This window comes from Pseudomonas sp. LAMO17WK12:I1 (assembly GCF_900177315.1).
GTDB lineage: Bacteria > Pseudomonadota > Gammaproteobacteria > Pseudomonadales > Pseudomonadaceae > Aquipseudomonas > Aquipseudomonas marginalis.
On record NZ_FWZV01000002.1, the window covers coordinates 227,658 to 284,733 of the forward strand.

General features: G+C 58.6%; 51 protein-coding genes and 2 pseudogenes (2 of these 53 only partly in view). 22 read left to right on the forward strand and 31 right to left on the reverse strand.

The genetic code is table 11. The features are described 5' to 3' along the window. From B9N88_RS03675 to B9N88_RS03715, 10 genes and pseudogenes are all read left to right on the forward strand, one after another. Window positions 1-1,541 carry the 3' portion of an electron transfer flavoprotein-ubiquinone oxidoreductase gene (locus tag B9N88_RS03675; RefSeq protein ID WP_027603356.1) on the forward strand. The gene continues 112 nt to the left of window position 1, outside the view, so 1,541 of the gene's 1,653 nt are visible here — the last part of the coding sequence; its start codon lies beyond the left edge, outside the window; its stop codon occupies window positions 1,539-1,541. A 216-nt stretch (window positions 1,542-1,757) separates the two neighbouring features. Further along, a complete protein-coding gene (locus B9N88_RS03680) occupies window positions 1,758-2,507 on the forward strand; it encodes an electron transfer flavoprotein subunit beta/FixA family protein (RefSeq protein ID WP_027603357.1) in 750 nt (249 codons plus the stop codon). Beyond that, entirely contained in the window at window positions 2,507-3,445 is a 939-nt protein-coding gene (locus tag B9N88_RS03685; protein WP_027603358.1) for an electron transfer flavoprotein subunit alpha/FixB family protein, read from the forward strand. The genes B9N88_RS03680 and B9N88_RS03685 overlap by 1 nt, the downstream gene beginning before the upstream one ends. Window positions 3,446-3,455: 10 nt before the next feature. Continuing rightward, window positions 3,456-4,313: a formyltetrahydrofolate deformylase gene (gene purU, locus B9N88_RS03690; protein ID WP_027603359.1), complete on the forward strand. Its 858-nt coding sequence runs from the start codon at window positions 3,456-3,458 to the stop codon at window positions 4,311-4,313. A gap of 50 nt (window positions 4,314-4,363) precedes the next feature. After that, window positions 4,364-6,814, forward strand: a complete 2,451-nt coding sequence (locus tag B9N88_RS03695) for a GcvT family protein (protein WP_027603360.1) — start codon at window positions 4,364-4,366, stop codon at window positions 6,812-6,814. Window positions 6,815-7,822: 1,008 nt separating this feature from the next. Further along, a pseudogene (locus tag B9N88_RS33165) lies at window positions 7,823-8,749 on the forward strand (cache domain-containing protein); the annotation flags it as partial. Between the two features lie 93 nt (window positions 8,750-8,842). Further along, complete coding sequence (locus B9N88_RS33170; RefSeq protein WP_371263345.1) at window positions 8,843-9,610, forward strand: methyl-accepting chemotaxis protein; 768 nt, start codon at window positions 8,843-8,845, stop codon at window positions 9,608-9,610. Between the two features lie 168 nt (window positions 9,611-9,778). Next, window positions 9,779-9,901, forward strand: a complete 123-nt coding sequence (locus tag B9N88_RS03705; RefSeq protein ID WP_081744357.1) for a transposase — start codon at window positions 9,779-9,781, stop codon at window positions 9,899-9,901. A gap of 161 nt (window positions 9,902-10,062) precedes the next feature. After that, on the forward strand, window positions 10,063-10,377 hold the full coding sequence (locus tag B9N88_RS03710) for a hypothetical protein (RefSeq protein ID WP_027603362.1): 315 nt from the start codon (window positions 10,063-10,065) through the stop codon (window positions 10,375-10,377). 228 nt (window positions 10,378-10,605) lie between these two features. Continuing rightward, window positions 10,606-11,703, forward strand: coding sequence for a hypothetical protein (locus B9N88_RS03715; protein ID WP_027603363.1), 1,098 nt, complete (start codon window positions 10,606-10,608; stop codon window positions 11,701-11,703). 161 nt (window positions 11,704-11,864) lie between these two features. Here B9N88_RS03715 and B9N88_RS03720 read toward each other — a convergent pair whose 3' ends face one another. Continuing rightward, window positions 11,865-12,221, reverse strand: coding sequence for a phage virion morphogenesis family protein (locus B9N88_RS03720; protein WP_051429285.1), 357 nt, complete (start codon window positions 12,219-12,221; stop codon window positions 11,865-11,867). A gap of 487 nt (window positions 12,222-12,708) precedes the next feature. Here B9N88_RS03720 and B9N88_RS03725 point away from each other — a divergent pair, with 487 nt between their 5' ends. The 4 genes and pseudogenes from B9N88_RS03725 to B9N88_RS33175 all read left to right on the forward strand — a co-directional run. Further along, window positions 12,709-14,271, forward strand: coding sequence for a hypothetical protein (locus B9N88_RS03725; RefSeq protein ID WP_051429286.1), 1,563 nt, complete (start codon window positions 12,709-12,711; stop codon window positions 14,269-14,271). Window positions 14,272-14,280: 9 nt separating this feature from the next. Further along, window positions 14,281-15,366: a caspase family protein gene (locus B9N88_RS03730; protein ID WP_051429287.1), complete on the forward strand. Its 1,086-nt coding sequence runs from the start codon at window positions 14,281-14,283 to the stop codon at window positions 15,364-15,366. Further along, window positions 15,350-16,975 (forward strand): hypothetical protein, encoded by a 1,626-nt coding sequence (locus B9N88_RS03735; RefSeq protein WP_027603364.1) that lies wholly within the window; start codon window positions 15,350-15,352, stop codon window positions 16,973-16,975. The genes B9N88_RS03730 and B9N88_RS03735 overlap by 17 nt, the downstream gene beginning before the upstream one ends. Window positions 16,976-19,471: 2,496 nt before the next feature. Continuing rightward, window positions 19,472-19,993: pseudogene (locus tag B9N88_RS33175) on the forward strand (methyl-accepting chemotaxis protein); the annotation flags it as partial. A 128-nt stretch (window positions 19,994-20,121) separates the two neighbouring features. On the opposite strand, the gene B9N88_RS03745 reads toward B9N88_RS33175, so the two are convergent. The 8 genes from B9N88_RS03745 to B9N88_RS03780 form a co-directional block, all read right to left on the reverse strand. Continuing rightward, window positions 20,122-20,856, reverse strand: a complete 735-nt coding sequence (locus B9N88_RS03745) for a UTRA domain-containing protein (RefSeq protein ID WP_027603366.1) — start codon at window positions 20,854-20,856, stop codon at window positions 20,122-20,124. Between the two features lie 81 nt (window positions 20,857-20,937). Continuing rightward, entirely contained in the window at window positions 20,938-22,311 is a 1,374-nt protein-coding gene (locus B9N88_RS03750; protein ID WP_027603367.1) for an LLM class flavin-dependent oxidoreductase, read from the reverse strand. Between the two features lie 114 nt (window positions 22,312-22,425). Then, the gene (gene pnuC, locus B9N88_RS03755) at window positions 22,426-23,019 is read right to left on the reverse strand and encodes a nicotinamide riboside transporter PnuC (protein ID WP_027603368.1); all 594 of its coding nucleotides are present in this window, start codon (window positions 23,017-23,019) and stop codon (window positions 22,426-22,428) included. A 75-nt stretch (window positions 23,020-23,094) separates the two neighbouring features. After that, on the reverse strand, window positions 23,095-25,242 hold the full coding sequence (locus B9N88_RS03760; protein WP_027603369.1) for a TonB-dependent siderophore receptor: 2,148 nt from the start codon (window positions 25,240-25,242) through the stop codon (window positions 23,095-23,097). A 127-nt stretch (window positions 25,243-25,369) separates the two neighbouring features. After that, on the reverse strand, window positions 25,370-26,242 hold the full coding sequence (locus B9N88_RS03765; RefSeq protein ID WP_027603370.1) for a sulfurtransferase: 873 nt from the start codon (window positions 26,240-26,242) through the stop codon (window positions 25,370-25,372). Next, complete coding sequence (locus tag B9N88_RS03770) at window positions 26,239-27,351, reverse strand: phosphotransferase (RefSeq protein WP_027603371.1); 1,113 nt, start codon at window positions 27,349-27,351, stop codon at window positions 26,239-26,241. The genes B9N88_RS03765 and B9N88_RS03770 overlap by 4 nt, the downstream gene beginning before the upstream one ends. Beyond that, on the reverse strand, window positions 27,348-28,268 hold the full coding sequence (locus tag B9N88_RS03775) for an ABC transporter substrate-binding protein (RefSeq protein WP_027603372.1): 921 nt from the start codon (window positions 28,266-28,268) through the stop codon (window positions 27,348-27,350). Before B9N88_RS03775 ends, B9N88_RS03770 begins: the two co-directional genes overlap by 4 nt. Before the next feature lie 176 nt (window positions 28,269-28,444). Next, window positions 28,445-28,702, reverse strand: coding sequence for a peptidase dimerization domain-containing protein (locus tag B9N88_RS03780; RefSeq protein ID WP_027603373.1), 258 nt, complete (start codon window positions 28,700-28,702; stop codon window positions 28,445-28,447). A 50-nt stretch (window positions 28,703-28,752) separates the two neighbouring features. Between B9N88_RS03780 and B9N88_RS32830 the strand changes: the two genes are divergently transcribed. Then, window positions 28,753-28,974 carry a response regulator gene (locus B9N88_RS32830; protein WP_256221046.1) on the forward strand — a complete coding sequence of 74 codons (222 nt, stop codon included), beginning with the start codon at window positions 28,753-28,755 and terminating at the stop codon, window positions 28,972-28,974. 90 nt (window positions 28,975-29,064) lie between these two features. Here the strand turns inward: B9N88_RS32830 and B9N88_RS03790 are convergent, their stop codons facing one another. The 5 genes from B9N88_RS03790 to B9N88_RS32835 form a co-directional block, all read right to left on the reverse strand. After that, the gene (locus tag B9N88_RS03790) at window positions 29,065-29,814 is read right to left on the reverse strand and encodes a nitroreductase (protein ID WP_092359230.1); all 750 of its coding nucleotides are present in this window, start codon (window positions 29,812-29,814) and stop codon (window positions 29,065-29,067) included. A gap of 116 nt (window positions 29,815-29,930) precedes the next feature. Next, window positions 29,931-31,349, reverse strand: a complete 1,419-nt coding sequence (locus tag B9N88_RS03795; RefSeq protein ID WP_051429288.1) for a sugar porter family MFS transporter — start codon at window positions 31,347-31,349, stop codon at window positions 29,931-29,933. A 96-nt stretch (window positions 31,350-31,445) separates the two neighbouring features. Beyond that, window positions 31,446-32,405, reverse strand: a complete 960-nt coding sequence (locus B9N88_RS03800) for a sugar phosphate isomerase/epimerase family protein (protein ID WP_027603376.1) — start codon at window positions 32,403-32,405, stop codon at window positions 31,446-31,448. Beyond that, the gene (locus B9N88_RS03805; protein ID WP_027603377.1) at window positions 32,402-33,430 is read right to left on the reverse strand and encodes a Gfo/Idh/MocA family oxidoreductase; all 1,029 of its coding nucleotides are present in this window, start codon (window positions 33,428-33,430) and stop codon (window positions 32,402-32,404) included. The genes B9N88_RS03800 and B9N88_RS03805 overlap by 4 nt, the downstream gene beginning before the upstream one ends. Window positions 33,431-33,443: 13 nt before the next feature. Then, complete coding sequence (locus tag B9N88_RS32835) at window positions 33,444-33,572, reverse strand: hypothetical protein (protein ID WP_256221047.1); 129 nt, start codon at window positions 33,570-33,572, stop codon at window positions 33,444-33,446. A gap of 199 nt (window positions 33,573-33,771) precedes the next feature. Here B9N88_RS32835 and B9N88_RS03815 point away from each other — a divergent pair, with 199 nt between their 5' ends. Next, complete coding sequence (locus tag B9N88_RS03815) at window positions 33,772-34,797, forward strand: LacI family DNA-binding transcriptional regulator (protein WP_027603379.1); 1,026 nt, start codon at window positions 33,772-33,774, stop codon at window positions 34,795-34,797. Between the two features lie 94 nt (window positions 34,798-34,891). On the opposite strand, the gene B9N88_RS03820 is transcribed toward B9N88_RS03815, so the two are convergent. The 12 genes from B9N88_RS03820 to urtA all read right to left on the reverse strand — a co-directional run bounded on the left by B9N88_RS03820 (window position 34,892) and on the right by urtA (window position 45,603). Beyond that, the gene (locus B9N88_RS03820) at window positions 34,892-35,413 is read right to left on the reverse strand and encodes a LysR substrate-binding domain-containing protein (protein ID WP_227432273.1); all 522 of its coding nucleotides are present in this window, start codon (window positions 35,411-35,413) and stop codon (window positions 34,892-34,894) included. A 222-nt stretch (window positions 35,414-35,635) separates the two neighbouring features. Continuing rightward, on the reverse strand, window positions 35,636-36,514 hold the full coding sequence (locus B9N88_RS03825) for an urease accessory protein UreD (RefSeq protein WP_081744358.1): 879 nt from the start codon (window positions 36,512-36,514) through the stop codon (window positions 35,636-35,638). Then, on the reverse strand, window positions 36,511-37,164 hold the full coding sequence (gene ureG, locus B9N88_RS03830) for an urease accessory protein UreG (protein WP_027603381.1): 654 nt from the start codon (window positions 37,162-37,164) through the stop codon (window positions 36,511-36,513). The genes B9N88_RS03825 and ureG overlap by 4 nt, the downstream gene beginning before the upstream one ends. A 26-nt stretch (window positions 37,165-37,190) precedes the next feature. Further along, window positions 37,191-38,903: an urease subunit alpha gene (gene ureC / locus B9N88_RS03835; RefSeq protein ID WP_027603382.1), complete on the reverse strand. Its 1,713-nt coding sequence runs from the start codon at window positions 38,901-38,903 to the stop codon at window positions 37,191-37,193. Between the two features lie 3 nt (window positions 38,904-38,906). Next, window positions 38,907-39,602 (reverse strand): urease subunit beta, encoded by a 696-nt coding sequence (locus B9N88_RS03840; protein WP_027603383.1) that lies wholly within the window; start codon window positions 39,600-39,602, stop codon window positions 38,907-38,909. 45 nt (window positions 39,603-39,647) lie between these two features. Continuing rightward, window positions 39,648-40,403, reverse strand: coding sequence for an urease accessory protein UreF (locus B9N88_RS03845; protein ID WP_027603384.1), 756 nt, complete (start codon window positions 40,401-40,403; stop codon window positions 39,648-39,650). Beyond that, window positions 40,400-40,840, reverse strand: coding sequence for an urease accessory protein UreE (gene ureE, locus B9N88_RS03850; protein WP_027603385.1), 441 nt, complete (start codon window positions 40,838-40,840; stop codon window positions 40,400-40,402). Before ureE ends, B9N88_RS03845 begins: the two co-directional genes overlap by 4 nt. Before the next feature lie 23 nt (window positions 40,841-40,863). After that, window positions 40,864-41,553 (reverse strand): urea ABC transporter ATP-binding subunit UrtE, encoded by a 690-nt coding sequence (gene urtE / locus B9N88_RS03855; protein ID WP_027603386.1) that lies wholly within the window; start codon window positions 41,551-41,553, stop codon window positions 40,864-40,866. A 2-nt stretch (window positions 41,554-41,555) separates the two neighbouring features. Next, complete coding sequence (urtD, locus tag B9N88_RS03860; RefSeq protein WP_027603387.1) at window positions 41,556-42,293, reverse strand: urea ABC transporter ATP-binding protein UrtD; 738 nt, start codon at window positions 42,291-42,293, stop codon at window positions 41,556-41,558. Next, entirely contained in the window at window positions 42,290-43,438 is a 1,149-nt protein-coding gene (gene urtC / locus B9N88_RS03865; RefSeq protein WP_027603388.1) for an urea ABC transporter permease subunit UrtC, read from the reverse strand. The genes urtD and urtC overlap by 4 nt, the downstream gene beginning before the upstream one ends. 1 nt (window position 43,439) lies before the next feature. Further along, on the reverse strand, window positions 43,440-44,342 hold the full coding sequence (urtB, locus tag B9N88_RS03870; RefSeq protein ID WP_027603389.1) for an urea ABC transporter permease subunit UrtB: 903 nt from the start codon (window positions 44,340-44,342) through the stop codon (window positions 43,440-43,442). A 79-nt stretch (window positions 44,343-44,421) separates the two neighbouring features. Continuing rightward, entirely contained in the window at window positions 44,422-45,603 is a 1,182-nt protein-coding gene (gene urtA / locus B9N88_RS03875) for an urea ABC transporter substrate-binding protein (RefSeq protein WP_027603390.1), read from the reverse strand. A gap of 650 nt (window positions 45,604-46,253) precedes the next feature. On the opposite strand from urtA, the gene B9N88_RS03880 reads away from it, so the two are divergent. From B9N88_RS03880 to B9N88_RS03895, 4 genes are all read left to right on the forward strand, one after another. Beyond that, window positions 46,254-47,402: a transporter substrate-binding domain-containing protein gene (locus B9N88_RS03880; protein ID WP_027603391.1), complete on the forward strand. Its 1,149-nt coding sequence runs from the start codon at window positions 46,254-46,256 to the stop codon at window positions 47,400-47,402. Next, window positions 47,399-48,022, forward strand: coding sequence for an ANTAR domain-containing response regulator (locus tag B9N88_RS03885; protein ID WP_027603392.1), 624 nt, complete (start codon window positions 47,399-47,401; stop codon window positions 48,020-48,022). The genes B9N88_RS03880 and B9N88_RS03885 overlap by 4 nt, the downstream gene beginning before the upstream one ends. A 213-nt stretch (window positions 48,023-48,235) precedes the next feature. Next, window positions 48,236-49,771: an amidase gene (locus B9N88_RS03890; protein ID WP_027603393.1), complete on the forward strand. Its 1,536-nt coding sequence runs from the start codon at window positions 48,236-48,238 to the stop codon at window positions 49,769-49,771. A gap of 54 nt (window positions 49,772-49,825) precedes the next feature. Continuing rightward, complete coding sequence (locus B9N88_RS03895; protein ID WP_081744359.1) at window positions 49,826-50,194, forward strand: NAD-dependent epimerase/dehydratase family protein; 369 nt, start codon at window positions 49,826-49,828, stop codon at window positions 50,192-50,194. On the opposite strand, the gene B9N88_RS03900 is transcribed toward B9N88_RS03895, so the two are convergent. The 3 genes from B9N88_RS03900 to B9N88_RS03910 all read right to left on the reverse strand — a co-directional run bounded on the left by B9N88_RS03900 (window position 50,094) and on the right by B9N88_RS03910 (window position 53,067). Further along, on the reverse strand, window positions 50,094-50,555 hold the full coding sequence (locus B9N88_RS03900) for an SCP2 sterol-binding domain-containing protein (protein ID WP_223841655.1): 462 nt from the start codon (window positions 50,553-50,555) through the stop codon (window positions 50,094-50,096). The genes B9N88_RS03895 and B9N88_RS03900 overlap by 101 nt on opposite strands. A 22-nt stretch (window positions 50,556-50,577) precedes the next feature. After that, window positions 50,578-51,423 carry an alpha/beta fold hydrolase gene (locus B9N88_RS03905; protein WP_027603395.1) on the reverse strand — a complete coding sequence of 282 codons (846 nt, stop codon included), beginning with the start codon at window positions 51,421-51,423 and terminating at the stop codon, window positions 50,578-50,580. Window positions 51,424-51,966: 543 nt separating this feature from the next. Next, complete coding sequence (locus tag B9N88_RS03910) at window positions 51,967-53,067, reverse strand: alkene reductase (RefSeq protein ID WP_027603396.1); 1,101 nt, start codon at window positions 53,065-53,067, stop codon at window positions 51,967-51,969. Window positions 53,068-53,215: 148 nt separating this feature from the next. On the opposite strand from B9N88_RS03910, the gene B9N88_RS03915 reads away from it, so the two are divergent. Further along, window positions 53,216-53,803, forward strand: a complete 588-nt coding sequence (locus B9N88_RS03915) for a TetR/AcrR family transcriptional regulator (RefSeq protein WP_027603397.1) — start codon at window positions 53,216-53,218, stop codon at window positions 53,801-53,803. A 149-nt stretch (window positions 53,804-53,952) separates the two neighbouring features. Here B9N88_RS03915 and B9N88_RS03920 read toward each other — a convergent pair whose 3' ends face one another. Beyond that, window positions 53,953-54,939, reverse strand: coding sequence for an acrylyl-CoA reductase (NADPH) (locus tag B9N88_RS03920; protein WP_027603398.1), 987 nt, complete (start codon window positions 54,937-54,939; stop codon window positions 53,953-53,955). Between the two features lie 444 nt (window positions 54,940-55,383). Here B9N88_RS03920 and B9N88_RS03930 point away from each other — a divergent pair, with 444 nt between their 5' ends. Next, a complete protein-coding gene (locus B9N88_RS03930; RefSeq protein WP_027603400.1) occupies window positions 55,384-56,391 on the forward strand; it encodes an aldo/keto reductase in 1,008 nt (335 codons plus the stop codon). A gap of 60 nt (window positions 56,392-56,451) precedes the next feature. Here B9N88_RS03930 and B9N88_RS03935 read toward each other — a convergent pair whose 3' ends face one another. Then, window positions 56,452-57,076, reverse strand: partial view of an ABC transporter ATP-binding protein gene (locus B9N88_RS03935; protein WP_027603401.1) — the 3' portion only. It continues 131 nt past the right edge of the window; 625 of the gene's 756 nt are visible here — the last part of the coding sequence; its start codon lies off the right edge, out of view; its stop codon occupies window positions 56,452-56,454.

Sequence of the window (57,076 nt, forward strand, 5' to 3'; positions counted from 1 at the left end):
CTGTGTGTCTGGTGGAAAAGGGCGCCGAGGTCGGTGCGCACATTATGTCCGGTGCGGTGTTCGAGCCTTCGGCTCTTAACGAGTTATTTCCCGAATGGCGCGAGATGGGTGCACCGCTGCAATCGCCGGTCAGTTCGGACGAGATTTATTATCTGTCGTCGTCGCGCCTGTCGATCAGGGTGCCGGGTGTCTTGGCTCCCGAGACGATGCACAACGAAGGCAATTACATTGTCAGCCTGGGGAATGTCTGTCGTTGGCTCGGCCAGCAGGCTGAAGCACTGGGAGTCGATGTGTTTGCCGGCTTTCCCGCCGCTGATGTTCTGTATGACGAGCAAGGACGAGTCAAGGGCGTGGTCACTGCTGACATGGGAGTCGATCGATCCGGCAATCAAAAAGGTAGTTTCATCCCAGGTATCGAGTTGATTGGCAAGCAGACGGTGTTTGCTGAAGGTTGCCGAGGTCATTTGGGCAAACAATTGATCCATCAATATCGGCTCGACGCTGATTCTGATCCTCAGCATTACGGTCTGGGTATCAAAGAGGTCTGGGAGATTCCGGCCGAGCAACATGTCCCGGGCTTGGTGATTCACAGTACCGGGTGGCCCTTGACCGTGAGTGGCGCCCAAGGTGGCGCTTTCATGTATCACCTTGAAAATCGCCAAGTCGTGATCGGCCAAGTCGTTGACCTCAACTACCGCAATCCATTCCTCTCTCCTTTCGACGAGCTGCAGCAACTCAAACACCATCCGCTCTATGAGCAATTCCTGCGGGGTGGATCGCGTATCAGCTACGGTGCCCGGGCGATTGCCAAAGGCGGGCTGCAGTCGCTACCCAAGATGCATTTTCCTGGAGGTTTGTTGATCGGTTGTGACGCTGGTACCTTGAATTTCGCCAAAATCAAAGGCTCGCACACGGCGATGAAATCCGGAATCCTGGCCGCGGAGACAATCTTCGAAGCCCTGCTCGTTGATGATGCGGCTGGCCAGGATCTGGCAGACTATGCGATCCGATTCAAAAACTCCTCCATTCATGAGGAGTTGCACCAGCAACGTAATTTTGGCCCCGCATTGCATCGCTTCGGCAGCCTGATCGGCGCGGCTTATGCGTGGTTGGACTTGAACCTGCTTAAGGGGAAAACACCCTGGACGTTGCGTGACACGCGTGCCGATTACTCGACTATGGTGCGTGCCGATCAAGCGAAGGCCATTGACTACCCCAAACCGGACAATGTGCTGAGTTTTGACAAGACCTCTTCAGTTTATCTGTCTAACACCAACCACGAAGAAGATCAGCCCTGCCATTTAATGCTCAGGGATGCGCAGTTGCCGATCGCTTTTAATCTGACGACCTATGCCGAACCCGCACAGCGCTACTGCCCGGCCGGGGTGTACGAGGTGGTTGAGGATGGGGAGCAAAAGCGTTTTCAGATCAATGCGCAAAACTGCTTGCATTGTAAGACCTGCGACATCAAGGATCCGAGCCAAAATATTACTTGGCGCGTTCCCGAAGGGGGCGGTGGCCCTAATTACACCAGCATGTAAGGAAAGCAGACGCTTCACACATCGCGAGAGAGGGTTGTGAAAACAAGAGGATTGGATGGCTTTTAACCCGGCGTATGCCGGGTTTTTTCTTGCGCGCTGTACCAGCAATACGAATAAGTACACCTTATTCATGAGTGCTAGATAGATCGTTTGTAAGAGGTTATTGAGGCTTATAGCATCAGTCTGAAGCAGTCGTGGACTTATTCGGAGGTTGATATGAAGGTGTTGGTGGCGGTGAAGCGGGTCCTGGACGCTAACGTCAAGGTCCGGGTCAAGACGGATGAGTCTGACGTGGAGTTGAGCAACGTCAAAATGTCGATCAACCCCTTTTGTGAGATCGCGGTCGAGGCGGCGCTGCAGTTGAAGGAAAGCGGGCAAGCCAGCGAGGTTATCGCAGTTTCCGTGGGACCAGATGTTTGCCAGGAACAATTGCGTACAGCGCTGGCCATGGGGGCGGACCGCGCCGTGCTGATCAAATCGGCGAGCGATCTTGAACCGCTGGCCATCGCCAAGTTGCTCAACGAAGTGGTCAAGCGTGAATTACCCGGCATCGTTCTGTTGGGTAAACAGTCCATTGATGGGGACAACAACCAGACCGGCCAGATGTTGTCGGCTTTGATGGGCAGTTCTCAAGGCGCTTTCGCCTCGGACATCAAGGTGGTCGGGGAATGGGTCGACGTGATCCGGGAAGTTGACGGTGGTCTGGAAACCCGCAGCCTTCGGCTGCCTGCCGTAATAACTGCTGACTTGCGCTTGAACGAGCCACGCTACGCATCGCTGCCCAACATCATGAAAGCCAAGAAAAAACCACTGGAAGTTATCGAAGGCGATGATCTGGGCGTTGACGTCGCTCCACGGCTGAAAATCATCAAGGTGAGCGCACCGCAAGAGCGCATGGCAGGCGTTCTCGTGGGCAGCGTAGAAGAACTGGTTCAAAAGCTGAAGAACGAAGCGGGGGTGATCTGATGGCTGTTTTGTTGATTGCTGAGCACCACGATGGCGTGCTCAAGCTGGCAACCTTGAATGCATTGACCGCCGCTGCACGCTTTGACGTGTCGGTTGAAGTGCTGGTCGCCGGTAAGCATGCGGGTCGTATCGCCGAAGAAATCGCAACCTTCACCGGAGTCAATCAGGTGTTGATCGCTGATGCACCTGCTTATGCCGACCAAGGTGTCGAAAATGTGGCGGCGCTGGTCACTGAGTTGGTGACAACGTCAGCTTACAGCCATGTGCTGGCCGCTTCGACAGCCTATGGCAAAAACCTGTTACCACGCGTAGCGGCATTGCTCGATGTCGCTCAGATCAGCGACGTGGTGGAGATCATCTCAACCAGTCGCTTTGTGCGTCCGTTTTATGCCGGCAATGCCTTGGCGACCGTTGAAAGTGCTGATCCGGTGAAGGTTCTGACAGTACGCACCACGGCATTTGCGGCAGCAGAAAAGTCGGCATCCAGCGCTGCAGTCACGGCGCTCGCACTTGCCCACGAAACGGGCCTCTCCAGATTCGTCAGTGCCGACTTCAGTGTAAGTGAACGGGTTGAGTTGACCTGCGCGAAGATCATTGTTTCCGGTGGTCGTGGAATGGGTAGCGGGGCAAATTTCGCACTGTTGGAAAGGGTCGCCGACAAGCTCGGCGCGGCGGTTGGAGCATCCCGGGCCGCTGTTGATGCAGGATTTGTTTCCAACGATATGCAAGTCGGGCAGACCGGCAAGATCGTCGCGCCCCAGTTGTATATCGCCGTGGGTATTTCGGGGGCCATCCAGCATTTGGCGGGTATGAAGGATTCAAAAATCATCGTTGCGATCAACAAGGATCAAGACGCCCCGATTTTCCGTATCGCCGATTACGGCCTGGTTGCCGATCTGTTCGAAGCCGTTCCTGCACTTGAAGCTGCATTGTCTTGAGGAGCCTGACATGACTACAAAGAGAACCTACACCTTCGCATTCGATTGCCCTGATCGTGTAGGGATCATTACGCGCACAGCCGGGCTGTTTGCCAGCCACGGCGGTTGGGTTGAAGAGGCCTCTCAGTTCTCCGATGAAGAAAGCAACCGCTTCTTCAGCCGTATGGTAGTACGAGCCGATTCGCTGCCTTTTGACATGGAGGTGTTGCGCGGCATGGTTGAACCACTTGCCCAGGAAATGAGCATGAACTGGCGTCTGGAGGATAGTGACCAGCGCAAGCGTGTGGTGTTGATGTGCAGCAAAGGCTCGCACTGTATGACTGATTTGTTGGACCGATGGAAGACTGGAGATTTGGTCTGTGACATCGCTTGCGTCATTTCAAACCACGAAGATTTGCGCAGCCTAGTGGAGTGGTACGGCATTCCTTTCGAGTATGTGCCGGTGGACAAGGACAACAAGTCAGCAGGCTTTGCCCGGACCGAGCGTCTGATTGATGAATACCGTGCCGATTGCATTGTATTAGCGCGGTACATGCAAATTCTTCCTCAAAACCTGTGTGAGAAATACCGACACAAGGTCATCAACATCCACCACAGCTTTCTACCGTCATTCATTGGCGCCAAGCCTTATCACCAAGCCTCTCGACGCGGTGTGAAGCTTATCGGTGCGACCTGTCACTACGTCACCGAAGAGCTCGATGAAGGGCCGATTATCGAGCAGGACGTTGCGCGGGTTAGTCATGAGCAGACGGTCGATGACCTGGTCAGGCTTGGCAAGGACGTCGAGAAGACCGTACTGGCGCGGGGGCTTCGAAACCATCTTGAAGACCGTGTGCTGGTGTACGGCAATAAAACCGTCGTTTTATAACCCAATCATCGAGTTGGTTGCCCCTCTGGGAACCGGCCTTGGAGTTTCACATGAGCAATAGCATTCCGAGCTCAGCTCGCGTAGTCATCGTCGGTGGTGGGGTAATCGGTTGTAGCGTTGCCTATCACCTGACCAAACTGGGCATCAAAGATGTCGTGTTGTTGGAACGCAAGACGCTGACCTGCGGTACCACCTGGCATGCGGCCGGCTTGGTGCCAACTCTGCGGGCGACTTACAACATGAGTATGCTAGCCAAATACAGTGCCGGTTTGTATGAAGGCCTTGAAGCGGAAACAGGACAGGCGACGGGTTTTGTTCGCAATGGTTCGCTGAGCATCGCCACCCATCAGGAGCGTTTCACCGAGCTCAAGCGTGGCGCCTCAATGGCCAAATTGTGCGGCTTTCCTTGCGAGGTGGTGAATCCTGAGCAGGCGCTGGATCTGTGGCCGCTGTTGAACATCGACGACATCGTCGGCGGTGTATATCTGCCACTGGACGGCGTAGTCAATCCGGTGGACGTGACCCAAGCCTTGGCCAAAGGCGCTCGCATGGGCGGAGCGCGCATCATCGAGAACACACAGGTTCTGGACATCAAGATCAAGGACGGAAAAGCCGCGGGCGTGGTAACTGCTCAAGGCGATATCGATGCGGAGTTCGTCGTCAATTGTGCGGGCATGTGGGCGCGCAATTTTGGTAAGAAAGCAGGGGTCAACATCCCTCTGCACGCGGCGGAACATTATTACGTTGTGACCGAGCCGATGCCGGAAATCAACGGCATCATGCTGCCCACCCTGCGCGACCTGGACAACTACAACTACTTCAAGACCGATGCCGGCAAATTGTTGGTAGGGACCTTCGAGCCCAACGCCAAGCCTTGGGGCCACGAAGGTATACCTGACAGTTTCTGCTTCGATGAGCTGCCTCCTGATCTTGACCATCTTGAACCCTACCTTGAAGCGGCTATCCGCCGTGTTCCAGCAATGGAAAAGACGGGGCTGCAAGTTTTCTTCAATGGACCCGAAAGCTTTACACCGGACGACCGCTACCACTTGGGCGAAGCGCCTGAGCTGCGCAACTACTTTGTCGCTGCCGGTTTCAACTCGATCGGTATTCAATCAGCGGGTGGCGCCGGTAAAGTTTTGGCCGAGTGGATCGCAAAAGGCCATGCGCCGATGGACCTTTGGGACGTAGACATCAAGCGCAATATGCCATTTCAGGGCAACTCACAGTATCTATACGACCGTACCACCGAAGGCCTGGGTCTGCTCTACGCGATGCATTGGCCATTCCGTCAGTTTGAAACCGCCAGGAACGCCCGCAAAAGTATCCTGCATGATCGCCTCGTCGCGGCAAACGCCTGCTACGGCGAAGTAGTTGGTTGGGAGCGCGCAAACTTTTTCGCTCCCGAAGGCGTCAAGCCCGAGTATGGCTATAGCTGGGGCAAGCAGAACTGGTTCGACTGGTCTGCAGCCGAGCACATGGCTGTGCGCAAGACCGTGGGGTTATTCGATCAGAGCTCCTTCGCCAAAATCATGGTGCAAGGACGTGATGCAATGTCGATGATGAACCGCATCTGCAGTAACAATATCGATGTTGAGCCTGGCAAGATCGTTTACACCCAGTGGCTTAACGAACGCGGTGGCATTGAAGCGGACCTGACCGTAACACGGTTGGAGAAAGATTCTTTCCTGATTGTCACCGGTCCATGGACACAGACCCGTGAATTGAATTGGCTGCGCCGCAACACGCCGGCGGAGGCCAATGTGGTGATCACCGACGTCACCTCATCGATGGCTGTAATTAGTATCATGGGGCCCAACGCCCGCAATCTGTTGCAACCACTTACCACGGACGACCTTTCCAATGAAGGGTTCCCGTTCGCGACCTCGCGCGAGATCGAGTTGGGCTACGCCCGAGTGCGCGCCTCGCGGATCACTTACGTGGGTGAGCTGGGCTGGGAGCTTTATATCCCTACCGAATTTGCTCCTGATGTGTTCGACCGTATCGTTGCCGCCGGTGAACCGCATGGTCTGAAACTCTGTGGCTACCATGCGTTGAATTCGTTGCGCATCGAGAAGGGTTATCGCCACTTTGGTCATGACGTGATGGAGGAAGACACCCCGCTGGAGGCCGGTCTGTCCTTCGCTTCTGACTTCAACAAAGAGGGTGGTTTTATTGGCAAGGAAGCGTTGCTAAAGCAGAAAGCCGAGGGGGTTAAAAAACGTATGGTGCTTTTCAAGTTTCTGGACCCTGAAGCTACCAGTTATCACGAAGAGCCGATTTTCCGAAATGGAGAAATCGTCGGCCGCACCACGTCCGGAATGTACGGCCATTTCATCGGTGGCAACGTGGCGATGGGATATGTGTGCAGTGACTCAGGCGTGACGGCTGATTGGGTGAAGGAAGGTAAATACGAAATAGAAATTGCCGCGCAGAAGTACCAGGTCGAAGCCAGCCTCCGCGCTTTCTATGATCCAGAGATGAAAAATATTAAGTGCTAACACAGCTTCGCTTACCTGTCCCTCGCAGAAAGGGATAGGTAAGCGTGACTAGCGGAGCTGGTAACAAATCCATTACACCGCAGCGATTGCACTCGGGTCGTTGCACGCTTTTTGGTTGATAAACGCTCAATGAATAGCTCGGAAAGTTACAGTACTACCCTTGCGGTTAAGAGGAGTGTCATTGCTTAATACTTCCTTCGATGCAAACCGTCTGCCCCTGCAATTCAAAATGCCGGCTCTGGTATCTCCAAATATTATACTTTACAGGGATACTGATTCCGTTCGATTGACGCTGTCCTAAAGACGCACGTTACTCCAATAAAAACGTCGATTCATGCTTGCGCAGTTTGGCTACTGATTTCGATCAGTCAGTGACAACAGGAAGAATAGTAGAATGACTCACTATAATTGGGATAGGGGTCAAGGATACAAATTATAGGTGTACGTGCAGTCACTGCGCGTGGGTTATTCGCAATAGCTATGTGGAGAACCCCGCAGGACTTATCAGACGTGTCGGTGAAGAGTTCGGTAGATTAGATGGTGTAGCAATGATCCATAGCATTTCACGAACAGGCGCCTGAATTGGTCGCCGCTATGGAAAAAGGTCAACAATTCGATTGATCGGCTGAACCAGAGCCTGGCGCGCATGATTAAAGCGCTCATTGATTCTGCCGGTTGGCCAAACAGTTTTTAAGCAGCATTCCGAGACTTAGAGTGTTATCGTTCTAAAGTTCGCACCGTCCCGGTCGATAGCTTAGAGTACGAATGGGCTCTATCTCCTCATAACAACATTTGCGACGTTCAGTGTTAGCGTTTCCCCTTGCCAAAACTATAAATACTGCAGGTGAAGTCATGAATATTAAGCAGAAGCTGACTTGGGCGTTCGCAGTTATCGCGTGCGTCCCGGTCATCTTGGTCGCCGTTTTGGTGGTGCTGAATCTGCGAGAGGGGGCCTTGGCCAATTTCCTCGACAGCAGCGGTCGTGAGATCCACCAGATCGACAATGGCATGAAGCAGTTTTTCGATGGCATCAGCCAAAACGTTGACTACATAGCCAAGGACCCTCGCGTCGTCGCGGCCAAAGATCTCAAGAGCTACGCTGGCGCCCAAGCGGCACAAATCCCCCTTACTCAGACCAACAGAGAGCTGCTTGCGATATTCGAGCAATTCGCCAAGAGCCATCCGAGTACCGCTTACCTGTCCCTGGGTCTGAGTGACGGCGGCTACGCTAGCTGGCCGGACGATACTAAACTGAACAACTATGATCCACGCGTACGTCCCTGGTACAAAGCGGCCATCGCCGCGTCAGGCACCAGCGTGCGCACCGGTGCCTACTATTGGGCGCCGGACGATGTGACGCTGATCGGCACCGTGCATACTGTCGCCGACGTCGCCGGGAATATCTTGGGAGTGGTTGGCCTGGACGTGTCGCTCAAACAGCTCACTGAACTAGTGCGCAACATCAAGCTGGGCGACAGCGGCTATCTGATGCTGGTGGAAGCCAACGGTAACGTGCTGGTAGATCCCAGCGACGCCAAGCACAACTTCAAACCCCTGGCCGACCTGGGCCCCAACTATGCCGAACTATCCAAGCAAGGCGACGGCGTGAACCAGATCGAAATTGATGGCGTGCCCTACATGGCCAACGTGGTCAGTTCCGAAAACCTAGGTTGGCGCTTTATCGGCTTGATCAAGCGTGATGAAGTGATGGCCGACGTCACCCGCCTGACTTGGTTGATCACCGCCATTGCAGCGGCATTGGCATTGGTGTTCGCGATAGTAGGCGCCAGCTTTGCGAATGTTATCGTGCGTCCGATTCGCGGCGTGGCCGACGGTCTGCAAGAAATCGCGGAAGGAGAAGGTGACCTGACGCGCCAACTCAAGGTGCAGGGCAAGGACGAAACGGCCAGCTTGGCGGGCTGGTTCAACCAGTTTTTGGGCATGATCGCACAATTGGTGCAGCGCATCGGCAACGCCTCATCTGACCTACAGACCGCCGCCGCCGACACTAGCGAAGTGGCCAACAACATGAACCAAGCTGCAGGTCGCCAGCGTGAAGCTGTGGAGCTGGTGAGCACTGCGTTCAACGAAATGGTCGCTACTGCCAACGAAGTCGCACGTTCTTGCAGTGCCGCCGCGACTAGTGCCGACGAAGGCTACCGTGACGTACATGACGGTCAGCAGCACATCGGCGAAGCCACCAGCAGCGTGCTCAAACTCAGCGAAGACCTGCAAAAGTCGACCCAGACCATGCAGTTACTGGAGCAGGACAGCAAGAACATCAACACCATTCTCGACACCATACGCTCGATTGCCGAGCAGACCAATTTGCTGGCTCTCAACGCAGCGATTGAAGCGGCGCGCGCCGGCGATCAAGGCCGAGGCTTCGCCGTTGTCGCCGACGAAGTCCGAGCCCTGGCTCGTCGTACAGCCGACTCCACCGGCGAGATCGACAGCTTGCTGGGCAATCTCGCCCGGCGCACACAGGAGGTCACGCAGCAGATGCAAGGCAGCCTGAAAGTGTCCCAAGCCAGCGTGGAACGCATCCAGCAGGCACGTGACAGCTTCGACAAGATCCGTGGCTCGGTGGACTTGATCCGCGACCAAAATACCCAAATTGCCACTGCCGCAGAGGAGCAGCACCAAGTGGCCGAAGAGATCAATCGGCACATTGCGCAGATCCATGCCGACGCCCAACTGGTCGAAGGCTTTGCCCAGACCTCACAGACCGGCTCGGGTCGACTGATAGAAATTTCTGGTCAGCTCAAAGGACTGGTGGGTCGTTTCAAATATTAATATCCCGACCCGATGAAGCGGTGAGCTCTCAACGCTTCACTCGGCCGATCTATACCCAGCGTCCTGCCCCCCCGGGGTGGTTCCGTAAGCGAACAGCCAACACACCTTCCGAGCACCCAAATTAAGGGCGATGGTGTCCGCCTATTTTTGCGGACGCGATAGCCCTTAATGCGCCAACGAAACTCTTACCCCAAACAGTTCAAAGCCCAGGTCGTCCAGGAATGCCTGCAACCCGGTGCTTCCATATCCAGTGTTGCCATCAGCGACGGCATCAACGCCAACGTGATCTGAAAGTGGATTCCGCCTTACCGGGATAAAACACCCGCAACACTGCCGGCGTTCGTTCCGGTAAAAAACGCACCGAAAAGGCCGAGTGAAACCCCTGCGATCGTCGAACTAACTTGTGGCGAGCATGATGTGTATGCCTAGGCGGAAATAAACAACTGGAGTCGATGGCTTCGCAGCTGACAGGCCTTGTCGCAGCCGCCGCGGTGGGTGGAGATCTGTCGAAGGGTGCAGAGATTGCGCAGTACGCGACTGCTTACAACCGACAGCTGCATTACGAAGAGCAGAAATGGCTCGAAGAAAACGCCAAAGCGTTCGCACGAGATCAGGGCATAACTGAGCAGTTGGCGATGGAACGCCTTAGCCAACAGGCGCTGAAGAACACCGATTATCTTTGGCGATCGGTTTTGAGCGATGGCGATGACGGTGAACATTCCGCCACCCAGTATTCCATAGCTGCTTCGGTGCGGAACTACCGCTAGCGTGGTAGGGATCGAGGATGGGCCGTGCTGGATCAGTCATTCCGTCATCCGGTCACGCCCTGAAAAAAACCAATGGCATTGAGCTACTACGGGTAAGATGCTGCGCTGGTGATCCAACCACGCTGTGCAGTCTCATTTGCTTTTGCTCGTCCAAATCGCCATCGCGACTCTGGGCTCTAAGAGCTGCTAAGAAGCTATTTAAATAACTATAGTTACGCAGGGGGAAATATGGGTGTAAAGGAAGACGTGGGAAGCGACGCAAATAAAGTCCCAGAGAACGGCGCGAGTAAGAAAGATAATAAAAAGCCAGAGGAAAATAGGCCTCCCTCCCCACCAGTAAATCTCACCGGGCTTCACGATTTCTTCGCATTGATTGTTGGGTACGGAATTATTTTGGTGGGTTTGTATGGGGTAATCTCTTTTACTACTCCTGCAGTATTTAATGTACTACTCGCTAATCTCTCGGGCACGCTCTGCATTATTTTGTTCGGGTTTGCGGTATTTTGTACGATTGTAAAAGCCGCTGAGCGTATTGCAGGCTCTTCATTTGTTGCGATTGATCGAAAGGCAAGGAGGGGAGCGAGTGCTTTTGGGGAGCAATTTAGCAAGCTTTCAGTAAGTTCTATTGCTAGAGGGGTTGTAGAACGATTGGGACTGCCGATTTCTCTCCTTCCAGCCGAAGTAAATGACACACTTGAACTCGTAAAGGGAGAGATACGGGAAGCAGCTGGAGAGTATAAAGTCGTAGAGCGCCAGAGAGTTTTAGGCACGGCTTTTGAAATGTATGTCTGCAGTGTAGTAGAAAGCTTGGATAAACATATCTCACTCACTGAAGAAAAAGGATCAAACCTGCTTGATAGAGGCTTGCTGTTCCTATTTGGGGGGATTCTATTTTATGTGGTAGCAATTGTAGCGTGGCAGGCTTGGGCGAAGTTTGGGCAGCCTAACGATACCGTCATGTATATTGGGATGATCGCTAGCTCGGTTGTGTTTTTGGTCTGTGAATTTTTAGCTGCTTGGTTCCTTAAACAGTACCGGCATTATGTGGACGCATCACTGGCGTGCTTGCGGGTTAAGTCTGTATATGACCGGTACTTACTTTCTTATTATGCCGTGAACGAAATGATGCCTGAGGGTGGCGGAATATCAGAAAAGCTCAATCGCGTACTCGAAGTGATCAAAGAGGACGTTATGTGGCCTGGGCATAAAGAGAATATGAGCAATGACTTTAATTACATGCTTGAGTCGATGAGCTCGGTTCACGCTTCGCTAGACAAATTTAAAGGATTATTCGAATCAAAAGCCAAATCCGCGGCCAGAGAGTAAATGATTGCTGAGAAGCCCTTCGCCAAACCATAAAACGTCGCTTAGACGGATAGGAGGTTACTATGGCGAAGGGGCTTTTCTCTCACTGAGCTACGTAACTAATCCCTATTTCACTATCGCTTTGCCCTCAGATAGGACGCAGCCTCCAAACGGGCTAACGCCTAATTGAGGATGGCCCCTTCAGCATCAGGCTGAAGGTTGCCTTCCGCATCCATTGGTAAGCACGGCCGCCCCGGAATATCTCCCCAAAGCTGCGGAAAATCAGCTTGGTCTCCACCGAACTGCATCACCGCTGCATAGGGCTTATTGCTGCCCACCAGCGCCGTGCTGTCTGTCGTTTGGGTGGAGCTCGAGGCAGCCAGCCCAGCAGCGCTGACTTGCAGTATTTTGCCCGGGCCAGTGGCCGGTTTTGGCTCGGCGTTCGGTGGTGACGTCGGAAAGCTCAGGCCACTAGAGGCGGCCCTCATGTTCGAAATTTCCTCGGTTTGGCTGGCGAGCTCGATGGCAAGGCTGTGCATCAGTGGCGTGCCTGGAGTTATCACAGGCACCTCCTGTGAGCGAAGGCAACATCCGTCTCGGCGTCCACTTCATCTGCACAGCGATAGAAACACATGCGTTCACAATAATGGTCTTCGTTCCATGACCTTGGATTTAGATCACACGTATACGATCTACCGGGCGTCCAGTACGAGGTGACGTTAGTTCAGCCTTTAAAAACTCGCCATAGGCCTGCGAAATTAATGGCCATTATGCTCAGTCTGACTCTCTTGCGCGCAGCTGACTCTCAAAGCCTTGCCCTAGAACCCTCCGTTCACGTGCTGAGTCGCCTCAAGCGTCATTGGTAATTTGATGGCAAATAGCTTGCAGAGTTTTGAGGGCAACCTACGCTGGGGTAGCCAGCCCGTTTATAAATGACCGGCAGGCTCCGAACGGGCGACTAAATCACCCTAGCTCGATCACTCGACGACCCGGATTGCGTGGAGATTCCACCGGAGGATACTTGCGATGCCTGTTCAGCCTGCAATAGCGAATCCCGACCACTATCTCGTGTCCGCCAACGGCCTTCTTGGCCAGGCGCCGCGAAGCCCGATCGACGCGGTGCAGAAAATACTATCCCAAGCCACCGCTGAAAATCCTGAAAATGGCTTGGTGATCCACTTCCATGGCGGCCTGAATGCGCGGCAATATGCCTTGGACAACATCGTTTTTCCTTTAGCAAAAACCTACGCGGATGCCGGTAGCTATCCGTTGTTCTTCGTCTGGGAGTCGGGCTTCACTGAGGCTATTTTGAACAACAAGGATGACCTGTTGCGGGATCCGGCCTTTCGTGAATTGGTGAAAAAGGTTTCCGAGTGGGTGTTGAGCAAGACGGCCATTGGCGGCATTTTCCGTTTCAAGGGCGCTGATGGTATTCAGGTCGAAGACATCGACCGCTTCCGAGAGGATTATGAGCAGTGGTTCGCAGGCGCTGATGAGCAGACGAGCCCGCCCGGAGAGAGTTCGAGCGATCTGGTAGCGCGGGAAGCGAAAACCAGGGCCGGCACGCTCAAGGAGGACCAGCTCGCTCAAGAAATCGAACAGTCTCTGGATGGCGACCCAGCCTTCAAGCGTGCCCTGGCGGAAGCTTATAACGCTTCGGTTCCGCCAGCCGATATCGTTACGAAAGGGATCGGAACCCGTAAGCCTGCCGAGATTCTGTTGCTGAGCGAGGCGGCGCTGAACGAAATGTTCCCGGCCGAAAACGGCCTCAATACGCGCGGCGTGTTCACATGGCTCGGTGTGGCCAAGTTCGTCGCCAAGTTGGTGATCACGATTGCCGGGCGCTACAGGGACGGCACCGATCATGGACTCCATTGCACTGTGGTGGAGGAGGTGCTGCGAAGCGCCTACGGCGATCTCATCGGCTCTGCCATCTGGAATCAAATGAAGACGGACACGCTGGACAGCTTTGCCGATGTTCCCGGAAGTTGTGGTCTGGCGGTGGTGAGAGAACTGAAGGCGCTGGAGGATGCCGGTAAGCGCTTCCGCAAGCTGACCTTGGTAGGGCATAGCACTGGCGCCATTTACATTTGCAACTTCCTGGACGTCGCTAAAAGTCTGGGGCTGAAGACGCCGATCCAAGTGGTGTTCTTGGCCCCAGCGGTGACTTGCGAGCGTTTCGCCAAGGCCATCGATACCCATCAGAACCTGGGGCTGAAGGATTTCCGCATGTTCGCCATGCGAGATACGCTGGAAACCCAGGATCGGATGGTCGCGCCACTTTATACCCGCAGTTTGCTGTACTTCGTTTCAGGTCTTTTGGAAGGTCGGGTGGATGAGACCGGTAACTGGAGCAGTATCAAAGGTATGCCGTTGGTTGGCATGGAACGCTTCTACGGAGGTTCGATTTATGCGCAGGCCACCGATGTAGCGAAGGTGAGGGCTTTCCTTGACGCCGTGCCTCGGCGAATAGTTTGGTCCTCAGTCAGTGGCGCTGGGAATGGTTTGAACTGCAATGCTGCGAAGCACGGAGACTTCGACAACGACCCTTCAACTTTGCAATCGGTCCAAGCCATCATCAGACAGTGAGTTCCGACCATGGCTGAGCACGATTACGCGATCCTTGTTGGCATTTCCCGCTACCGGGATGCAGGCAAGTTTCCGATGCTGGAAGGTCCGTTGAACGATGTGGAACTCATCCGGGAGTGGCTGATTTCTCCGCTGGGCGGGGCGGTTCCGTCCGCGCAAATCTTCTCACTGATTACTCCCGAGCTGGCTGTCTCGGAGGAATGGAGTCCCAACCGAGAATCCTTTGCCAAGCGCTTCAATGCGATTGCCCTTGATCAAACTACCGGGGACTTCGTTCGCCGGGAAGGGCGGCTCTATCTCTATTTCTCGGGCCATGGTTTTTCCAAGTTGACCGATCAGACAACTCGAGCGGCCTTGTATAGCGCCGACAATTTGGGGATGTTTCAGAGCAACATCGCCGGAACTCTTTATGCCGAAGCGGCCAAGCGGGCACGTCTGTTCCGTGAAGTGGTCCTGATCATGGATTGCTGCCGGGATACCGAAAGCAACGTGGATTACAGCTCGCCTGACCTAAACCTTTTCGAGCACGCTAATACGGAGGGTGTGCGGGTGTTCTCCATGTACGCCGCGCCGAAACGGGGCAAGGCGCAGGAGCGTGAGTTATCCGACAGCAATGGCAAGATAGTTGGCCTGATGACCAATGCTTTGCTACGTGCGCTGCAGGAAGCCCCTTGCGACATTGTTGGCCGGGTGCCAGGAAAGGTCCTGATGCAGTACATCGGCATGAACTGGCAGACTTGGTACCCTGAGCAGGCGCCCCCCGAGCCCCGCATTATCCCTCCGGATAATGAAGATATATTCTTTCAATCTGGTCAGGCGCTGGCGATTCAGCGCTTTCTGCTGCCCGCCGCCTCGTTGGAAAAAATCCCGCTGCGACTGACGTCGATTTCGCTTAACGCCGCGGGGATCCTGGATGGCGATGCCATCGTCTGGCAGGACGCCAATTTGAGCTGGAGGGTAAAGCTCGACGTAAGTATCTTAGGTGATGGACGCCGCGAGTTCTGTTTGGCGTTGCCAATACGAGATCATGAGCTGTTTTCGGCTACCTCTCGCTGTACTTTCGTTCCGGGAGAACAAGATGCCGTCATCATCTGATCACGCACGATTAGCCTACAGCGAAACAAGCAGCGAGCTGTTTGATCAGAGCCTGTTCGTCTCGGTCAAAGTTCCAGCCACCTTCGCGACAGAGGATGGGGCTGCAGAGCTCTATCTGGTAGATAGTACCTATGCTCTGATTGCTCAAGGTGTCGGCAGGCTCGATGTCGATCTGGTCCCTGGCCAATACTACGTGCGACAGCGGGTAGGGGATACGGAAAACATGCAGGTGTGCCAGGTCTTGGCCGAGCAATCTAACAACTTCAGCCTACTGCGACTAGATTTTGCCACACCGATTCCGCTACCTGATTCTACCTTGGCCAAAGGCACCGGGCTGGAACACCGCCTGCTGGATACCCAGAAGGGTAACTTCCACCTGTTGCTCTGGGCACCGATATCAGGACCAGTACCTGCCAGCACCCTAAAACAGGCCTTGGAGTCATTGAGTCTGGAAACCTTCGATGGGCAATTGCACGTCGACCTAGCGGCTGAGATTAATGAGCAAAGTGTGTGGGTTACCCTCAATCTCCAGCCTGGCAACTATGTACTTGTACAAAGGATGACACCGGGCAGCCAACGTTGTCTGCCGCTACGTGTCTCGGCGGGGATGGTGACCTCGGTCTACCTTGTGCTGCTGCGGGATGACTGTGGTCGGGAGATTCCCCTGAACCTCCTGCATGCGGCAATAACGTTGCTCCCTTCATCGATGAGCTCGAGTGATATGGTCGGCTCGTTGCGCCGTCTCGAAGCTGCTCGGAAGGCATTGGCGTTGGGACGGCATATATCCGGATGGTCCGCTTGGAACATGGCCGCTGGTGCCAAGAACCCATTGCTAGTCTTGATCGATGATGATCTAGCGGGTGTTTCGGTGCTTTTCGACGATGTTCTAGGGGACGCCGAACTGATGGCGCTCAATATTGCTAGCGGGCTGCCGCTGCCTCACGTACTGACTGGGCCACCATTATTACGTCGGAGCTGGAGCCGGTTGCTACAGATGCCATCCGGAAATGCCGCGCTGCTTGCGCTGTTTCCCTTCGACTATAAGGTTGAAGACTCAAATGCCTGGTTCATATGGCGCGAAGCGCCAGGAGCGCGGACGCCCCAGGCACCAATCAAATCGGTTGCTACCGGCAAAACGGCTCCGGGCATCTTTAGCATCCTGGCGGGGTTAGTGTCGGTTTTTTCCAGACGTTACAAATTCGACAAACAACCTGAGCCAGATGATGTAGCGGGGGACGCTCCGACCTACGAGGATCTGGTTCAGTTGTTCACCGGGCTGATTGAAAGCCCGATGGCTCGTGATCTGCTAAGAAAGACCTATCGGACGTTGGAAAGTCAGGTCGAAGGAGAAAAAGACCCTGCGGTGCAACGCATGTTCAGCACGTTGGAAACCATGACGGATAAAACATTGCTGAAAGCGATGGGGGCCGAAAATTTGGTCCGCTCAGCGTTGAATAGCCTCGATCTGCCCAAGGAGCGCTGCGTTGAACATGCCCGATCACTTTTTTGGCTATTGCAGCAGCAACTGAGTGAGGAGGACCGCAAATTTACTGCCGAGTTAATCGGAGCGGCGGGGCACTGGCTTTGGAGGCGATCCACCGCAGGATGACCTACCAGACCAGTTGGACCGCTTGGATTGACGGCCAGCTTGACTACCGGAACACTCTGTTCGCGTCTGACGTGATAGCGCGATACGTTGCGGATAATCCGGCCACTATCCACCGCGCCATTTAGTACGAGCGGACATTATGGAGGTGAGTTTGGTCGTCTGTTAGCCCAACGGTAGCAGTGCATTTCCTATGCTGTGTGTTCGCATCCGCAATTAGACGAGTCCCAGAGAGGTCAAGAATATAATCGTTCGTCCAAGGGCGATCATCCGTACTGGCATCTCGTGTTAGTTTTAGAGGAAGGCTGAAACTTCCTTATGTGGGATATATATCCGAGCGGCCATTGATCCCGAGCAGGAGAGGGCGCCAGGACGTCTTTTCATGGTCGACCAGCCAGAAAAGCTGCCTGCAGCGGCCGATTCTTCGGTTGTGAAAAGTTGACTGGAGCTGGGAGGACGTTTTTTCCGCTGGTAATCTTTCGTTGATCCTGCGCCATTGCCACCGCGGGTTTGATGATCGCTTGTCTGATTGGCTATGGCTAGAATCCAATAACGTACCCTGGAAGCATTCGTTCTTGGCTCTTGATGCCCCCAAAAAACAAGTCCAGAATCAAGTCTTTTCCTGCTTCGTCATGAAAAGAAACCCCTTATATTTCAATGAGTCGGACACCAGATACGAGTCTCGTTTCCCGCTCCAAATATAGCGCTGCAGAGTTCCATTGAATTCTGCAAGCGATTGAAATCAGGACCTTCGGGTCCTTTTTTCGTTCCGGCGGGAACCCCTGAAATCCAGCACCATCCAGTGTTTTTAAGTCCTGAATGAGAGTCTTGAGTTCGGACGCACACTGAATCGGTTTACGTCGCTCTGTGCGTAATGCGGTAGAGCACACGGACTTTGATCGGCAACGCGATCATAACCTCTACCGCATCTGGAACCGGTTGTGTTCAGGGTCGTATTTCCCGCCACCTCTACGGGAAAGCGCATTCCAAAAGACAACGGCAAGGAGCGAACAGGACTACTCGGTTCGCAGATGCGGCCCGCGAGGCTCTGCCGAAGCATCTGACCACTGGGCTAAAGGCTCTCTCCCGGACACCAAAAGCTCGTAAATGCCCGGCCTAAGATGATTTCGTCAATACGTGTCTACCGCACGGTTACCCATACGCTCTCTGCCTTGGTACCTGCTGCCTAACTCGCGAGGCCCACTGTGAAGCATGCGCACGGCCATGATAGCCATGAGCTATCATGGCCGTGCGTATTACTCACTAGATGACCATTCTGCGTCTACGTATCGTAGAGGCATTAAGCGTGATGGGCCGGTAGCACCGTTCGCGTCTTCCAAATCAACACAGGCCTGTACAGGTCATGTTTCCGAGATTTCCATGAAGAAAACGCTTTCGTTGGCCACACGCATAGGGCTTAGTTTCGCGGCCATCCTGGCGCTGCTCATATTGATAACCACCATCGGCATTCACCGCGTTGCGTTCATTGACTCCACCTTGGGCGACGTAAGCGAAAATGCCGCAAAGGTGCAGCGCTACGCAATCAATTTCCGAGGCAGTGTCCATAACCGTGCCATCGCTATTCGGGATGCCGTGCTGGTAACGACTGATTTGGATTTGGCAAAACACTTATCGGAAGTCTCAGCCTTGGAAAAGGCCTACTCTGACTCGGCAGCTCCAATGGATCAGTTGTTCAAGGGCGCAAGCGTAACTGGCGAGGAGGTTCGATTACTGAGCGCTATCAAGGACATCGAACAACAAACCCTTAACTCCACCAGGGCGGTAATCTCCCTGCGCCAGGCGGGTGACATACCAGGGGCTCAGGCGCTGCTGATGCGTCAAACGTCTTTGGATTACAGTGAGTGGCTCAAGCGCGTCAATGCATTGATCGACTACGAGGAAATATCAATCAAGGCGAAGTTGGGCGCAGTGCAGGCAACCGCCAGCCAGTTCAGTACGCTGATGCTTATCGCGACAGGTATTGCCCTGCTGCTGAGCATCACGTTGTCGGCCGTACTTATTCGCTTTGTTAAATCCACGCTGGGTGCTGAGCCCACAGACGTTGCATTGGCCATCGAGCGACTGGCAGCTGGTGATCTGAATCAAACGATTTCCACAGAGTATCCCGGCAGTGTCATGGGCGTCCTGAAAGACACGCTGGGCCATCTCGCAGAGACCATTCGTCAAGTACGCAAGGCGGCCCAAGAAGTCAATTACTCGGCCACCCAGTTGTCTGCCGCATCATCGGCTAATAATGAGCAGACCAGCTTGCAAAACCGCGAAGCCGAGCAGGTAGCCGCAGCCATCATGCAAATGGCGGCGACGGTTAATGAAGTATCCGGGTATGCCGCGCAGGCAGCTGATGCCTCCCGGTTGGCTGATACTGACGTGGGAAGTGGGAACAAATTGGTTGCAAGCACCACGGTTGCTATCGAACAGCTGGCATTAACCCTCGAGCAAACGACTGCTACCGTGAACCAGGTCTCCAAACATAGTGAAAATATTGCGTCAGTGATCGACGTAATCAACTCCATCGCCTCGCAAACCAATTTGCTTGCTTTGAACGCAGCTATCGAGGCTGCTAGAGCTGGCGAGCACGGACGTGGATTTGCGGTGGTAGCGGACGAAGTACGTTCCTTGGCCAACCGGACACAGCAGTCGACCGAAGAAATTCGAGAGATGATCAGTACGTTGCAATCGGGTACCGAAACAGCATCTCAAACCATGCGCGATAGTTGTGAGCTGGCGAGCCAAACGGTCACACAAACGCGCAGTGCGCAGGAGGCGTTGGCGAGGATCAGTGAGCAGGTGGCCGCTATCAGTCATATGAACGCCCAGATCGCGAGTGCCTCCGTGCAGCAGAGTAGCGTGACCGACGAGGTCGCTGAAAACATCAACCGCATTCATGGCTCGACGGTTGAGTCGGCCAATGGCGCGCGCCAAGTGGCAGCAGCCAGCATCGAGCTATCAGATTTAGCGGATCGTCTTACCGCTAAAGTGGCGTTCTTCTCTGCGGCTTAGTGGATTCAGGACAGCTTTTCACAGCCGGACTGACGTTTATGCGCGACCGCTGGGCTACTCAGCAGGATGCTTCGACAAGAAGTGATAAATATCAACTGCACTGGACTTGTCAGCGACGTGTTGACGTCTCAGTGAGTTCCCGGGTACCGAGTCTCCATCACAATCGACAACGCATCCGGGCGCCAGAATTCCTGGTCGAATTCCACCGGCCGGTTGTCCTCACCGAAATTCAAACGCTCCAGGTACACACTGGTGGAACCCGGCGACAGTTGTAGCAGCTCGGCCTGTTCTTCATTCACCGTGCCGATGTGCATCTCCAGCTCGCAACGGGATTGCACCCGTGCAAACCGCTCGCGCAGCAGTTGGGTCAGCGAGGTATTGAGGTCGGCTTCCAGCAGGCCTGGGCACCAGCTGGCCAGCAGCGCGTTGAATTCCAGCAGCACCGGGCGACGATCGATCCAGCGGCGGCGTTGCAGGAAAAACACCGGTTCATCCACCGAAGCCAAACCCATGCGCTTGGCCAGCCACGGGCCAGCCGGGCGCAGTTCGGCGTGCAGGCACTCGGTGCGCGGTGTGCGACCCTGGGCACTGACGTAATCCATAAAACCGCTGATGCGCGTCGGGTCGTAGCGGATGCGCTGCGGGCTGACAAACCAGCCCCGGCGATTTTCCCGATACACCAGGCCCTCTGCTTCCAGTTGCTGCAGGGCCTGGCGCAAGGTGACGCGGGTGCAGCCGAAGCGTTCGATCATGTCCCGCTCGGAGGGGAATTTCTCGTCGGCCTGGGGCCTGCCTGCGGCGATGTCGTTGGCGATCTGTTCGCGGATACGCTGGTAGTGCGGGGAAATAGGGTCGAAAGGCATCCTGGGGTTCCGTGTGCAGGCATGGCGTGGGGGTGACTCTACCGTTCCTGTTGGCGCAGGTCACCTGGTCCCACGCAGGCTTCAGGCAAAGCGGAACGAAGCGCCATGGGCCGAGCTTGGCAGGCGATCGCTGCCATCGACGCTGAGGCGCGAGCGCAGTGTGCCGCTTTGCGCGTTGGTGCGGTACAGCCCGCGTTTTTGCAGGGCCGGGATCACCAGTTCGACGAAGTCATTCAACGAACCTGGGCTGATCAGCGGGTTGAGCATGTAGCCGCTGGTGCCGGAGATGCGTGCGTGCTCCTCGATCTTTTCTGCGATCTGCTCCGGGGTGCCCACCAGGATCAGGTCGCTGCCACGGGTGACATTGGCAAAGCGTTGGCGCACCTCGCCTGCGGTCAACGGTTTGCCGCTGCCATCGGGTCGCATCACGTAGGAGGTCATGCCTTCGGTGTGGGTCGACAGCGCTTCGTTGTCGGCGTAGCGGTTGATGTCGATGCCGGTGTCGCCGGCATAGCTCACCAACTGTGCTTGCAGGTGATAGTTGCTTTGCAGGGTGTCGTATTTTTTCTGTGCCTCGATGGCGGTGGGAGCGGTGACGATGCGCAGCACGGTCAGCGACTTCACATCGGCGGCCTGACGGCCACGGGCTTCGGCCTGGCGCCAGATATCTTCAAGGCCCTCGCGGATATCCAGCGGGTTGGACTTGGCGATAAACACCAGTTCCGCGTGCTTGGCCGCGAACTCCCGGCCCCGTGCCGACCAGCCGGCCTGGATCAGCAACGGCGTGCGCTGTGGCGACGGCGAGCTGAGGTGCGGGCCGGCGACGCGGTAATGTTCACCCGCGTGCTGGATCGGGCGCACCCGCGCGCCATTGGCGTAGGTCTGCGAACGTTTGTCGGCAACCACGGCGTCATCCGCCCAGCTGCCTTCCCAGAGCTTGTAGACCACCTCCAGGAATTCTTCGGCGCGCTCATAGCGGTCATCGTGCTTGATCATCTGCTCCAGGCCGAAATTGCGCGCGGCGCTGGACAGATACGAGGTGACGATGTTCCAGCCGATGCGCCCATCGGACAAATGATCAAGCGTACTGAAGCGTCGGGCGTGGGTGAACGGGTGCTCGTAGCTGGTGGTGACGGTGACGCCAAACGCGAGTTTGTCGGTGAGGGCCACCAGCGCCGGAATGATCGTCAGCGGGTCGTTGGCGGGGGCTTCGACGGCCCATTTCAATGCCATCGCTTCAGAGCCGCCAAATACGTCGTAAAAGCCCAGCACATCGCCGAAGAACATCAGGTCCAGGTTAGCTTCATCCGCCGTGCGGGCCAGGTTCGACCAGTATTTGAGGGTGTTGATGTTCAGCCGTTCATCCGCCGGGTGGGTCCACAGGCTGGGCGCGCCGCCGCAGCCGACACTGGCTTGTTCATAAAGGCCGAATAACAGCGGGGTGGGATCGGACATGGTGCTTCCTGCAGGAAAAAAGGTTGGGGGACACGCGGGGGCAGGTCTGCTGCCTAAGAACAGCCGGGCGTTTGTTTATATTTAAACGTGATAAATGCTTTGTGTTTAATGATATTAAACGCTGTTAGCCGACACTTTGGTTATATGCTCCTGCTGCTGCAGGTCACGTTGCCAGGCACGCAAACCGTAGGCGGCCAGCAGCTCAAAACCGGCATACAGCGCAGCGGTCAGTTGCAGGTCCTTGTACAGGAACAAGCCCACATAGGCCGCGTCCAGCACGATCCACAGCCACCAACTGACCACGTACTTGCGCGCCGCCCATAGGCTGGCGACCAGGCTGAAGGCCGTGAGCAGCGAATCCAGCCAGGGCAGGGCGGCGTCGGTGAAGTGGTGCATCACCGCACCCAGGGCCACGGCTCCGATCACGCCCGCGAGCACGTGCCGCCACGCTTCCTGAAGCGGCAGGCGTTCCACCCGCACCTTGCCGGCATTAACGCGGCCGGTGCTCCAGCGCCACCATCCATAGCCTTGCAGCACGGCAAAGACCAGTTGCAGGAGCATGTCCGAATACAGCTTCACATCGAAGAAGATCCAGGCATACAACAACACCGCGACCACGCTGACGGGCCAGCACCAGCGCACCCGTTGTGCGGTGAGCCAGACCCCGGCGATGTTGAAGAGTACGGCGACGATTTCGAGTGGCGACATAGGGTTCTCTCAAAAACCAATTTTCCAGGTGCAACGCCTGTTGCTTGAGCTGGTCGGCCAGGGTAACGCTCGGCCTTAAAAATTGACGGTGGCGGACAATCGCGCCGTGCGCGGCGCACCCAGGAACAGGTAGCCGTCGCCTGCGGATTCACCCACATCGCGCCAGTAGCGTTTGTCGAACAGGTTGTCGACAGTCAGGCGCAGCACAGTGGCGTAATCGCCCACCTTGGTGCTGTAGCGACCGCCCACATCGAACACCGCGTAGTCGTCGACCTTCACCGTAGCTTCGCGGTTGGCGTATTTGCTCGCGCTGTATTGCACCCCGCCGAGCAAGGCCAGGCCAGGGACGCCGGGAATGCTGTAGTCGCCGTGCAGGCTGGCGCGCAGCTTGGGCACGTTGATTGCCTGGTGGCCGTCGTAGTCGTCGGTGCCGCTGCCACTGACCCGGGCGCGGATCGCTGCAACGCTGGCCGACACTTGCAGGTCGGAAGTCAGGTGGCCGTTGGCGGACAATTCGAGGCCCACATTTTTCTGCTTGCCTTGCTGCACGAAGGTGATGGTGCCGTCGTCGTTCGGTCGGTTGTATTGCAAATCCTGGGTGATCTGGAACAGCGCCGCGGTCAGGCTCAGGCGCTGGAAGTCACGCTTGACCCCCACCTCCAGCTGGCGCGAGGTGGTCGGCGGCAGCACCTCCTCGGCGTTGCTGCTGAACCACGCGGCCTCGCCACCCAGGGACAGGCCCTTGCTGTAGCTGGCGTACAACGAGGTGTCCGGGCGCGGTTTATAGATCAGCGCCACCTGGGGCAGGAACACGCTGCGCTGGGTGTGCCGAGTGGTGGCGCCGGCCTGGTTGTAAGTCTCTTCATCGAGGCGTACCTGGCGCCCGCCGAGGATGGTTTGCCACTGCTCGTTGAAGCTGATGCGGTCGCTGGCGAACAGGCCGTACTGGCGGCTGTCGAGGCGCCGGTAGGTGTGGCCAAGCGGGCCGTCGTAGGGTTCCAGTACCGGTGACGGCTGGTAGATATTGCCCTCGCCGATGTACGCGTTGACCGACGTGCGCCGGTCCACCAGGCGACGGAACGCGGTGGTGCCGAAGGTCAGGTCATGCTTGAGGAAACCGGTGTCGAACTGGCCATTGAGTGCAGCCTGGGCCTCTTCGTTGCGGCGGGTGTCGTCGGGGCTGCGGTAGTCGGAGATGTCATAATCGCCCTCGGCGCTGAAGTGGTTGGGCACAGCGGTATTGGCGCAACTGGCGGCACCGTAGCAACCCCAGGCGAAGGTGCTGTAGTCGTCGATCACCACGCGGCTGCGGGAGGCGCTGAAGCTGGCCTTCCAGGCGTCGTTGAAGCGGTATTCGAACAACCCGTCGAGGTTCAGGGAACGGATCCCCACCGGGTTCGACCAGCTCTGGTACGCCAGCAGGTCCTTGGGCGAAACGTGATGCGGCACCTCGGTGCCGCCGAGCAATTGATAGCCCGGCACCGAGCGCTGCTCGCGGTCCTGGTACTCGGCGTTGAGTTGCAGCAGGGCGTTGGGGCTGATGTTCCAATCCAGCGCCAACGAGGCGAAGTCGCGCTTGCCGTCGGCGTGGTCGACGTAGGAGCGAATGTCTTCGTGGGCCAGGTTGATGCGTACGCCCACCTGCTGCTCGGTGCCGAGCCAGCCACCGATGTCGGTGGCCAGGTAACGCTCGCCCTGTTCGTTGGTCGACACCGTCACCGAGCGCACATTTTCCGGGCGCTTGCTCACGTAGTTGACCAGTCCGCCGGGCTCGGAGACGCCACTTTGCAAACCGGCCAGGCCCTTGAGCACTTCCACTTGCTGCTTGTTCTCCAGCGCCACGTTCTGCTCGCCGGTGATGGTGCGACCGTTGATCTTGTAGCTGCTGGCCGGGTTGAGGGCGAAGCCACGGATCACGAAATTCTCGTAGTAGCCGACCGGCGCATAGCTGTCGCCCACCGAGGCGTCATTCTTCAACACCTCACTGAGCAGGCGTGCCTGCTGGTCTTTCAGGCGCGCTTCGGTGATCACGGCGACGGACGCCGGGGTGTCCAGCAACGGCGCGTTATCGAAGCCGGCCACGGCGGCTTTTTTTGCCTGATAGTCGGTGGTTTCCTGGCCGACGACGGTAACGGTGCCCAGCGTCGCATCCTGGGCATGGGCCGCCGCAGCGGCGAGGGTGATGCTCAGGGCGAGCAGCGTGTGACGGTAAGGTGTAGCCATATAAAGAGCGCTCCAAAGGTCTGCCGGCCATTGCCGTACGCCTTTATCGGGCGCAAAGGGGCCCAGCGCTGCGCAACGGACGGGTTGCCAGTTCGTGATGAAAAAGCCGAATTCGCCGAAAGTGGCGTCAGGCCGGAGCTGCTCCGGTAGTCATTGGTAAACGTGCGTCGGCGGCCCATTCCTGCAAGGAGCCGTCGTAGATCGCGATGTCCTGGCGACCCAGCAGGGTCAGGGCCAGCGCGTTGGCAGCCGCGGAGATACCGCCGCCGCAATACAGGATCAAAGGGCCTTCGCTGTGCAGCAGCGTGGGGCCAATCGCCAGGGCCAGGGCATCCTTGGGCAGGTAGCGGCCGTGGGCGTCGAACAGCAGGCGGGCCGGCAGGTTAAGGCTGCCGGGGATATGCCCGCGTCGGGCGTAGCGGGTGGCAGCGGTACCTTCAAAAAGGGCCGCGCCGAGGGCGCAGATCAGTTGTCCCCGTGCGTTGCCAGCGACGATTGCTTCTACGCCGCCGCGGTCAATCCATAGCTCTGGGCGTGGGTTGATTGACCAAGGGGACACAGGCGTTATCGGCTTGGCAGAGCCGCTGTGTTCGGGCAGACCGGCTTCACGCCAGGCGTTGAAACCGCCATCCAGCACCCTGGCGTCGATACCTGCTCCACGCAGCATCCACCACAACCGTGCGGCCCAGAAGCCGTCGGCACGGTCATAGATGACCACGGCTTTTTCTTTGCCTGCGCCAAGGTTTGCCAGGGCGCTCACCAGTGTCTCGGGGCGCGGCAAGGCAAAGCTGAAGCTGGCCTGGGTGTCCGCCAGTTCAGTCAAGAGGTCGGCATGCCGCGAGCCTGGGATATGTGCCTGCAACCAGCCGTCGTAACCGCTATCGACGCGGTAATCGTCATCGAACTCGGGTGAGGGCAGCACGACGGTGGCATCCAGCACCACTACTCCAGGGTCGTCCAGATGCGCCTGCAGCCATTGGCTATCGACCAGAATACTCATACGGTTTTCCGTCGGATATGGCCGAGCAGACGTTGCCCTTGCAGCCCGGCAAACCAGCGCAAATGGCCCAGCAGATACCTGTAGTACGCCACATCTGCACTGGCCGTGGAGCCCACCACATCCTGGTAATACGCCACTTCGGACAGCGCGAAATCTACATGCACCAACGGCAGCAAGGCGCTGAGGGTATGTAGATCCTTCGCGCCCAGCGGGCGCACCTGGTGATAACCGGCAAGCAGCGCATCGACGCTGTCGAGATCGGCGCGAGCCGCACCGCCAGTGTCCAGTTCCAGCCAGGGTATGGTGTTGCGTTCGATGGCCGTGGCCAGGTCGAAGAGGGCGAAAGTGCGGTCGGCCAGGCCGAAATCCAGCACGCTCGAAACGCTGCCATCAGCATTCCATAACAGGTTGGAGGCGTGCCAGTCGTTGTGAGTCCACAACGGTGGTTGTTCACGTAGCAACGGGTGCAACGCGTTGTGCCACGGCAACAACAGTTCGCTGAGTTGGGCTCGCCAATCCTTGCCTGCCAGGTAAGGGCTGGCGATGTTGGCGATGGCTTCCAGGGGCGCAGACTGTTCGATCAGCCGTGCGTTGGCCAGAAGCACATGGGTCCGGCGTCGGGGCGCGTCGTGGTGTTCGGCGGCCTGATGCAAACGCGCCAACGCCTGGCCGGCGGCGAAGGCATGCTGAAGATTCTGGAACGGCGACCACGACAGCGCATCGCGGTACAGGTCCAGGCCCTTGGCAACGTGGTGCACTTCATAGGTCCACTCACCTTGCACCGTGGCCGTCGCGCCATGTCGATTCGGCACTACCGCCGCCACCGGCGCGCCCCGGCGATGCAGGTGGGCGATCAGTTGGTGTTCTTCTTGCAGCCACGCGGCTTGGCGCACCCGTTGGTGATGTCGTTTGACGAACAGCGTCGCGTTACCGGTGGTGATCAATCCGGCGGCGGAAAACGGCCGTGGGCTATGCCAATGCAGGCTATGCAGCGGACCCAGTTGCGGGTACTCCCGCAGCAGGTGTGCGATGTCGGTTTCGTGCAGGGCCGGCCAATCGGCGGCAACCGGCTCCAGCCCCAGGCCGTGAGCGGTGCGTTGGGGGTTCATGCGCTCACCTCGGGCAGATAAGCGTTGCTGGTTGCGCCTTGCCACACCTGCGGATCGTCGAGCACCGCATGCTCGTGCAGCCATTCGGCGTAGGGTGCCAGCAGCGCCTGGCGTTGCTCACCCCAGCGGCCTTCATGCAGCCAGGTCGGGGCGATTTTATGCAGCGAGGCACTTAGCAATTCGGCCGGGAAATACGGCGTGGTGTGTTCGTAGGCGGCGAGGGCAATCGCCGGATCCTGCGCCACGGCCAGGTAACCGCGGGCGGTGGCCGCGAGGAAGTCACGCACCACTTCAGGTTTGTCGGCGAGGGTGCGTTCGTGGGTGCCGAGCAGGTAGCTGTGATAGGCCGGAGCGCCGATGTCGTCCACCGGCAACACCACGCGGCGCGCCGCTTCGATAGGACTGTGCATCAACGCTTCCCAGGCCCAGTAACCGCCAAAACTGGCGTCGGCGATACCTTCGGCGAGCTGCTCGGGGCGCAGTTCGCGCACACCGCTGTCCACCAGGATCACCGCGTCGAAGTCACCTCCGTCGCGGCTCACCAAGTGGCGCACCATGGCCAGGCCACGTGGTGTCGGGTTGAGGGCCAGGCGCTTGCCGACCAGGTCTCGCGGGCGACGGATGCCGGAATCGGTGAGGGTCTGGATCGACTCCAGGCCCGCATGGTTGATCGCCGCGATGCCTTGCAACGGTTGGCCCAGGGCACGGCGCACCAGCAGGCGGTTGCTGGGAAATACGCCAAAATCCGCCGCACCGGCCAGCAGGTGCTGCAGGGTGTCGCCACGGTAGGGGTCGTGCACCACCAATTCCACATCCAGGCCCAGCTCTTCATACCAGCCGCGCTCCCGCGCCAGGTACAAACCCGCCGAATTCGGCCAGGGATGGAAGTACTCGAGCATTACCTTTACCGACACCATCGCTTGCCACTCCAGTCCAACGTGTTTTGATGGAAGCGATTTATAAGGGAGTGATCTGGTATATACCAATATCCTTTATTGCTATGGATATAACCGCAGCGCGGTCTGAATTCACCGTTCCGGACCCTAGGGCGACAACCGAGGAGCGTCAATCATGTAGCTCAACGTCATCCGACTCAGTGCCCGGATCCCCACCGCCAGGCTCGGGTCATCCACCTGGAAGCCCGGCGAATGGGTTGCAACACGTCCTCACGCTGTTCATCGCTGACGGTGTGAATCGAACCTTTCAGGCGCACTTCGGCGGGGATGATGTTGTGGCGGTCACCGGCCTCGATACGGCCCACGCAAATCACCGACGCCGGCAACAGGCTGAGGCTGGATTGGCGACAGGGAATGGTCTGCCAGGCCAGGATCACCTGGGCGGCAACGGGCACCGGCTTGCGCAGGCCACGGGCTTCCGGCCGGGGTCATCGACGCGAATCGTATGGTCGAAGATCACCACCTTCACCGCGCCGGTCTGCTGTTTGAGCAGGGCTTCGGTTTCCGGGTAGTAATGCAGGCGCACTTGTTTGTCATCCTCCAAGTTCGCAACGGCACTGGTGTGATCGACTTTTTCGAAGCCGGCCGTTGCTGGCCAAGGGCTTTCGTCAGCGTGCGTGGCACCCCGCAGCCGATCCCCGGCTGGTGGCCTGCGAAGAACACCTGACCCGTCGCAATCGTCTGTATGTGTTCAAGTCCCTACTGCAAAACGCCCAATGGCCCGACGCCGATGCCCTGGCTGCGTATGCACCACTGATCATGGCTGGGTCTCCTTATTATTATGGTGAAAAACGGCGAAAGCGCTGACCGGTTCCCGGGCTGTTACCAGAGTGTTTTCAACGGCCTTGGGGTCGGCATAGCCAAGGCTCATGCCACACACCAGCATCTGGTCGGCGGGAATGCTCAACATTTCTGAAATGACGTTGTGGTATTTGAGGAAGGCGGCCTGCGGGCACGTGTGCAACCCCCGCCCGCGTGCCGCCAGCATGATGTTTTGCAAAAACATGCCGTAGTCCAGAAGGCTGCCTTGCTCCAACACGTTGTCCACGGTAAACAGCAAGCCAACCGGCGCGTCGAAGAACCGGTAATTGCGCCCGTGCTGTTGGTGCATGCGTTGTTTTTCACCTTTGGCAATCCCAAGCAGCCCGTAGAGGTCCCAACCCACCTTGCGCCGGCGATCGATGTAAGGCGTGATCCATTCGTTCGGGTAGTAGGCGTAGGGCTCCTGCATATCGCTGCTGAGTCGTGGGTCGTTGTCGATCGCGCTGATGGCCATTGACAGGCGCTCTTTCGCTTCACCGGTTACAACGTGCACCTGCCAGGGCTGCATGTTCACACCCGAGGCACTGAAGCGTGCGACATCCAGAATCGCTTCGACTTCCTCATGGGGCACGGCTGTCGGCAAAAAGGCCCTGATGCTGCGCCGTGACATGATTGCCCAATCGACAGTGCGCTGGGTTTCTAGCGCAGACAGCGGTGGTGGTGATAAGCGATTCAAGATACGCATCCTTTTAGCGGGTTCCGTTCAGGGGGAGTCGTCGGCCGGCGACTGCGCGATTTTCATGTCGAGGGATTTTTCGTCGAAACTGACCATGGTCATGGGCGCGTCATACTCGATCTCGTCTAACCATACAACCGCTGTTCAATCTCTTCGAGCGTGCTGCCTCGTGTCTCCGGTACCCACACAGCGACAAAGGTCAGTGACAGAAGTCCCGCTCCCACGAATACAAAGAAGGTTTGGCCGATCCCGATTGTCGCAACCAGCGTTGGAAAGAACATGCCGATCATCACGTTGGTCAACCAGAAGGCTGCGATAGCCATACCCATGCATCCGCCGCGGATGCGCATTGGGAAAATTTCTGCCAAAAGTACCCAGAAAGCAGGCCCGATCAGCCCTTGCATGGAGGCAAGGAACATCGCCATGGCTCCGAGAATGAGCATGGCGCGGGTAACGGAGGGGTCGACAAAAACTGAGACCAGGCCAATCAACAATAAAGACAATGTAGTGCCGGTGAAACCGAGCAGCATCATTGGGCGACGGCCCACGCGGTCCAGCAGAGCAATACCCACGAACGTTGCGCCAATCGAGATAACGCCGTTTACGACATTGGCGATCAGTGCACTACGTTGTTCCAGGCCTGCTTCTGTGAGGATCTGGGTGCCGAAGTACATGATTGAATTGACTCCGGTCAGCTGCGACGTAACAGCGATACCGATGCCAATCAAAAAGATTCGTCGCGCGCCCTTTTGAGACAGGTCGCGCCAGCCACCTTTTTTGATGAATCGTTCGTTGCTGATCTGTTGGGTAATGGCCTCCATTTCAGCCTTGGCATAGTACTCTTCCCGTACTAGTTTCAGTACTTCCAGGCCCTCTCTGAAGCGGCCTTTGGTTGCCAGCCAGCGCGGGCTTTCGGGCATGTAGAGCATTCCCAACCAGAGTGCCACTGCTGGCAGGGTTGCCAAGGCAAGCATCCATCTCCACACACCATCGAGATCGCTGAACAAATTGCCCAATGTGGCGTTAGTGGTGAAGGCCAGGAATTGCCCGGTGACGATCATCAACTCGTTACGGGTAATGATGCGACCGCGGATGCTGGACGGAGCCATCTCTGCAAGATACGCCGGCACGACGACCGATGCGCCGCCCACCGCTAACCCGAGCGTGAAGCGGGCGGCCACCATGACATCGAGGGTGGGCGCCAGCGCACAAGCCAATGCGCCAAGAAAAAACAGCACGGCGAGGAAAAGAATGATACGGCGGCGCCCCTTGAGGTCTGATAAGCGACCGCTGCACAGCGCCCCCATCATTGCGCCGATCAACAAGGCACTGGCGACCAAGCCTTCCGTAAATGGCGTCAGGCCCAGGTCATCCTTCATGTAGAGCAGGGCACCATTGATGACGCCGGTATCGAAGCCGAAGAGCAGGCCGCCAAACGTGGCGATCCAAGTCACTTTTTGCAGGTAGCGCTGTGCCTGGCGTTTTTCAGGACTTACATAGGCGGCTGAAGTGTCTGCCGTATTTCCGTAGGAATTAATTGTCATTGTGATATTCCTGACTGAAACTCATGGGGAGGCTCACTCGCCATTGCGGTGAGCGATTTAATATGGAATTACATTGGTTTTTTCTCGTGGTGCGATTCAGATGGACTGGGGTTTGAAATCGCTGGCGGCAACCGGCATGACGCTCTTTAGCAGTCTTACGGACTTTTCCAAGCCCTCGAGGCTGTTGAGTAAAACGTCCTCATGCTCAATCGATAGCCAGCCATCGTAGCCAGCCATTTTCAAGCGGTAGCAGAACTGCCTCCACCATTGCTCGCCGTGGCCGAATCCAAGTGTGATGTAGGACCAGCTACGGGATGAGATATCCATCAATGAGCCATTTTCCAGGAGTGAGTCCACGGCCTGGACTGGCGCATTAAGCAAGGTATCCTTGGCATGTACGTGGTAGATGGCAGCGCCCAGTGCCTCGGCGGCTACCAGCGGATCAGCGCCCATCCAGAACAGATGAGAGGGATCCAGGTTGGCGCCTATCACCGGTCCGATCGCATGGCGTAGTTTCAGAAGCGAACGGACGTTGTAGACGCATTGGTTACCGTGCAATTCCAACGCGATACGCTCCACACCATTTTCCTTGGCCAGGTCAGCGATCTCGCTCCAGAAGGGCAGCAGGCGTTCTTCCCATTGATAGCGCAGCATTGTCTGGGTTTCGGGAGGCCATGAGGCAACCACCCAGTTCGGCATCCTGTCGCCGGCCCGACCTTCCGGTAAGCCAGACATGGTGCAGACGGTCTTGACTCCCAGTTCACCGGCTACGCGTATCGTGTCCCGGAGGCATTGGCCTTGTTCGGGCTGTGTAGGATGCAAAGGGTTGCCGTTGGCGTTCAGGGAAATGATTTCCAGATTGTGCTCCTGGAAGCTGCGTTTGAGTGCCTTGCGGTCGTCGGCGCTGGCGAGCATCTGTGCCAAGTTAAAGTGTGGTGCGGTCGACCATCCGCCGGTGTTGATCTCCAGGCCCGACACTTCCAGGCGTTCCGCCTGCTTGAGCATCTCCCGCAATGGCAGGTGACCGAGGCTATCGGTGACGAATCCCAGCTTCATGACGTAGCTCCTTCTCTCGATCGGTAGAGGGGCGGTGCTTCCAGCGTCGGCAAAACGACCCGGCGACGCTGATTGAGCGCCTCGATGCCAGCTTGAGCGACAATGGCTGCGCAATAGCCGTCCCAGGCACTCGCGGCATGGACGGGGAACCTTCCTGTGGTGATGAACTCCACGAATGCTTTGTTCTGCAGGCGGTAGGCGTCGGCGAAACGCGGCCGCCAATCGGCAGCGTACCGTTCAAAACCCTGAAGACAGGTGTTGAAGCGAGCATGTACGGGGCTGGCCAGGTGCACGGAACCCAGCTCGCCCACCAGCTCGCCACGGACGTCGTACCCGTAATGGGCGTTGTTGTTGATTTCGATGTTCACCAGATGGCCTTCCCGGGTTTCCAGCACCATGAATACCGGGGCGCCGACGCCGTCCTTAGACGTGTGGGTGGGTTGGAACACTGAAATGGCAACGTATTCAGTATCGAGCACGTGACGTGCCACATCGAATTCATGAGGCGCGGAGTTACTGATCGCCATTTGCCCGCTGAAGTTGGCGGGAGCTTCTACGTTGCGATGGAAATTGTGCATCATCACAGCCCGACCGATCACGCCGTCGCTCAAGGCACTTTTCATTTCCCTGTACGAAGGGTCAAACCGGCGCATAAAGCCCAGTTGCACGAATTGGCGACCCCGGGAGGCTTCTTTGTCGATGACCGCCAGGCACTGGTCCGGGCTTTGAGACAGCGGTTTCTCACACAGTGCAGGTTTCCCTGCATCGATGGCTGCCATGGTCAGGACCGCATGGGTTTCGTCCGGGCTGGCGATGATGATTGCATCGACATCGGACCTTGAAAGCGTGAACAGTGGATCAGTGGAAACGTCAGCGGCGCCATAACGGTCAGCTATCAGCTTCGCTCGCTCTGGCGACGCATCACACACCACATGCAAAGTGGCTCCCGGAAGGTCCTGGGCAATGATGCGGGCGTGATCTTCCCCCATAATCCCTGCGCCGATAACGGCGATTCGTATGCTCATATTCAACTACCTATCAATGGGCGAAAGTCATCAACGCGGCGTCGAACTCGCGAGCGTGTTGATTGAGAAAGGAGGTGCGCAATAGGGCACAAGCGGCGTAGCCGTGGCGGTCGAAATCAACCGGTGGGGACGAGTTACTCATGGGGCGATCCTGGCGGTTTGTTGTGTTTGTTATGCCTCGATTATTAGCACCGAAAAAGCAATCATCAAGCAGCGCCATAGGCGGTTTATGATGTAAAACACCTCAAATGCGAAGATGCATTGATGCCTGTAATTGCTCTTGAAAACAATCATCAGCAATGCGTATATGGTGTAAAGAACATCAAAAAAGGGCTGGCTATATGACCATGCAAACATCGGCGCGCTTATGGAAGGGCCCCACTGTTCAACAGGTCGCTAAGGTGGCCAGGGTCGGGGCAGCGACCGTCGATCGTGTGCTGAATAACCGCCCCGGCGTACGGGAAAATACTCGTCTGAAAGTGCTGGCGGCGCTGGATAAGCTAAAGAAAGATTTGGCTGACGGCATGGCAACGTTGCAGATCAAGTTATTCTGCGACTCGGGCGAAACCTTCAATGCGACGCTGGCCGGCGCCGAGACAGTGGTGAACGCCTCGACACCTGGTGTCGTCGTACATGGCTACTATGTACCGACTAACCAGGTCGATCCCGCCGCGTTTGCTGATCAGGTTCAGGCTGAGGGTGCCTCAGCGGATGGTGTGATTGTCGTATCGCGCGAGCATCCGGCGATCAACCGAGCGATTCGCAAACTGTGCAGCCTGGGTATCCCCGTCGTTTGCCTGACCACCGACCTGCCTAATTCCGGACGAAGCGCTTACGTAGGCAACGATCAATATGCGGCAGGCAGTGTCGCCGGGCTACTGATAGGCAATGCGTTACCCAAGGAGCCGGCAAAAATTCTGTTAGTGACCAGTGTGCCGTTTCGCTGCCAGCAAGAGCGGGAGATGGGGTTTCGCAGGGTGCTTCGCTCGGAGTTTCCCTATCTGAAGATCGACGAGCGGGTGATTTCCGATGATCGCCCCTATACCACTACTGAGCAATTGACGCGTTATTTTTCCAAGCACTACTACCCGGCAGCCATCTACAACGTGGCCGGCGCCAATCGGGGCGTTGCTCAAGCGATAGATACCATTGCGGTTGAGGATCGGCCTATTTTTGTCGGTCATGAGCTTACGGTTCATACGCGGGCGATGCTTGAGTCCGGCGTCATGGATTATGTTATCTCTCATGATTTCGTTGGCGAGACTGCCGCAGCGGTGCGCTGGATACGAGGAGCGATTGAGGGAGCGGCGACAACGCCACCTTCAACACAGATCTTGATTCACACTCGATATAACTGTGGTACGTAAGGCCAGGTTGCGGTCGGTATCTAATTTGCGTGCATCGATGCATACATAAAAGCGTATGGGACAGCGTGGTGGCAGGCCTGCAAAAGGAGGTTCCCTACGACTCAACCGTCGTTGCTTTCTTCGCTTCGTCCAGCATCCATTGAGCAAACGCTTGTATTGGCTCTCTGCTCAATGCGATGGGCTCGGGGAGGATGAGGCAGAAGGTTTTGGAAATGGTTTTCCCCTCTGGCCACGGAGCGACCAGACGTCCTAACGCCAGTTCAGTTTCAACGTAAAGACGCGGGACCAGCGCAACACCGAGGCCGGCCAATGCCGCCTCGATCAACATGCCGTGAAGATCGTAGCGCGCACCAATCGCTGGATTGGTAAGTGGGATCCCCGTTTCCAGGGAATAGCGCTGCCAGGCATCCGGGTTCTGCCGTCGGTGCAGGCGTGGAAGCATGTCCAGTGTTGCTGCTCCTGTGCTCTCTTGGAGCAATGCAGGATGACAAACAGGAACCAGCACTTCATGCAAAAGGTGGTGAGTCCGCATACCCGTCCACGCTGGGTGCTCGAAATGGATGGCAGCATCGAATCCGCTCCCGGCCAGGACGAAGGGGTCCATGCGCTCGGACAAGATTCTTATCGCGGGTATGCACCTTGGCGAGCTTGGATTTGCACATGTCGAGCGGATAGGCAAGACCTACAAAATTTCCTACGAAACTTAGCGGCTGTTCGAGATGCCTACGATGCATCGGCTGCGGCGAATGAGGTCATTGATCCTACGGCGCCTCCTGCCAGCGGTCGAACAGAAAATCGCTGAACGCCGTCAGCCGGCGTGGGCTGCAATCGTCACTCCTCATTTGCGGCGCATACGTGGTGCCACACCGGTCAGATGCTCACGTACACACGCCCAGGCTCTGTGAAGGCTGTTGCGCAGTGACACGGCATCAAGGGTCATGATGCGTAATGAAACCCCGCAGTCGTTGGGCAATGCGCTGACACCCAGGTAGCTGTCGGGGTGAGTGGGCAGGGCATTGCGCAATGCGGTTTTCAGCGCTTCGACAGGCAAGCCCTGACCCACGAGCATGAATGTCGCCAGGGTCTGGAAGGCACCACCGACGCCCGGTAATTGCCGCAGCAGGTCTTGCCCGTTCAGCGCCAGGCGATCGCCGGCCAGCAAACGGCCTGCCGGGCAGCGCACTTCCAGGTCGGCGCGGTAGACATCGAAGAGGCCGGCACTGTCCTGGGGGGTGTGCAGGCAAAACGCGTCGCACAGCATCACCCTGGCGCCCGGGTGCAGATTCACCCTTACCTGGCTGTGCAGTTTTGCCTGGGGAAACAGGATCGTCGCCATAGGCAGGTACTCCAGTAATGCTCCGCGTTCTGCAGTGAGGTTGACGGTCTGGCGTGCCGATTGCTCGAGCATGCTGTGGGCTACCGTCGCCGCGCCAGTGCTGACATGCACTTGAGTGTCCGGCCCGGCATGCAGGTGCATCCGCAACTCCTGGCCTGCGAAAATCCCGCCCGAGCACGACTGCACATACACGGCCGCCATGCCTTTCGGGTCGTCCGGCAGCTTCAGGGTGCGGCCCAGGTGAAAGGGATAGCCCACGCGCTGTTCGCTGATATAACTGGCGCCGGACGGCGCTTTGCTGAAGGCAATCCGGGCCTGCACCTGCGAGGATGCCTTGGGCGGTGCAATCAACGGGCGAAACAGTTCCTGCGGCGCGTTCATGGTCGGTCAAACAACACGGCGCGGCTGATGGCGTCGACGACCGCGTCGACCCCGTCACCCGTCGCGCAGTTGGTGAACAGCACGGGCCGGCCGTTGCGGGCTTCGGCTGATTCGCGACGCATGCGTGGCAGATCCACGCCCACATAGGGCGCCAGATCATATTTGTTGACCACCAGCAGATCACAGCTCAACACGCCGGGCCCTCGTTTGCGCGGGATGTCATCGCCGCCGGCGACATCAATGACAAAGATCCAGTAATCCACCAGATCCAACGAGAAGGTCGAGGCCAGGTTATCGCCGCCGGACTCAATCAGGATCAGGTCCAGGTTCTCGAATCGCGCTTCCAGCTCGTCGGCCATTTGCAGGTTCAGCGTCGGGTCTTCGCGGATCGCCGTATGCGGGCAGGCGCCGGTTTCCACCGCGAGCACCCGTTGTGGGTCGATCAGGCCGCTGCGCTGCACGCGTTCGGCGTCCTCGCGGGTGGCCAGGTCGTTGGTGATGATGGCCAGCTCGGTGCCGCGCGCGATGAAGCGCGGAATCAGTTGCTCCAGCAGGCGAGTCTTGCCCGAGCCGACCGGGCCGCCGATCCCGACGCGCGCGGCGCCCGGGTGGGGTTGCGGCTGCGGTGCGGCGTTGAATGCAGTGCTCATTAGCAGGTTCCTTTTATTGGCTGTGATCAGCGCAGCATGTAGCGCTGGGCCAAGGGCACTTCGCTGACCGGCTCGCAGGTCAGGCGCTCACCGTCGGCGTACACATCGAAGGTCTGGGGGTCGACGCGAATGTCCGGGCAGGCGTGGTTGTGCAGCATGTCGGACTTGCGCAGCGTGCGGGTGCCGAAGGCCGGCAACAGGGCTTTTTTCAGGCCCAGTTTCTCAGCGGTATCGGCCTCCACCGCAAGGCGATTGACGAAATTCACCGACAGTGCCTGTTTGGCCTCACCAAAGGCCCCCCATTGCGGGCGCATGATCAGGGGTTCGCAGGTGTACAGCGAGGCTGCCGAGTCGCCCATCACGCCGTGCACGATAAACCCGCCCTTGACCACCAGCTCCGGCTTGATGCCAAAAAAGGCCGGCCGCCATAGCACCAGGTCAGCGAGCTTGCCCGGCTCCAGCGAGCCGATGTAACTGTCGATGCCGAACACCCGCGCAGCGTTGATCGTGTACTTGGCGATGTAACGCTTGATGCGTTCGTTGTCGCCCAATCCGGTTTTTTCTTCCGGTAGACGGCCGCGTTGCTCTTTCATCTTCGAGGCCAGTTGCCAGGTGCGGCAGATCACCTCGTTGATGCGCCCCATGCCCTGGCTGTCGGAACCCAGGATCGAAATTGCGCCGGTGTCGTGCAGGATGTCTTCGGCGGCGATGGTCTGCGGACGCACTCTGGATTCGGCGAACGCCACGTCTTCCGGCACGTCCGGATTAAGGTGATGGCAGACCATGATCATGTCCAGGTGTTCGTCGAAGGTGTTGACGGTGTACGGATTGGTCGGGTTGGTCGAGGAGGGGATGCAGTTGGCTTTTCCCGCCACGCTGATGATGTCCGGGGCGTGGCCGCCGCCTGCGCCTTCGGTGTGGTACATGTGGATCGTGCGGTCGCCGATGGCGGCCAGGGTGTCTTCGAGAAAACCCGATTCATTCAAGGTGTCGGTGTGCAACTGCACCTGGAAGTCGTATTCATCGGCCACCTTGAGGCAGGTATCGATCACGGCGGGCATCGCGCCCCAGTCCTCGTGGATCTTCAATCCCAGGCAGCCACCGCGCAGTTGGCCGAGCAGCGATTCCGGCTTGCTGGAATTGCCCCTGCCGAGAAAGCCGAAATTGATTGGCCAGGCTTCAGAGGCCTGCAGCATCTTGCCGACGTTCCATTCGCCGCCGCAGTCGATCCCCACGGTAATCGGCCCGAGCGAGCCGCCGATCAGCGTCGTCAGGCCCGCCGCCAGCGCGTGATCGCACAGTTGCGCCGAGTCGAAATGCACGTGCACATCGATCCCGCCCGGCGTGACGATCAGGCCTTCTGCGTCGCGCACGGTGGTTGCGACGCCACAGATCAATTGCGCATGGACACCGTCCATGACCTGCGGATTACCGGCCTTGCCGATGGCCACGATCTTGCCGTCCTTGATGCCGATGTCGCCTTTGACGATGCCGATCACCGGGTCGATGATCAGCGCGTTGCAGATCAGCATGTCCAGCGCGCCGTCTGCGCTGTCATGCCCTGGCATCAGGCCCATGCCGTCACGCAGGGTCTTGCCGCCGCCGTGCAGGCATTCATCGCCGGGCACCGCGTAGTCGAATTCCACCTCGGCCAGCAGCGACGTATCCCCCAGGCGCACCGCGTCGCCAGTGGTGGGGCCGTACATCGCGGCGTATTCCTTGCGCGTCATCGTTGCCATGGGTCATGCCCCCTTGAACTGTTGTGCGCGGGCTCGATCAAGCGCGATGGCTTTGCAGGCCGGATCGTGCAGGTTGCCATTGGTCAAACCGCTGAAACCGTGGATGTCCCCCGTGCCGCCGAATTGCACCAGCTGCACTTCGCGCAGCTCCCCCGGCTCAAAACGCACGGCGGTGCCCGCAGGAATGTCCAGGTGCATGCCGAAGGCGGCGGCGCGCGGGAAATCCAGCGCCTTGTTGACTTCGAAAAAGTGGTAGTGACTGCCGATTTGCACCGGCCGGTCGCCGGTATTGATGGCCCGTACGGTGGTCGTGGGGCGACCGCTGTTGAGTTGTATATCGCCCTCGGGCGAGATGATTTCGCCAGGCGTCGGCATGACGGCCAACGGCAACCGGCCGGGTCGAATCGGCTGATGCACGGTGACCAGTTTGGTGCCATCGGGGAACGTACCTTCCACCTGCAGTACCGGCAGCAGCTCGGCCACGCCGGGCATGACGTCGTCAGTGTTGAGGAGTGTCGAGCCGAAACCGATCAGCTCGGCCACGCTGCGCCCCTCACGGGCGCCTTCGAGGATTTCATCGGCAATCAGCGCCGAGGCTTCCGGAAAGTTCAGGCGCAGCCCTTTGGCGCGGCGTTTGCGCGAGAGTTCGGCGGCGGTGTACAGCGTCAGCCGCTCAAGTTCGGTGGGCGTCAGCAGCATGTTCAAGCTCCTGTGTCGGCAGCAGGCGTTTTCGTGCCTGCCACCTCAATTGGCGAAAAGACGGAGGTCCTGGGTTTCGTGCCGCATCACGGCGATCTCGGCCATGGGCGTGAAGCCGCTGGCGTCGTCGAGGGCGAGCGGCGCCTGAGCAAGCAGTTGCAGCAGCAAGGGCTGGATGTCGGTGAGTACCCGCTGCGCATCCACATGCCCCATTACGCCCAGGCGCACAGCGGCGCTGACCAGTCCGGTGCACAGCCCATGGGCGGCGGTGAGTTGGCAGTGCTCGAGTTGCATGCCGAGTTGTTGCCACAGCAGCCCTTGCAACACCGGCAAATGCCCCGGCGTTGCCCGGGCGAGCACGTGTTGCTGGTAAGCGGCAGCGCCGGGGGTACCGAGCGCGACATGCACGCCCAGCAACGATTGGCCGACGCGACGTGAGCCTTGGCGCAGTTCCTCGGCCAGGGTCAGGGCCTCGATGTGACTGTCGAGGTCCATCAGGGTGGCGAGGTCAGCCGCTGCATGCCAGGCGGCGCATAAAAACACCCGGTCAAAACTGTTCCAGCGATGACGCAATTGACCTTCGACGAAGGCCCGTACCTGAGCGCTGCGATCATTCTGCAGGCCGCGCTGACGGCGCCTGACAGGGACTGGGTCGGTCATCGCGGCGTTCTGCCCCAGGCGTGCATCGGCCACCAGCGTTTCCAGGCCCCATGACCAGGCAACCGCACCACCAGGGAAAAAACTGTCGGCCTGTTGCAGCGCCAACAGGCTGCTGCGCAACTCGGCCGGTGCGGCGTTCATAGGCGCAGCACCCGGCCGTCCGCGAGCAGCGGCGCAAGATGCTCGAGGTAGTCGGCCTCCGGGCCATTCAGCGGGATTCGTAACGCAGTGCCTGCAAAGCGCACGGCCCAGTGCATGTTGCCGGCGAAATACCCCAGCTCCAGCGCTGCGGCAGCGTCCCGCGGTTGCAGGTCGAGAAAGTGCACGTCCTGCATGTGCACGACGATGGCGCGCTGACCGTCGAGCATCAGCACCGAGCCGTTACGCAGTTGCTGATGGCGCTCCAGTCGAATCGCACAGTCGGTGCCGCGATCACTGGCCAGGCGCAGGCGATGACGCTGAATGTCGCTGGCCGACAGGCTGAGGGTTTCGACCAGGCCTGCGTGGCTGAGGTCATGCAAACGGTCGGCGAGGGCAGGGTCGCTGGCCTGGCCCAGAATGCGGTCGAGGATCAACATGGTGTGTGCTCCCAGGTCCGGTTTCAGATGGTCAGGTAGCGCAGGATGCGCTCGCGGTCGACGGTTTCGCGGACCTCGCTGTGCACGAACTCGCCTTTCTCGATGATCAGGTAACGGTCGGCCACCGCCATCGCAAACGACAGCACCTGTTCGGAGACGATCAGCGAAAACCCCCGTTCTTTTTTCAGCAGGTTCAGGGCCCGGGCGATGTCCTTGATGATCGACGGCTGAATGCCCTCGGTCGGCTCATCCAGGATCAACACTTTGGGGTTGGAGACCAGCGCGCGGGCAATCGCCAGCTGTTGCTGCTGGCCGCCGGAGAGGTTGCCGCCCTTGCGTCGACGCATCTCGAACAGCACCGGGAAGTACTCGTAGATGTAGTCGGGAATCGGTGCGGCAGGGGCGCCCTGCATGCCGGTGAGGATGTTTTCCTCCACCGTCAGGTACGGAAAAATCATCCGCCCCTGCGGCACGAAGCCCACCCCGGCGGCGACCCGCTCATAGCTCTTGCTGGCGGTGAGTTCCCGGCCCGCCAGCGTGATGCTGCCGCTGCGCGCCGGCAGCATGCCCACCAGGCTTCTGAGCAGGGTGGTCTTGCCCATGCCGTTGCGACCCATGATCGCCAGGGACTCGGCCGGTGCGAGGGTCAGGTCGAGATTGCGCAGCACATGGCTGTCGCCGTAATACACGTTCAGGTTATTGACGGTCAGCATGCTCAGTGCCCCAGGTAGACGTCGATGACGCGAGGATCGTTTTGCACCTGATCCATCGAGCCGTAGGCCAGGGTTTTGCCCTGGTGCAGGACGGTGACTTTGTCAGCCACTGACTTCACGAACTCCATGTCGTGCTCGATGATCACCATGGCGCGGCCCTTGGCGATGCGCTTGAGCAGGCCTGCGGTCTTTTCCCGCTCGCCTGCACTCATGCCGGCCACCGGCTCGTCCAGCAGTAACAGTTCCGGGCGCTGCATCAGCAGCATGCCGATCTCCAGCCACTGCTTTTGCCCGTGGGACAACAGCCCGGCTTTGCGCCCCAGCTGGTCCTGCAGGAAAATCATCTCGGCGGTCTGCTCGATCTCTGCTTGCAGGGCCGGGTCTTTGCGGGCGAACAGGCAGTTGAAAATGCCTCGTTTGCCGGGCGACGAGATGTCGAGGTTCTCGCGCACGGTGAGGTCTTCATACACCGAAGGGTTCTGGAACTTGCGCCCAACGCCCGCGCGGGTGATCTGGTACTCGATCATGTTGGCCAGTTGCAGGTCCTTGAAACGGATGCTGCCGGCACTCGGTCGGGTTTTGCCGCAGATCATGTCAAGCAGGGTGGTCTTGCCCGCGCCGTTAGGCCCGATCACCACGTGCACCTGGTTTTCTTCGACATAGAAATTAAGGCTGTCCACTGCCTTGAAACCGTCGAACGACACCGTGAGGTCTTCGACACTCAGCAACAGGCCACTCATGACTGCACCTCCTGTTTGTTGTGGCCAAGGCGTTGCAGCAAACCGGCCAGCCCGGTCGGCAAGAACAGCACCACGCCCATGAACAGGAAACCGATGAAGTACTGCCAGAAGTTGACGAAATTTTCCGACAGGTAGGTTTTGGCCACGCCGATCAACAGCGTGCCGTACACCGCACCGACCAGCGACAGACGCCCGCCAAGGGCTGCGTAAATCACGATTTCGGTCGAAGGAATGATGCCCACCAGCGACGGCGACGCGAGGCCGACCTGCAGGGTGAACATCACCCCGCCGAGCGCGGAGATCAGTGCTGCGACGGCAAAGATGAACGCTTTGAACAGTGCCGTGTTGTAGCCGGAAAACCGTACGCGGTCCTCACGGTCACGGATCGCCACCACCACTTTGCCCAGCCGGCTGCGCAGGATGAACCCGCACAACGCCACGCAGCCCAGCAGCAACAGGGTGGTGATCAGGTACAGAATCCAGGGCGTTTGAGGCGTTTGCAGGCTCAGGCCAAAGGCGGTCTTGAAGTCGGTCAGGCCGTTGACACCGCCGGTGTAGCCTTGCTGGCCGATGATCATGATCGACATGATCGCCGCCAACGACAGGGTGATGATCGAGAAGTACACGCCGCCCACGCGCTTCTTGAAATACGCGTAGCTGAACACAAACGCGAGCAATGCCGGGAGGACGAGGATCGCCGCAAAGGTGAATGTCGCCGACTCGAAAGGCTTCCACCACCAGGGCAGCGCGTCGACGCTGTTCCAGATCATGAAGTCCGGCAACGCCGAGCCGTAGAAGGCGGCGAGCGCGCTCGCCGCTTCGTCGTTGGCGGTGGCTTCAAGTTTCAGGTACATCGCCATCATGTAGCTGCCGAGGCCAAAGAAGATGCCCTGGCCCAGGCTGAGTATCCCGCCGTAGCCCCAGATCATCACCATGCCCACGGCGCAGAACGCCAGGCTCAGGTATTTGCCGGCCAGGCCCAGGCGAAAGTCGCCCAGGCTCAGGGGCAATATCACCAGCAACAGCAGCGACAGCCAGACCAGGCTGTGGCGCTCGAGCAACGGCAGCAACCCGGTGCGCAGCCGGCGCGTGGTCGGCGTCGAGGTGCTGGGGCGGGTGAGGGGCGTCTCAGTCATGTCGTTCATCTCAGCGTCTCACTTTCGCGGCGAACAAGCCGTTGGGGCGGAAGAACAGCAGCACGATCACCACCAGCAGCGTGATGGCTTTGGCCATGGACCCGGTGGTGAGGTATTCCAGCGAAATCTGCGTCTGGCCGATGGCGAAGGCCGACAGGAAGGTGCCCAGCAAACTCTCTACCCCGCCAAACACCACGACGATGAAGGTGTCGACCAGGTACTGTTGGCCGCTGACCGGGCCGGTCGAGGCCAGCATGGTGAACGAGCTGCCGGCGATCCCGGCCAGCCCGCAGCCCAGGGCAAACGTGACCGCATCGACACGGGCGGTGTTAATGCCGGCTGCCCCCGCCATGGCGCGGTTCTGGGTCACCGCGCGAATGCGCAGCCCCCAGCGGCTGCGGTACAAAAACAGAAACACGGCGCCGGCGATCACCAGTGTCAGGCCGATGATGAAAATCCGATTGAGCGGCAGTTCCAGGCCTTCGCTGATCTTCCACGCGCCTTGCAGCCATTGCACCGTGGGCACGCTGACTTCCTTGGGGCCGAAGACCTGGCGGAACACCTGCTGCAGTACCAGCGACAGGCCCCAGGTCGCCAGAAGCGTGTCGAGCGGGCGGTTGTACATGAAGCGAATAAAGCAGCGTTCGAGCAGGAAACCGAACGCGAAGGTCACGACGAAGGCCACGCCGATGCCGATCACGAAATACCAGCCCATGTAGTCGGGAAAGTAGCGCGCAAACACCACGGACGTGACGTAGGTCATGTACGACCCCATCGCCATCAACTCGCCGTGGGCCATGTTGATTACGCCCATCAGGCCGAACACGATGGTCAGCCCCAGGGCCATCAGCACCAACACCGAGAACAGCGAAAACCCGCTGAAGACCTGCATCACCAAAATATCGAAAGTCATTGCGTCGCTACCTGTCGCTGCACGTTGGCGGACCGCGTGGGCGGGAGAGGGCGCGAGTCAGATCGCGCCCGACCCTGCATCACAGTTTCGGGAAAGGGTTGGGCTCGATGGGCGTGGACTCGTAGATCACGTCAACCTGGCCCTGGGCGTTGAGGGTGCCGATGCGCGCGCGCTTCCACAGGTGATGGTTGTCCTTGTGGACCTTGACCTCGCCTTCAGGCGCGTCGAGGGTCAGCTCCGAGGACGCGGCGATCACGGCCGGGACGTCGAAACTGCCGGCTTTTTCCACGGCTTTCTTCCACAGGTACACGGCGGTGTACGCGGCCGCCATCGGGTCGCCGACTACGCGTTTGTCGCCATAGCGGGCCTTGAAGGCGGCGACGAATTTCTCGTTGACCGGGTTTTTCAGGCTCTGGAAGTAGCTCATGCAGGTGAGAAAACCGGTGAGGTTTTCGGCGCCGATGCCGGTGACTTCTTCTTCGGTGACGGCCAGCGCCATCAGCGTCTGGTTGCTGCTGTCGATGCCGGCGGCCTTGAGCTGTTTGTAGAACGCCACGTTTGAGCCACCGACGATGGTGGACAGCACGATGTCGGGCTTGGCGGCCTTGATTTTGTTGATCACCGAGGAGAACTCGATGTTGCCCAGGGGCAGGTAATCCTCACCGACGATGGATCCGCCCTGCTTGGTCACCGACGCCCGTGCCAGCTTGTTGGTGGTGCGCGGCCAGATGTAGTCCGAGCCCACGAGGTAGACGGTCTTGCCTTTGTTGGCCATCAACCAGCTGACGGCTGCCAGGGTTTGCTGCGACGCTTCGGCGCCGGTGTAGATGATGGCCGGGGATTTTTCCAGGCCTTCATAGAATGTCGGGTAATACAGCAACGCCTTGTTGCGTTCGAACACCGGCAACACCGCTTTACGCGACGCCGAGGTGAAGGCGCCGAACGTGGCGACAACGTGATCGTTTTCCAACAGCTTGCGCGCCTTCTCGGCGAAGGTCGGCCAATCGCTGGCACCGTCCTCGACGATCGGTTCGATGGTCTTGCCGAGCACGCCACCGCTGGCGTTGATTTCGTCGATGGCGAGTTTTTCCGCATCCACCACCGAGGCCTCGCTGATGGCCATGGTGCCGGTCAGCGAGTGGATGATGCCGACCTTCACGGTCTCGGCTGCCTGCACCTGGCTGACCAGGGAAAACGGCAACAGGCTGAAGGCGCCCAGCAACAGGGCATGCTTGATCAAACGGCGTTTGTCGTTGTGCATTCACTTCTCTCCAGGAATAAAAAAAGCCCGACATCCCGGCTAAATCAATAGTCGGGAAATCAGGCTTCTTGTGCCGAATCTGGCGGGACAGCTGTGTCCGATCCAGTCGTACGCGAGGTGCTTCCCTACTTGCCAAGGGGGCGTAGGGCAAACAGCTGGCGCGATGTCTCTGGAGAGTTATAGCAAGGGCAGTGCCAATTGCGACCATGGCGTTTTCCGGGCAGTCGAAGGGGCGTGCGAGTGACGCCTGCATCTATTGCCGCGTGTCACTGGCCTGCGCTGCTTTGGCGCGAATGCACCCTGAATGCACCAATACCGTGAGCGTGTGGGCGGCATGGATGGGCTCCACGGCAAGGATTGAAACCGGCCGGCGCCGCGGGTGCAGCTCGCCCATGGCGTGTGGCCCACTATCTGCATGAGCGACAGGCAACACCCTCGCAGGGTCCCTTGTCACACGCCCATCCTCGGCAGGTGTGGAAGGCCCCTCGCATGACTGGCCCTGACAGTGTTGTCGCGCCAGCCCCAGGCACAACCCGCCTGAGAGCAGCCATTTTGTTATACGGCGTCTCGCTCAATCATTTTTTGCACAGGCCTCCAGACCCCCATCCACGAGCGGGTGTCTTTTCTCACGTTGAACAAGGTTGATAGGCATGGTTGACCAGTCGATCCGCATAGGCGGTCTGTTTTCCGATACCGGTGTCACGGCGGCTGCCGAGGGCTCGACGATGCGCGGCGCGCAGTTCGCAATTGCGCAGATCAATGCGGCAGGCGGGGTCGATGGTCGCCCGCTGCAGTTGATCACCCGTAACCCCGATTCAACGCCTGCGCTGTACGCCATGCACATCGAATCGCTGATCCGCGAAGAACACCTGCGGTTTTTCTTTGGTTGCTACACTTCGGCTGCACGCAAGGCGGCACTGCCGATTGTCGAGCGCTACGACGCCCTGTTGCTGTACCCGGTGTATTACGAAGGTTTCGAGTATTCGCGCAACATCATCTACACCGGCGCCACACCGAATCACAATGCCCTGCCGCTGGGCAATTACATGCTCGACAACTTCGGCAATCGCGTGTTGATGATCGGTTCCGAGTACGTCTACCCGTACGAAACCAATCGCTTGATGAGCGACCTGTTGTACGAGCGTGGCGGTACCAAGCTGGGCGAGTATTACCTGCCGCTGAAAAACGCGCGTCCGGAAGATTTTGCCAAGCTGATGGTCAAGGCCAGGGAGCTCAAGCCCTCGTTTATTTTCTCGACGGTCGTCGGCGAAACCATGGGGCATTTGTACCAGGCCTACGCCGACGCAGGCTTTGACCCCTCGGTGATGCCGATTGCCAGCCTGACGACCAGCGAAACCGACATCCAGCAAATGGGGATTCACCTGGGGGTGGGACATATTTCGGCGGCTACGTATTTTCAGTCGGTGGACACGCCGACCAACCGCCAATGCATCGCCCAATACCGCGAGTTGTTTGGTCAACACCAGGTCACTGACCGTTGCTGGGAGGCGGCGTACTTTCAGGTGCACTTGCTGGCCAAGGCGATCGTTCGAGCTGGCAGCACGCAAGTGGAGGATGTGCTGCAGGCCATGCGCGGGCTGGAATTCGAAGCGCCACAAGGACGCATTCGGGTCGATGCCAACAATCACCACACGTACTTGTTTTCGCGGATCGGCCGGGCCAACGTCGAGGGCCAATTCGACATCCTTTACGAAAGCCAGAGTGCACTCAAGCCTGACCCTTACGCCATTGCACCCAATTTCAATGAATGGTCCGGCTCGGTGGGGAGACGTCCATGACCTTGCGCGCCGCCAAGAAACGCCTGCGCAACGACAGCGCGACAGGCATCAAGGACCTGCGCGACGTCAGCGTATTGGTGGATGACGAGGATGGACGCAACCTGATCGAGCAGTTGCAGCGCATCGGTTGTCAGGTGCGTGTGCAATGGCCGATCCCGGAGCGCTTGAGCGCCGAGGCGGACGTGATCGTGTTGGCGGTGTCGCCGGAAAGCCTGTCGACCAACACGCCATGGCTGTTGCACGCCAGCACGCCGCCGATCATTCCGGTGATTGCCTATGAGAACCCGATCATCGTCGAGGCATTGGTGCAGTTGAACGCTTGCTCTGTCATTCCTTCGCCCGTGAAGTCGTTCGGGTTGCTGACCGCTTTGGCGATCACGCTGAGTCAGTCACGCAAGGCCCGCGAACGGGAACGACACGTCAAGCGCCTGGAAGGGCGCATGGCGGTCATGCGCACCGTGCAGCAGGCGAAAATAATCCTTATCGAAACCAAGGGCATGTCGGAGACCGATGCCTACAACGCCTTGCGAGACCAAGCCATGGCCAAGCGCGAACCGGTGGAAAAAATCGCCGAAGCGCTGGTCAAGGCCCATGAGTTGTTCCGACAAGCCTGTTCCTGAACAGCCTTTGAGCATCAAGCTTGTGAGGGCTTGATCCTCTTCTGCGTGGACGTTTGCCATACGCCTCCCTTGGCAGGTATGGATCACCGCGTGGCGACCGGCGTGGACAATGGAGTCCTCCGGAGCGAGCCGTAACCTGTGCAGTGGGCACGGGTGGCGCGCGTCAATGATCGCCCGAGATCGGGTGGTTCTTAACGTCATTTGGAGAACACCATGTCCGTAAAACGCCCCGGCAAAGCCGACTTTCTGATTGCCGCCGAAGACCACGGTTATCACCTGACAGATAGCCAGATGGAGGCCTTCCTCAACCTGGCCGATGAAACGTTGAATTCCTACGAAGCCATCGATGCGCTCTACGCTGCCAACGTCGCGCAGCAACCGCCTGAACGCGAATACAACAAAGCCGCCGAGGCAGACAACCTGCACGGCGCCTGGTACGTGAAAACCCGAATCGTCGGCGCGGCGCAAGGCCCGTTGGCCGGCAGGACGGTGGTCATCAAGGACAATGTGTCGGTGGCTGGCGTGCCCATGGCTAACGGCTCATTGAGCCTGGACGGTTATATCCCGTCCGAAGACGCCACTGTGGTCAAACGCTTGCTGGCGGCCGGGGCCACGGTGGTGGGCAAGTCGGTGTGTGAAGACTTGTGTTTTTCCGGGGCAAGTTTTACCTCCGCCAGCGGCCCGGTTAAAAACCCCTGGGACCTGACGCGCAACGCAGGCGGCTCGTCCAGCGGCAGTGCGGTGCTGGTGGCGCTTGGCCAAGTCGACATGGCCATCGGCGGCGATCAGGGCGGTTCGATCCGGATGCCGTCGGCCTGGAGCGGCATCGTCGGGCACAAGCCGACTTACGGCCTGGTGCCTTACACCGGCGCTTTTCCGATTGAGCGGACCATCGACCATGTGGGCCCGATGGCCAATAACGTACGCGATGTGGCAGCGATGCTCGATGTCATTGCGGGGGCCGATGGGCTTGATTCCCGGCAGAAAAATCCGCCAGCGGTCAACTGCCTCGCGACGCTGGAGCAGGGCGTGGCCGGCTTGAAAATCGGCTTGCTGCGAGAAGGTTTTGCGATCCCGGGAATGTCCGAGCCGCAGGTGGACGCGCTGGTCAAGGCGGCGGTTGCCCAGCTTGAAAGCCTGGGCGCCAGCGTCGGCGAAGCGAGTGCGCCGTGGCACACGGGCGTGGCGTTGGATCTGTGGAACGTGATTGCCACTGACGGCGCGGCGTATCAGATGCTGCAGGGCAATGGTTACGGCATGAACGTCGACGGTTATTACGACCCGGACATCATGAGTTACTTCGGCGAAAAACGCCGCGAACATGCCGATGCATTGTCCAGTAGCGTGCGAGCGGTTGCGTTGACCGGTCACTACAGCCTGAAAAACCTGCATGGCGCCTACTACGCCAAGGCGCGGATGCTGGTACCGGAGTTGACGCGCCAGTACGACGAGGCATTCAAGGATTTTGACGTGTTGGTGATGCCCACCATGCCCTTCGTAGCCACGCCGTTGACCGCCGCGGACGCCCCCGTCGAGGAGTACGTGCACAGTGCACTGGACATGCTCGCCAATACCGCGCCGTTTGACCTCACGGGGCACCCCGCGACATCGATCCCGGCGGGGCTTGCGGACGGTTTGCCGGTCGCCATGATGATCGTTGCTCCGCGCTTCCAGGACGCCCTCGCACTGCGCGTTGCCCAGGCCTACGAACACGCCCGTGGCGTATTCCCTAAACCCCCGGCGCTGTAAACCGATGGCCTGCCCAGGCGCTGGCGAATACGTTCGCTGGCGACTGGGCCTGGAATGGCCATCGCGCAACGCCTGCTGTCAGAAGGCTGGCGTGTGCAGGGGCTGAGTCGCCGCGCTGCCGGTATCGACCATCCGCGCGTTCACTGGACTGAATGCGATCTGAGTGACTTGCAGGCCTTGGATCAAGCCTTGCAGCCCATCGAAACGGTGGATGCCATCGTCCACGCGGCAGGTTTCATGCGTACCGCCCCGTTGGGGCAGTTGCAGCCGCAGGATGGCCAAGCCATGTGGCAGGTTCACGTGGCGGCGGCGAGCCATTTGGTCAACACCCTGCACGCCAGGCTTCACCCCGGCGCCCGAATCGTGATGATCGGCAGCCGCACGATGCAAGGCGTCGTGAAAAGACCTGCGCGGGGTCTTTAGCCGGCTGCAAGTATTCTGTTAATCCCTGGAACCACATCACCTCGACAAAATCACCGCTGATTTTCAGATCGCCTGTACGCAAGCCCGTCAGGAATTCATCCTTGCTGTCTTTAGCCGACAGAATGGCGAAGCCTCTTTCTGTGTTTCTGAACGACAGCGTGAATGCCGGCTTTTGCGTTAAACCTGCGGCGGATTTTATCTTTCCGTTCGCAACGGTGAAGTAGCGACCCACGCCATCCTCTGTTCGAATCTGAAAGACCAACGACTTGCCATTAACAAATTTTGCGCAGCCGGGGTTTTTCTTGATGGCTCGCTGTAACAGCTTGGTCAGCGCCCACAACAAAAATTTAAACTTCAGCATGATGTGCTGGCTCCGTAAGTTGTCATTCGCTGAGGAACGCGATGGCGTGTTTCAGAAAGCGCTCAGGGCATTGGAATTGGGCGCCGTGGCCCGCATCCGGGTACAGGAATAACTGGGCGTTCGGGATGTTCTGGGCCATGTACCAGGAGTTGACTGTTGGAATCATGACGTCATTCATGCCGTTCAGGATGAACGTTGGCTGTTTGATAGTGCGCAGATGATTGAAGGGATCATTTGGGTCCAGCTTGGGCATAAAGTGCATGTGGGCTTCGATCTGTGCCTGCATCACCTGCACAGAGCTGGGTGGATCCTGGTCGACACGCTGATGACGGCGCTCCCAGAACTCGAGCCCTGCCTGCCGCGCCGTCTCGGAGCGACCGAAAAACAGAAACAGAAAATCGTCCACTGTGGGAATGGGCCGTGGTGCGGCCTCCAGCACACCGGGGTCTGAGTCCGGATTACCGCCACGAGGCCCGGTACCCAGCAGCATCAGTTTGCGCACGAGGTCGGGATGGCGTCGTGTCAGGTCCTGGGCGATAAAACCGCCAAGCGAGAAGCCCAGCACATCGACTGTTGATAGACCGAGTGCGCGGATCACTGCGGCAGCGTCGTCGGCCATCAGCTCAATTCGGTTACGCGGCTCTCCGGAAGAAGAGGCAATGCCGCGACCGTTGTAGAGGATGACCTCGCGCCCTGCCGCCAGCCCATCCGTCATGATGGGGTCCCAATGATCCATGCCGCCACGGAAATGCTGGAGGAGGAACAGCGGAGGCTGATCTGTCTTGTCATTGCCCCAGCGGCGATAGGCAAATGTCTCGCCATCGACATCGATATACAGGGTAGGGGCGGTTAAATGGCTATAGCTCATTTTGAAGTCCTCCAAGGGGTTGTCATCTGATGCAGCAAACCATGGCTGTTTGGGGACAGATTGCACCCGCGCGGGTTGTCCGCACCGGGCCCGATGTCTGGTTGCACGGCGACGGGTGTTGACGGAGCAATGCGACTTCGCAGTGTTACTGCTGCAACATCAAGCTACGCCAGACGATTACAGGCTGAGCCGCGTCTTCAGGTACTTTGCTGGTCGGTGATTTCGCGGGTGTCGCTTGATCCTGATGTGGGCCTGTGTGTCCTGTATCGGGCGGTGCGGCTGCGGTTGATTCAACGCACTCATTGATGTCGCACTTATCGTTATTCAACTTCATCTTTCCAGCCTTTTGCGCACTCCTGCCTTACCCCTTGTGCCCCCAGTCGTGGTCGTTCTGTAATCGACGCTGGCTCGTTTGGTGCCAGAACACAGGTAACGACACCAAGCACGCCATTTATACGGAGTTACCTGGACCTTCCCGGATACAAGCTTCGGTCACTCAGTGAGAGGGGGGCACAAATAAAACCTGGCCCGGTCAGGCACTGCCTAGTTGGCGACAGCGCTGGCTTCGGCCAGTGTCAGGTAGTCGATGTAGCCCGTCGCACCGCCGCCGTAGAGGGTGGTGGGGTCGAAGGCGGACAGCGGCGCACCGGCCTTGAGCCGCTCCACCAGATCCGGGTTGCCGATAAACGGGCGGCCAAAGGCGATGAGGTCAGCCTTGTCCTGCGCAAGCCGCGAGTTGGCCAGGTTTTGGTCGTAGCCATTGTTGGCGATGTAGGTGTTCTGGAAGCGCTGGCGCAACGCATCGAAATCAAACGGCGCCACGTCGCGTGGCCCACCGGTCGCGCCTTCGACGACGTGCAGGTAAACGATGTCGAGCGCATTGAGTTGGTCGACGATGTAATCGAACTGAGCCTGCGGCTCACTGCTCGACACACCATTGGCGGGCGAGACCGGCGACAGGCGAATGCCCGTGCGGTCCGCGCCAATCTCGGCGACCACGGCAGCGGTCACTTCCAGCAACAGGCGCGCACGATTTTCGATCGAACCGCCGTAGGCATCGGTACGCTGGTTGGCGCCGTCCTTGATGAATTGATCGAGTAAATAACCGTTTGCACCGTGGAGTTCCACGCCGTCGAAGCCGGCCGCAATGGCGTTTGCCGCCGCTTGGCGGAAATCGTTGACGATGCCTGGCAGTTCGTCGAGTTCGAGCGCGCGTGGCTCGGACACGTCGGCAAAGCCGTTATTGACGAAGGTCTTGGTCTGGGCACGGATGGCCGAAGGCGCTACTGGGGCGGCACCGCCCGGTTGCAGGTCCACATGGGATACCCGGCCAACGTGCCACAGCTGCACAAAAATCTTGCCGCCCTTGGCATGCACCGCTTCGGTGACCCGGCGCCAGCCGTCGATCTGCGCCTGGGTGTAAAGACCGGGTGTGTCTTGGTAACCCTGGGCCTGCGCCGAAATCTGGGTGGCCTCGGTGATCAGCAGCCCGGCTGAAGCGCGCTGGCTGTAGTAAGTGGGGGCGAACTCGCTGGGCACCAGTCCAGTGCCGGCGCGATTGCGCGTCAGGGGCGCGAGCACGATGCGGTTGGCGAGGGTCAGTGAGCCAAGGGTATAGGCAGTAAACAGATTTTGATCGGTCATGTGAGGTGTCTTCTGTGGCTGTGGCGGAAGAGGGATTTGGCTTGCCTTTATGATGGTGATCATAATCAAAGCTGTCAATTATTTTGATTGCAATCAACATCTATGTACTATGGGCGTAGGTTTTTTGTGCAAGTTCGAGGTATCGCAGGTGAAAGTGACCAAAGCGCAGGCGCAGGCAAATCGCGAGCACATCGTCGAGACGGCCTCCGTGTTGTTTCGTGAGCGGGGGTTTGACGGCGTAGGTTTGGTGGATCTCATGGGGGCCGCCGGGTTCACCCACGGAGGTTTCTACAAACATTTCGGCTCAAAGGCCGATTTGATGGCCGAGGCTGCAGCCAGCAGTCTTTCCCGGTCGCTCGCCGGCACCGAGGCGCTTGATATTCAGACGTTCATCGATATCTACGTGTCGAGGGATCACCGTGACCGGCGTGGCGAGGGCTGCACCATGGCGGCCCTGTGTGGAGACGCGGCGCGTCAGTCGGATGAGCTGAAGCGTGCATTCGCCGAAGGCATAGACCGCATGCTGCAAGCGCTGGTGCAAAAGTCTCCGACCGTCGAAGACGCTGCGCCGGGCGAGACGAGAGCGAAGATGATCGACGTACTGGCTCATGCCGTTGGCGCGGTGGTGTTGTCGCGAGCGTGTCCGGATGATTCGCCGCTCGCCGATGAAATACTCGAGGTTTGCCACGCCCGGATATCGGCTTCCTTGCCGGTATCGCCAGGCAGCGAGCAATAGTCCGGGAGACCTCAAGCGCGCCTGCCGATGCGCTTCATGGGCGTGCGAGAGAGCAAGCGGTCGATCCTCGGTTGATCATCGATTTTCGCCAGCAGAGGCAGCGCCTCGGACAACAGCGCGTGGTGGCACTGGAAAACCCCGCCGCCCCGTCACGCGTTCACGTCAACGATGGTGCGCCCCTGAATTTTCCCTGCGAGCACGCGGCTGGCGATGTCAGGAACATCGCCGAGGCCAACCACCTTTGAGGTTCGGGCAAGCTTGTCCAGATCCAGGTCACTGGCAAGGCGCGACCAAGCCTGCAGCCGTATCTGCTGAGGCGCATTGACCGAATCAATACCAGCAAGGGTGATGTTGCGCAGGATGAAGGGGAGCACAGAGGCGGGCAGATCCGCGCCTTGTGCAAGTCCGAAGGCCGCGACCACGCCACGATACCGGGTATGCGCCAGCACGTTAGCCAACGTATGGCTGCCGACCGAGTCAATGGCGCCCGCCCAGCGCTCTTCGGAAATCGGTGCGCCCGGTGCGGACAGGGTGTGGCGGTCGATGATTTCGTTCGCGCCGAGCGCGCGCAGGTAATCGGCTTCTTCAAGCCGCCCGGTCGATGCGATCACGCGATAGCCCAGTTTGGACAGCAGGGCAATCGCCACCGATCCAGAGCCGCCATTGGCGCCGGTCACCAGGATGTCGCCGCGCGCAGGCGTCAGACCGCCATGTTCCAGTGCCAGCACGGACAGCATTGCGGTGTACCCCGCTGTGCCGATGGCCATGGCATCCCGGGCCGAAAACGCTGCGGGAATCTTGACCAGCCAATCACCGCTCACCCGTGCCCTCTGGGCGAAGCCGCCGTGGTGAGTCTGGCTGAGCCCCCAGCCGTTGGCCAGCACACGGTCGCCGGCCACAATGCCGGGATAGGTCGACGACTCTACGACACCGGCAAAGTCGATCCCCGGAATCAGCGGAAACGTGCGGATGATCGGTGACCGGCCACTGAGTGCCATCGCGTCCTTGTAGTTCACCGTTGAGTATTCGACCGCGACGGTGACGTCGCCCGGCATCAAATCCTCGTCCTCAAAGTCAACCAAGCGGGTTGAAAGGGTGTCACCGGTCTTGCTGGCGAGCAGTGCCTTGAATGTCATCGTCTTCTCCTGGTCAGGTGACCACGTGCGTTGTGCTAAATCAGTTGACCCAGCTGGAAAACCTTGGGTTCGCCTGCGATCCACCTGAGGGTAGTTGAAGGTGACGATACCCTTGTCCTTGGGCGTCCCGGCGAGGTTTTCCTGGACCATGGCGGCAAACTCGAAGGCCAAGCCCGCCTCGACGAAAGCAGGTGGGCGCGGTCAGATGGGCGCGCGAATTGCCAGCACCCTTGCGAGGCAACTACTTCAATGATGTCGATCATAATCTTCGTCGTCAAGATCTTTGATTGCGATTGACATCAATGAGGGCTGTAGGCTTCACTGCTGGTCTATCTACACAGATCTTGAAGATGAAAGTCACTAAAGCGCAGGGGAACGCTATCAAGGCGGTCATGCGCCCAGTCGATCGCGACAACAGGGCCGATTCAATTGACGGAGCACAGCATGAAGTACACATCATTTGGAAAGACCGGTTTGCAGGTTTCACAGGTGGCGCTCGGCACGGGCAACTTCGGCACAGGCTGGGGTTATGGCGCCGATCCCGACGCCAGCAAAGCTGTGTTCAACGCTTATGCCGAAGCTGGCGGCAACTTCATCGATTCGGCTGACGTCTACCAATTCGGGCAATCCGAAGAACTGCTCGGTACATTGCTGGAAGGGCGGCGTGAGGATTTTGTGCTCGCCACCAAGTTCAGCAGTGGCGCAGTGCAGAATGCGAACCGACTGGTCACCGGCAACAGCCGTAAGGCCATGGTGGCTTCCGTGGAGGCAAGCCTGAAACGGCTCAAAACCGATCGGATTGATATTTACTGGGCGCATCACCCGGATGGCACCACGCCCCTTGAGGAAATCGTCCGAGGCTTCGAGGACCTGGCGCGTGCCGGCAAGATCCTGTACGCGGGCCTGTCGAACTTCCCCGCCTGGCGCCTCGCCCGTGCGGTCACGCTGGCCGAACTGTCCCATGCCGTTCCGATTGCGGCTGCGCAGTTCGAACATAGCTTGGTGCATCGCGAGCCCGAGGCCGATTTGTTCAAGGCATCGCATGCGCTCGGTCTCGGCATCGTGACGTGGTCACCCCTGGGGGGCGGTATGTTGACCGGAAAGTACCGGCAAGGTGAAACGGGGCGTGCTGAAGGGTTCGCAGGCCGTGTGTTCCAGCCGGAGAACTCGGCACAGCGCACGCAGACGCTGGACGCGGTAGTCGCTATAGCGGGTGAACACGGCGTCAGCCCGGGCCAGGTTGCCATTGCTTGGGCAGGCACGCATGGTGCGGTTCCCATCATCGGCCCGCGCTCACTTGGCCAACTTACCGATAACCTTGGAGCGCTGACACTGCAGCTCTCTGCGGAGCAAATTGGTCGACTTGATAGCGTGAGTGACCTGGCGCCGTCGGCAGTGGCCAGGGTCCCTGTTGCTTGGGCTGACGGCGCTCCAGAGCGTGTCGTTGCCTGACCTGTAAAGGTGCAAATATCGGTTTCTCGCATCAAGCTGTGGTTCGCCTTGGGTACGCAGTCAAGTTATGCCGTCGATCAAAATATGCCGTTGTCCCCGACTGCACTGCTCGATCCGCGCCTCAACCTGGTACACCTCGCGCAGCATGTGTTCGGTGATCACCTCATGACTCGCGCCGCTGCCCTGGGCGGTGCCGTCGGCAATCACCAATACCTGGTCGGCAAAGCGCAACGCCTGGTTCAGGTCATGCAGGGCAATAAACACGATGACCTGCTGTTGGCGGGCCAGTGCGCCCATGAAGTTCAACACTTGCACCTGGCGATGCATGTCGAGGGCGCTGGTGGGTTCGTCCATCAGCAGGATTTCCGGTTCGCGCACCAAGGTCTGGGCGATGGACACCAGTTGCTGCTGGCCGCCGCTGAGTTCGCCCAAGTTGCGAAAGGACAAGTCGCTGATGCCAAGGGCCTCGAGCATTTCGTCCACCAGGTTCAACTCGTCATCGTGGACGGTCCATTGCGGCGACAGTTGCTTGCGGGCCAGGAGTACCGATTCGTAGACCGTCAACCGCGCACTGGCATTCAAGCCCTGGGGCATGTAGCAGATGCCCTGCCGGCCCTTTTTCGAGTCCTGCAGGATCACCTGTCCAGGCCCGTCGATCAGCCCGGCCATGCGTTTGAACAGGGTG

What these genes read in the sequence shown, in the direction of transcription:
- B9N88_RS03680 (WP_027603357.1), top strand. Translation starts at nt 1,758, where the DNA reads ATGAAGGTGTTGGTGGCGGTGAAGCGGGTCCTGGACGCTAACGTCAAG.
- urtA (WP_027603390.1), bottom strand. Translation starts at nt 45,603, where the DNA reads ATGCACAACGACAAACGCCGTTTGATCAAGCATGCCCTGTTGCTGGGC.
- B9N88_RS03715 (WP_027603363.1), top strand. Translation starts at nt 10,606, where the DNA reads ATGGGTGTAAAGGAAGACGTGGGAAGCGACGCAAATAAAGTCCCAGAG.
- ureC (WP_027603382.1), bottom strand. Translation starts at nt 38,903, where the DNA reads ATGGCAACGATGACGCGCAAGGAATACGCCGCGATGTACGGCCCCACC.
- B9N88_RS03795 (WP_051429288.1), bottom strand. Translation starts at nt 31,349, where the DNA reads ATGACAATTAATTCCTACGGAAATACGGCAGACACTTCAGCCGCCTAT.
- B9N88_RS03770 (WP_027603371.1), bottom strand. Translation starts at nt 27,351, where the DNA reads ATGAACCCCCAACGCACCGCTCACGGCCTGGGGCTGGAGCCGGTTGCC.
- purU (WP_027603359.1), top strand. Translation starts at nt 3,456, where the DNA reads ATGACTACAAAGAGAACCTACACCTTCGCATTCGATTGCCCTGATCGT.
- B9N88_RS03695 (WP_027603360.1), top strand. Translation starts at nt 4,364, where the DNA reads ATGAGCAATAGCATTCCGAGCTCAGCTCGCGTAGTCATCGTCGGTGGT.
- B9N88_RS03805 (WP_027603377.1), bottom strand. Translation starts at nt 33,430, where the DNA reads ATGAGCATACGAATCGCCGTTATCGGCGCAGGGATTATGGGGGAAGAT.
- B9N88_RS03685 (WP_027603358.1), top strand. Translation starts at nt 2,507, where the DNA reads ATGGCTGTTTTGTTGATTGCTGAGCACCACGATGGCGTGCTCAAGCTG.
- B9N88_RS03930 (WP_027603400.1), top strand. Translation starts at nt 55,384, where the DNA reads ATGAAGTACACATCATTTGGAAAGACCGGTTTGCAGGTTTCACAGGTG.
- B9N88_RS33170 (WP_371263345.1), top strand. Translation starts at nt 8,843, where the DNA reads ATGAACCAAGCTGCAGGTCGCCAGCGTGAAGCTGTGGAGCTGGTGAGC.
- B9N88_RS03730 (WP_051429287.1), top strand. Translation starts at nt 14,281, where the DNA reads ATGGCTGAGCACGATTACGCGATCCTTGTTGGCATTTCCCGCTACCGG.
- urtE (WP_027603386.1), bottom strand. Translation starts at nt 41,553, where the DNA reads ATGCTGACCGTCAATAACCTGAACGTGTATTACGGCGACAGCCATGTG.
- B9N88_RS03845 (WP_027603384.1), bottom strand. Translation starts at nt 40,403, where the DNA reads ATGAACGCCGCACCGGCCGAGTTGCGCAGCAGCCTGTTGGCGCTGCAA.
- B9N88_RS03725 (WP_051429286.1), top strand. Translation starts at nt 12,709, where the DNA reads ATGCCTGTTCAGCCTGCAATAGCGAATCCCGACCACTATCTCGTGTCC.
- B9N88_RS03880 (WP_027603391.1), top strand. Translation starts at nt 46,254, where the DNA reads ATGGTTGACCAGTCGATCCGCATAGGCGGTCTGTTTTCCGATACCGGT.
- B9N88_RS03745 (WP_027603366.1), bottom strand. Translation starts at nt 20,856, where the DNA reads ATGCCTTTCGACCCTATTTCCCCGCACTACCAGCGTATCCGCGAACAG.
- B9N88_RS03765 (WP_027603370.1), bottom strand. Translation starts at nt 26,242, where the DNA reads ATGAGTATTCTGGTCGATAGCCAATGGCTGCAGGCGCATCTGGACGAC.
- urtD (WP_027603387.1), bottom strand. Translation starts at nt 42,293, where the DNA reads ATGAGTGGCCTGTTGCTGAGTGTCGAAGACCTCACGGTGTCGTTCGAC.
- B9N88_RS32835 (WP_256221047.1), bottom strand. Translation starts at nt 33,572, where the DNA reads ATGAGTAACTCGTCCCCACCGGTTGATTTCGACCGCCACGGCTACGCC.
- B9N88_RS03900 (WP_223841655.1), bottom strand. Translation starts at nt 50,555, where the DNA reads ATGCTGAAGTTTAAATTTTTGTTGTGGGCGCTGACCAAGCTGTTACAG.
- B9N88_RS03800 (WP_027603376.1), bottom strand. Translation starts at nt 32,405, where the DNA reads ATGAAGCTGGGATTCGTCACCGATAGCCTCGGTCACCTGCCATTGCGG.
- B9N88_RS03905 (WP_027603395.1), bottom strand. Translation starts at nt 51,423, where the DNA reads ATGAGCTATAGCCATTTAACCGCCCCTACCCTGTATATCGATGTCGAT.
- ureG (WP_027603381.1), bottom strand. Translation starts at nt 37,164, where the DNA reads ATGAGCACTGCATTCAACGCCGCACCGCAGCCGCAACCCCACCCGGGC.
- B9N88_RS03815 (WP_027603379.1), top strand. Translation starts at nt 33,772, where the DNA reads ATGACCATGCAAACATCGGCGCGCTTATGGAAGGGCCCCACTGTTCAA.
- B9N88_RS03710 (WP_027603362.1), top strand. Translation starts at nt 10,063, where the DNA reads ATGGCTTCGCAGCTGACAGGCCTTGTCGCAGCCGCCGCGGTGGGTGGA.
- B9N88_RS03720 (WP_051429285.1), bottom strand. Translation starts at nt 12,221, where the DNA reads ATGCACAGCCTTGCCATCGAGCTCGCCAGCCAAACCGAGGAAATTTCG.
- B9N88_RS03750 (WP_027603367.1), bottom strand. Translation starts at nt 22,311, where the DNA reads ATGTCCGATCCCACCCCGCTGTTATTCGGCCTTTATGAACAAGCCAGT.
- B9N88_RS32830 (WP_256221046.1), top strand. Translation starts at nt 28,753, where the DNA reads ATGGTCGAAGATCACCACCTTCACCGCGCCGGTCTGCTGTTTGAGCAG.
- B9N88_RS03920 (WP_027603398.1), bottom strand. Translation starts at nt 54,939, where the DNA reads ATGACATTCAAGGCACTGCTCGCCAGCAAGACCGGTGACACCCTTTCA.
- ureE (WP_027603385.1), bottom strand. Translation starts at nt 40,840, where the DNA reads ATGTTGATCCTCGACCGCATTCTGGGCCAGGCCAGCGACCCTGCCCTC.
- B9N88_RS03735 (WP_027603364.1), top strand. Translation starts at nt 15,350, where the DNA reads ATGCCGTCATCATCTGATCACGCACGATTAGCCTACAGCGAAACAAGC.
- B9N88_RS03825 (WP_081744358.1), bottom strand. Translation starts at nt 36,514, where the DNA reads ATGAACGCGCCGCAGGAACTGTTTCGCCCGTTGATTGCACCGCCCAAG.
- B9N88_RS03760 (WP_027603369.1), bottom strand. Translation starts at nt 25,242, where the DNA reads ATGGCTACACCTTACCGTCACACGCTGCTCGCCCTGAGCATCACCCTC.
- B9N88_RS03890 (WP_027603393.1), top strand. Translation starts at nt 48,236, where the DNA reads ATGTCCGTAAAACGCCCCGGCAAAGCCGACTTTCTGATTGCCGCCGAA.
- B9N88_RS03895 (WP_081744359.1), top strand. Translation starts at nt 49,826, where the DNA reads ATGGCCATCGCGCAACGCCTGCTGTCAGAAGGCTGGCGTGTGCAGGGG.
- pnuC (WP_027603368.1), bottom strand. Translation starts at nt 23,019, where the DNA reads ATGTCGCCACTCGAAATCGTCGCCGTACTCTTCAACATCGCCGGGGTC.
- B9N88_RS03885 (WP_027603392.1), top strand. Translation starts at nt 47,399, where the DNA reads ATGACCTTGCGCGCCGCCAAGAAACGCCTGCGCAACGACAGCGCGACA.
- B9N88_RS03840 (WP_027603383.1), bottom strand. Translation starts at nt 39,602, where the DNA reads ATGCTGCTGACGCCCACCGAACTTGAGCGGCTGACGCTGTACACCGCC.
- B9N88_RS03705 (WP_081744357.1), top strand. Translation starts at nt 9,779, where the DNA reads ATGCGCCAACGAAACTCTTACCCCAAACAGTTCAAAGCCCAGGTCGTC.
- urtB (WP_027603389.1), bottom strand. Translation starts at nt 44,342, where the DNA reads ATGACTTTCGATATTTTGGTGATGCAGGTCTTCAGCGGGTTTTCGCTG.
- B9N88_RS03910 (WP_027603396.1), bottom strand. Translation starts at nt 53,067, where the DNA reads ATGACCGATCAAAATCTGTTTACTGCCTATACCCTTGGCTCACTGACC.
- urtC (WP_027603388.1), bottom strand. Translation starts at nt 43,438, where the DNA reads ATGAACGACATGACTGAGACGCCCCTCACCCGCCCCAGCACCTCGACG.
- B9N88_RS03790 (WP_092359230.1), bottom strand. Translation starts at nt 29,814, where the DNA reads ATGCGTATCTTGAATCGCTTATCACCACCACCGCTGTCTGCGCTAGAA.
- B9N88_RS03775 (WP_027603372.1), bottom strand. Translation starts at nt 28,268, where the DNA reads ATGGTGTCGGTAAAGGTAATGCTCGAGTACTTCCATCCCTGGCCGAAT.